53 protein-coding genes and 3 riboswitches (1 of these 56 only partly in view) are annotated in these 56,585 nt (G+C 66.2%); of the genes, 40 read left to right on the top strand and 13 right to left on the bottom strand.

Annotated features, from left to right (window positions below; all coding sequences use genetic code 11):
- From UNPA324_RS18535 to UNPA324_RS18495, 9 genes are all read left to right on the top strand, one after another.
- Positions 1–110, top strand: partial view of an HAD family hydrolase gene (locus UNPA324_RS18535; RefSeq protein ID WP_141935300.1) — the end only. 553 nt of this gene lie to the left of the window's left edge; 110 of the gene's 663 nt are visible here — the last part of the coding sequence; its start codon lies off the left edge, out of view; the stop codon is at positions 108–110.
- 7 nt (positions 111–117) lie between these two features.
- Positions 118–1,068 (top strand): sugar-binding transcriptional regulator, encoded by a 951-nt coding sequence (locus UNPA324_RS18530; protein ID WP_128922631.1) that lies wholly within the window; start codon positions 118–120, stop codon positions 1,066–1,068.
- A gap of 283 nt (positions 1,069–1,351) precedes the next feature.
- Positions 1,352–2,605, top strand: coding sequence for an ABC transporter substrate-binding protein (locus UNPA324_RS18525; protein ID WP_488226032.1), 1,254 nt, complete (start codon positions 1,352–1,354; stop codon positions 2,603–2,605).
- A gap of 152 nt (positions 2,606–2,757) precedes the next feature.
- Positions 2,758–3,630: a carbohydrate ABC transporter permease gene (locus tag UNPA324_RS18520; protein ID WP_128922629.1), complete on the top strand. Its 873-nt coding sequence runs from the start codon at positions 2,758–2,760 to the stop codon at positions 3,628–3,630.
- Between the two features lie 3 nt (positions 3,631–3,633).
- Entirely contained in the window at positions 3,634–4,464 is an 831-nt protein-coding gene (locus tag UNPA324_RS18515) for a carbohydrate ABC transporter permease (protein ID WP_128922628.1), read from the top strand.
- Positions 4,465–4,479: 15 nt separating this feature from the next.
- A complete protein-coding gene (locus UNPA324_RS18510) occupies positions 4,480–5,487 on the top strand; it encodes an ABC transporter ATP-binding protein (RefSeq protein ID WP_128922627.1) in 1,008 nt (335 codons plus the stop codon).
- 42 nt (positions 5,488–5,529) lie between these two features.
- Positions 5,530–6,303, top strand: coding sequence for an SDR family NAD(P)-dependent oxidoreductase (locus UNPA324_RS18505; RefSeq protein WP_141935299.1), 774 nt, complete (start codon positions 5,530–5,532; stop codon positions 6,301–6,303).
- Between the two features lie 40 nt (positions 6,304–6,343).
- Positions 6,344–7,990 carry an FGGY-family carbohydrate kinase gene (locus UNPA324_RS18500; protein WP_128922625.1) on the top strand — a complete coding sequence of 549 codons (1,647 nt, stop codon included), beginning with the start codon at positions 6,344–6,346 and terminating at the stop codon, positions 7,988–7,990.
- Between the two features lie 5 nt (positions 7,991–7,995).
- Positions 7,996–8,931 (top strand): carbohydrate kinase family protein, encoded by a 936-nt coding sequence (locus UNPA324_RS18495; RefSeq protein WP_141935298.1) that lies wholly within the window; start codon positions 7,996–7,998, stop codon positions 8,929–8,931.
- A gap of 6 nt (positions 8,932–8,937) precedes the next feature.
- On the opposite strand, the gene UNPA324_RS18490 is transcribed toward UNPA324_RS18495, so the two are convergent.
- Positions 8,938–9,825, bottom strand: a complete 888-nt coding sequence (locus tag UNPA324_RS18490) for a LysR family transcriptional regulator (RefSeq protein WP_141938917.1) — start codon at positions 9,823–9,825, stop codon at positions 8,938–8,940.
- Positions 9,826–9,949: 124 nt separating this feature from the next.
- On the opposite strand from UNPA324_RS18490, the gene UNPA324_RS18485 reads away from it, so the two are divergent.
- From UNPA324_RS18485 to UNPA324_RS18445, 9 genes are all read left to right on the top strand, one after another.
- Positions 9,950–11,371: an amidase gene (locus tag UNPA324_RS18485; protein ID WP_181769437.1), complete on the top strand. Its 1,422-nt coding sequence runs from the start codon at positions 9,950–9,952 to the stop codon at positions 11,369–11,371.
- 99 nt (positions 11,372–11,470) lie between these two features.
- Positions 11,471–12,421, top strand: coding sequence for an ABC transporter permease (locus UNPA324_RS18480; RefSeq protein WP_128922621.1), 951 nt, complete (start codon positions 11,471–11,473; stop codon positions 12,419–12,421).
- Complete coding sequence (locus tag UNPA324_RS18475) at positions 12,418–13,305, top strand: ABC transporter permease (RefSeq protein WP_141935296.1); 888 nt, start codon at positions 12,418–12,420, stop codon at positions 13,303–13,305. The genes UNPA324_RS18480 and UNPA324_RS18475 overlap by 4 nt, the downstream gene beginning before the upstream one ends.
- Positions 13,306–13,307: 2 nt before the next feature.
- Positions 13,308–14,321, top strand: coding sequence for an ABC transporter ATP-binding protein (locus UNPA324_RS18470; protein ID WP_181769436.1), 1,014 nt, complete (start codon positions 13,308–13,310; stop codon positions 14,319–14,321).
- On the top strand, positions 14,318–15,322 hold the full coding sequence (locus UNPA324_RS18465) for an ABC transporter ATP-binding protein (RefSeq protein ID WP_141935294.1): 1,005 nt from the start codon (positions 14,318–14,320) through the stop codon (positions 15,320–15,322). The genes UNPA324_RS18470 and UNPA324_RS18465 overlap by 4 nt, the downstream gene beginning before the upstream one ends.
- A 56-nt stretch (positions 15,323–15,378) precedes the next feature.
- Entirely contained in the window at positions 15,379–16,872 is a 1,494-nt protein-coding gene (locus UNPA324_RS18460) for an ABC transporter substrate-binding protein (RefSeq protein ID WP_141935293.1), read from the top strand.
- A gap of 420 nt (positions 16,873–17,292) precedes the next feature.
- Positions 17,293–18,498 (top strand): calcium-binding protein, encoded by a 1,206-nt coding sequence (locus UNPA324_RS18455; RefSeq protein WP_141935292.1) that lies wholly within the window; start codon positions 17,293–17,295, stop codon positions 18,496–18,498.
- 126 nt (positions 18,499–18,624) lie between these two features.
- Complete coding sequence (locus tag UNPA324_RS18450; protein ID WP_141935291.1) at positions 18,625–18,843, top strand: hypothetical protein; 219 nt, start codon at positions 18,625–18,627, stop codon at positions 18,841–18,843.
- The gene (locus tag UNPA324_RS18445) at positions 18,840–19,700 is read left to right on the top strand and encodes a L,D-transpeptidase (protein ID WP_128922614.1); all 861 of its coding nucleotides are present in this window, start codon (positions 18,840–18,842) and stop codon (positions 19,698–19,700) included. Before UNPA324_RS18450 ends, UNPA324_RS18445 begins: the two co-directional genes overlap by 4 nt.
- Positions 19,701–19,767: 67 nt before the next feature.
- On the opposite strand, the gene UNPA324_RS18440 is transcribed toward UNPA324_RS18445, so the two are convergent.
- Together UNPA324_RS18440 and UNPA324_RS18435 are read right to left on the bottom strand one after the other, a co-directional pair.
- Complete coding sequence (locus UNPA324_RS18440) at positions 19,768–20,394, bottom strand: alpha/beta hydrolase (RefSeq protein ID WP_141935290.1); 627 nt, start codon at positions 20,392–20,394, stop codon at positions 19,768–19,770.
- Positions 20,391–21,329: a ring-cleaving dioxygenase gene (locus UNPA324_RS18435; protein WP_128922612.1), complete on the bottom strand. Its 939-nt coding sequence runs from the start codon at positions 21,327–21,329 to the stop codon at positions 20,391–20,393. Before UNPA324_RS18435 ends, UNPA324_RS18440 begins: the two co-directional genes overlap by 4 nt.
- 129 nt (positions 21,330–21,458) lie before the next feature.
- Between UNPA324_RS18435 and UNPA324_RS18430 the strand changes: the two genes are divergently transcribed.
- Positions 21,459–22,358 (top strand): LysR family transcriptional regulator, encoded by a 900-nt coding sequence (locus tag UNPA324_RS18430; protein WP_181769435.1) that lies wholly within the window; start codon positions 21,459–21,461, stop codon positions 22,356–22,358.
- A 69-nt stretch (positions 22,359–22,427) separates the two neighbouring features.
- Here UNPA324_RS18430 and UNPA324_RS18425 read toward each other — a convergent pair whose 3' ends face one another.
- The 6 genes from UNPA324_RS18425 to cobU all read right to left on the bottom strand — a co-directional run bounded on the left by UNPA324_RS18425 (position 22,428) and on the right by cobU (position 29,131).
- Positions 22,428–23,309 (bottom strand): alpha/beta fold hydrolase, encoded by an 882-nt coding sequence (locus tag UNPA324_RS18425; RefSeq protein ID WP_141938913.1) that lies wholly within the window; start codon positions 23,307–23,309, stop codon positions 22,428–22,430.
- Positions 23,310–23,363: 54 nt separating this feature from the next.
- Positions 23,364–26,060 carry a hybrid sensor histidine kinase/response regulator gene (locus UNPA324_RS18420; protein ID WP_141935289.1) on the bottom strand — a complete coding sequence of 899 codons (2,697 nt, stop codon included), beginning with the start codon at positions 26,058–26,060 and terminating at the stop codon, positions 23,364–23,366.
- Positions 26,057–27,088, bottom strand: coding sequence for an ABC transporter substrate-binding protein (locus tag UNPA324_RS18415; RefSeq protein WP_141935288.1), 1,032 nt, complete (start codon positions 27,086–27,088; stop codon positions 26,057–26,059). The genes UNPA324_RS18420 and UNPA324_RS18415 overlap by 4 nt, the downstream gene beginning before the upstream one ends.
- 123 nt (positions 27,089–27,211) lie before the next feature.
- A complete protein-coding gene (bluB, locus tag UNPA324_RS18410) occupies positions 27,212–27,844 on the bottom strand; it encodes a 5,6-dimethylbenzimidazole synthase (protein ID WP_128922609.1) in 633 nt (210 codons plus the stop codon).
- Between the two features lie 4 nt (positions 27,845–27,848).
- Entirely contained in the window at positions 27,849–28,631 is a 783-nt protein-coding gene (gene cobS, locus UNPA324_RS18405; RefSeq protein WP_141935287.1) for an adenosylcobinamide-GDP ribazoletransferase, read from the bottom strand.
- The gene (gene cobU, locus UNPA324_RS18400) at positions 28,628–29,131 is read right to left on the bottom strand and encodes a bifunctional adenosylcobinamide kinase/adenosylcobinamide-phosphate guanylyltransferase (RefSeq protein WP_164936647.1); all 504 of its coding nucleotides are present in this window, start codon (positions 29,129–29,131) and stop codon (positions 28,628–28,630) included. The genes cobS and cobU overlap by 4 nt, the downstream gene beginning before the upstream one ends.
- Before the next feature lie 122 nt (positions 29,132–29,253).
- Between cobU and cbiB the strand changes: the two genes are divergently transcribed.
- Positions 29,254–30,195, top strand: a complete 942-nt coding sequence (gene cbiB, locus UNPA324_RS18395; protein ID WP_181769434.1) for an adenosylcobinamide-phosphate synthase CbiB — start codon at positions 29,254–29,256, stop codon at positions 30,193–30,195.
- Positions 30,196–30,206: 11 nt separating this feature from the next.
- Positions 30,207–31,172: a threonine-phosphate decarboxylase CobD gene (gene cobD, locus UNPA324_RS18390; RefSeq protein WP_181769433.1), complete on the top strand. Its 966-nt coding sequence runs from the start codon at positions 30,207–30,209 to the stop codon at positions 31,170–31,172.
- Here cobD and UNPA324_RS18385 read toward each other — a convergent pair.
- Together UNPA324_RS18385 and cobO are read right to left on the bottom strand one after the other, a co-directional pair.
- Positions 31,161–32,609 carry a cobyric acid synthase gene (locus UNPA324_RS18385; protein WP_141935285.1) on the bottom strand — a complete coding sequence of 483 codons (1,449 nt, stop codon included), beginning with the start codon at positions 32,607–32,609 and terminating at the stop codon, positions 31,161–31,163. The genes cobD and UNPA324_RS18385 overlap by 12 nt on opposite strands.
- Before the next feature lie 23 nt (positions 32,610–32,632).
- Positions 32,633–33,268, bottom strand: a complete 636-nt coding sequence (gene cobO / locus UNPA324_RS18380) for a cob(I)yrinic acid a,c-diamide adenosyltransferase (RefSeq protein ID WP_128922604.1) — start codon at positions 33,266–33,268, stop codon at positions 32,633–32,635.
- 40 nt (positions 33,269–33,308) lie between these two features.
- Positions 33,309–33,528, top strand: a riboswitch (cobalamin riboswitch).
- Positions 33,529–33,622: 94 nt separating this feature from the next.
- Between cobO and UNPA324_RS18375 the strand changes: the two genes are divergently transcribed.
- From UNPA324_RS18375 to cobJ, 7 genes are read left to right on the top strand one after another with little or no spacing between them, the layout of a single operon-like run.
- On the top strand, positions 33,623–33,997 hold the full coding sequence (locus tag UNPA324_RS18375) for a DUF1636 family protein (RefSeq protein WP_128922603.1): 375 nt from the start codon (positions 33,623–33,625) through the stop codon (positions 33,995–33,997).
- Positions 33,994–35,028, top strand: coding sequence for a cobalamin biosynthesis protein CobW (gene cobW / locus UNPA324_RS18370; RefSeq protein WP_128922602.1), 1,035 nt, complete (start codon positions 33,994–33,996; stop codon positions 35,026–35,028). The genes UNPA324_RS18375 and cobW overlap by 4 nt, the downstream gene beginning before the upstream one ends.
- A complete protein-coding gene (gene cobN / locus UNPA324_RS18365) occupies positions 35,028–38,276 on the top strand; it encodes a cobaltochelatase subunit CobN (RefSeq protein ID WP_141935284.1) in 3,249 nt (1,082 codons plus the stop codon). The genes cobW and cobN overlap by 1 nt, the downstream gene beginning before the upstream one ends.
- Entirely contained in the window at positions 38,273–39,436 is a 1,164-nt protein-coding gene (gene cobG, locus UNPA324_RS18360) for a precorrin-3B synthase (protein WP_128922600.1), read from the top strand. The genes cobN and cobG overlap by 4 nt, the downstream gene beginning before the upstream one ends.
- The gene (locus UNPA324_RS18355) at positions 39,436–40,065 is read left to right on the top strand and encodes a precorrin-8X methylmutase (RefSeq protein ID WP_141935283.1); all 630 of its coding nucleotides are present in this window, start codon (positions 39,436–39,438) and stop codon (positions 40,063–40,065) included. The genes cobG and UNPA324_RS18355 overlap by 1 nt, the downstream gene beginning before the upstream one ends.
- A 2-nt stretch (positions 40,066–40,067) precedes the next feature.
- Positions 40,068–40,799, top strand: a complete 732-nt coding sequence (locus UNPA324_RS18350; RefSeq protein WP_141935282.1) for a precorrin-2 C(20)-methyltransferase — start codon at positions 40,068–40,070, stop codon at positions 40,797–40,799.
- Entirely contained in the window at positions 40,796–41,530 is a 735-nt protein-coding gene (gene cobJ, locus UNPA324_RS18345) for a precorrin-3B C(17)-methyltransferase (RefSeq protein WP_128922597.1), read from the top strand. The genes UNPA324_RS18350 and cobJ overlap by 4 nt, the downstream gene beginning before the upstream one ends.
- Here cobJ and UNPA324_RS18340 read toward each other — a convergent pair.
- Positions 41,506–42,252 carry a cobalt-precorrin-6A reductase gene (locus tag UNPA324_RS18340; RefSeq protein WP_141935281.1) on the bottom strand — a complete coding sequence of 249 codons (747 nt, stop codon included), beginning with the start codon at positions 42,250–42,252 and terminating at the stop codon, positions 41,506–41,508. The two genes, cobJ and UNPA324_RS18340, sit on opposite strands and share 25 nt — an antisense overlap.
- Between UNPA324_RS18340 and cbiE the strand changes: the two genes are divergently transcribed.
- From cbiE to cobT, 8 genes are all read left to right on the top strand, one after another.
- Positions 42,251–43,432 (top strand): precorrin-6y C5,15-methyltransferase (decarboxylating) subunit CbiE, encoded by a 1,182-nt coding sequence (gene cbiE, locus UNPA324_RS18335; protein WP_141938909.1) that lies wholly within the window; start codon positions 42,251–42,253, stop codon positions 43,430–43,432. The genes UNPA324_RS18340 and cbiE overlap by 2 nt on opposite strands.
- Entirely contained in the window at positions 43,429–43,797 is a 369-nt protein-coding gene (locus UNPA324_RS18330) for a cobalamin biosynthesis protein (protein WP_164936644.1), read from the top strand. The genes cbiE and UNPA324_RS18330 overlap by 4 nt, the downstream gene beginning before the upstream one ends.
- Entirely contained in the window at positions 43,794–44,576 is a 783-nt protein-coding gene (gene cobM / locus UNPA324_RS18325; protein ID WP_128922593.1) for a precorrin-4 C(11)-methyltransferase, read from the top strand. The genes UNPA324_RS18330 and cobM overlap by 4 nt, the downstream gene beginning before the upstream one ends.
- Positions 44,576–45,886, top strand: coding sequence for a cobyrinic acid a,c-diamide synthase CobB (locus UNPA324_RS18320; RefSeq protein WP_141935280.1), 1,311 nt, complete (start codon positions 44,576–44,578; stop codon positions 45,884–45,886). Before cobM ends, UNPA324_RS18320 begins: the two co-directional genes overlap by 1 nt.
- The gene (gene cobA / locus UNPA324_RS18315) at positions 45,883–46,614 is read left to right on the top strand and encodes a uroporphyrinogen-III C-methyltransferase (RefSeq protein WP_128922591.1); all 732 of its coding nucleotides are present in this window, start codon (positions 45,883–45,885) and stop codon (positions 46,612–46,614) included. Before UNPA324_RS18320 ends, cobA begins: the two co-directional genes overlap by 4 nt.
- Before the next feature lie 34 nt (positions 46,615–46,648).
- Positions 46,649–46,867, top strand: a riboswitch (cobalamin riboswitch).
- 37 nt (positions 46,868–46,904) lie between these two features.
- A complete protein-coding gene (locus tag UNPA324_RS18310) occupies positions 46,905–47,582 on the top strand; it encodes an energy-coupling factor ABC transporter permease (protein WP_128922590.1) in 678 nt (225 codons plus the stop codon).
- 42 nt (positions 47,583–47,624) lie between these two features.
- Positions 47,625–48,374, top strand: a complete 750-nt coding sequence (gene cobF, locus UNPA324_RS18305) for a precorrin-6A synthase (deacetylating) (RefSeq protein WP_128922589.1) — start codon at positions 47,625–47,627, stop codon at positions 48,372–48,374.
- A gap of 10 nt (positions 48,375–48,384) precedes the next feature.
- Positions 48,385–49,437 carry a nicotinate-nucleotide--dimethylbenzimidazole phosphoribosyltransferase gene (cobT, locus tag UNPA324_RS18300; protein WP_141935279.1) on the top strand — a complete coding sequence of 351 codons (1,053 nt, stop codon included), beginning with the start codon at positions 48,385–48,387 and terminating at the stop codon, positions 49,435–49,437.
- On the opposite strand, the gene UNPA324_RS18295 is transcribed toward cobT, so the two are convergent.
- Positions 49,430–50,002: a histidine phosphatase family protein gene (locus tag UNPA324_RS18295; RefSeq protein ID WP_128922587.1), complete on the bottom strand. Its 573-nt coding sequence runs from the start codon at positions 50,000–50,002 to the stop codon at positions 49,430–49,432. The two genes, cobT and UNPA324_RS18295, sit on opposite strands and share 8 nt — an antisense overlap.
- Before the next feature lie 74 nt (positions 50,003–50,076).
- Positions 50,077–50,279: riboswitch (cobalamin riboswitch) on the top strand.
- 116 nt (positions 50,280–50,395) lie between these two features.
- Here UNPA324_RS18295 and UNPA324_RS35195 point away from each other — a divergent pair.
- The 4 genes from UNPA324_RS35195 (at position 50,396) to hydA (ending at position 56,470) form a co-directional block, all read left to right on the top strand.
- Positions 50,396–52,750, top strand: a complete 2,355-nt coding sequence (locus UNPA324_RS35195) for a TonB-dependent receptor (RefSeq protein WP_181769432.1) — start codon at positions 50,396–50,398, stop codon at positions 52,748–52,750.
- A gap of 12 nt (positions 52,751–52,762) precedes the next feature.
- Positions 52,763–54,187 (top strand): PepSY domain-containing protein, encoded by a 1,425-nt coding sequence (locus tag UNPA324_RS18280; protein ID WP_141935277.1) that lies wholly within the window; start codon positions 52,763–52,765, stop codon positions 54,185–54,187.
- Positions 54,188–54,308: 121 nt separating this feature from the next.
- Positions 54,309–55,049 carry a maleate cis-trans isomerase family protein gene (locus tag UNPA324_RS18275; RefSeq protein WP_141935276.1) on the top strand — a complete coding sequence of 247 codons (741 nt, stop codon included), beginning with the start codon at positions 54,309–54,311 and terminating at the stop codon, positions 55,047–55,049.
- An 11-nt stretch (positions 55,050–55,060) separates the two neighbouring features.
- Positions 55,061–56,470: a dihydropyrimidinase gene (gene hydA / locus UNPA324_RS18270; RefSeq protein ID WP_181769431.1), complete on the top strand. Its 1,410-nt coding sequence runs from the start codon at positions 55,061–55,063 to the stop codon at positions 56,468–56,470.
- Positions 56,471–56,585 lie beyond the last annotated feature (115 nt).

Below are 56,585 nucleotides of genomic sequence, written 5' to 3'. Positions count from 1 at the left end.
GGGGATTTGTCGGCGGCAGCCATTACCGCGGCCGTGACGGGCAGGCTATATTGTCCGGTGCGGGGGCCGACCGGGTCTTCGCGCGCATGAGCGATTTCTGGGAGGCGTGAGGCCCGCATGGCCGCCGAGAACGACAAGTCGCGACTCGACGATGCCGCGCGCGCCGGCTGGCTTTATTTCATCGCCGGTCACACCCAGGACGAGATCGCGAAGATGCTCCAGGTCTCGCGGGCCTCGGCGCAGCGGCTGGTCTCGCTGTGCCTCGCCGAACGCCTCATCACGTTCCGGCTCGAGCACCCCATCGCCGCTTGCATGGAACTTGCGGCGCGCCTGAAGGAGCGGTTCGACCTTGTCCATTGCGAGGTGGTGCCGGCTGATCCTGCGGCGCCGCAGGCCACTGCGGGCATTGCCGAACGCTGCGCCAATCTGCTCGATGCGACGCTGCGCTCTGAGACGCCCGTGATCGTCGCGCTCGGCACCGGCAGGGCGGTGCGCGCAGCGGTCGAGCGCGTCACGCCGATCGACCGACCCAATCACCAGATCGTCTCACTGGTCGGCAACATCTCCGCCGACGGTTCGGCGAGCTTTTACGATACCGTCGGCCGGCTCGCCGACCGCACCGGGGCGCGGCATTATCCGATGCCGCTGCCGTTCCTGATGTCGTCCGAGGACGAGCGCAACAAGATGGTCCGCATCGAGCCGATCGCCAAGGTGAAGGCGGTGGCGGCCAAGGCGGATTTGCGCCTCGTCGGCATCGGCCAGATGGACCAGAAGGCGCAGGTTCACATCGACGGCTTCGTCACCCGCGACGAATTGTTCGAGATGATGCGGCTCGGCGCCATCGGCGAGATCACCGGCTGGGCTTATGATTCCAAGGGACGTCTGCTCAAGGCCGGCACCAACAAGCGCCTCACCAGCATTCCGCCGGAAGTGCCGGCGAAGACCACGACGATCGGCGCTGCCGTCGGCGCGGCCAAAGTGACGGCGATCGCCGCGGCGCTGAACGGCGGCCTGATCAATGGGCTCATTACTGACGAGACAACCGCGCAGGCGATTCTGGAGCGGTAGGGGGCGTTCGGTGTAGCCGCGTCGGAACTGCGCTCCCTCTCCCGCAAGCGGGAGAGGTGAAGAATCCGCCGCCCTCGTCTCAGTTCAACTCACGCCCTCCCGCACCGCAGCACTCATAAGTTGCGCAAATGCCCGCGCGCCTGCTTGACAACGGTCGCCGCTCCGTTGAACATACGCCCAACGCGTGGGCATATGCTCAAACGCGAATTGAGGGGAGGTCACCGTGAAACATGTCCTGGGCGCCGTCTGCGGCGCGTCTGCACTTTTGCTGGCCGTCCCCGGGATGGCCGAAACGACCCTGACCATCGCCACCGTCAACAATGGCGACATGATCCGCATGCAGGGGCTGACCGCCGAATTCACCAAGAAAAACCCCGACATTGCGGTGAAATGGGTGACGCTGGAGGAGAACGTGCTGCGTCAGCGCGTCACCACCGACATCGCCACCAAGGGCGGGCAGTTCGACGTGCTCACCATCGGTACCTATGAGGTGCCGATCTGGGCCAAGAAGGGCTGGCTGGTGCCGCTTGCCAATCTCGGCGGCGATTACGACGTCGCCGACCTGCTGCCCAAGATCAAGGACGCGGTCTCCGTCGACGGCAAGCTCTACGCCGCGCCGTTCTATGGGGAGAGCTCGATGGTGATGTATCGCACCGATCTGTTCGAGAAGGCCGGCCTGAAGATGCCGGAAAAGCCGACCTGGGATTTCGTCGTCGATGCCGCCAAGAAGCTCACTGACAAGAGCGCCGGCACCTACGGCATTTGCCTGCGCGGCAAGGCCGGCTGGGGCGAGAACATGGCGTTCCTCTCGGCCATGGCCAACTCCTACGGTGCGCGCTGGTTCGATGAAAAGTGGCAGCCGCAGTTCAACACGCCGGAATGGAAGACGACGCTGACGACCTACGTCAACCTGATGAAGGAAGCCGGCCCGCCCGGCGCCAGCTCCAACGGCTTCAACGAGAACCTGGCGCTGTTCAACGCCGGCAAGTGCGCGATGTGGATCGACGCCACGGTGGCGGCATCCTTCGTCACCAACCCGAAGGACTCCAAGGTCGCCGACAAGGTCGGTTTCGCGCTGGCGCCGAACACCGGCCTCGGCAAGAACGCCAACTGGCTGTGGGCGTGGAACCTCGCGATCCCCGCCGGCTCCAAGAAGACGGAAGCCGCCGAGAAGTTCATCGCCTGGGCAACCAGCAAGGACTACACCAAGCTCGTCGCGTCGAAGGAAGGCTGGGCCAACGTGCCGCCGGGCACGCGCACCTCGCTCTACCAGAACCCCGACTATCTGAAGGTCGCCCCGTTCGCGAAGCTGACGTTGGCCTCGATCGACGCAGCCGATCCGAACAAGCCGACGGTGAAGCCGGTGCCTTACGTCGGGGTGCAATACGCCGCGATCCCCGAATTCCAGGGCATCGGCACCCAGGTCGGCCAGCAGTTCTCGGCCGCACTTGCGGGCTCGATGACGGTCGATGCCGCGCTGACCGCGGCGCAATCGGCGACCGAGCGCGAGATGAAGCGCGCCGGCTACATCAAGTGAACCCGAGCTCGACCTCCTGAGCTCAGACTTGCGGCCATCCGCCCGTCCCAGGATGGATGGCCGCCTTCTTCCCGAGGTTTCATTTTGACGCGTTTTCTTCCCGCGAACCGGTCTCCACTTCGCTCGAAAACGCTCTGAAGGAGAAGTCAGGGATGGCAACCCGGCAGACGCAGTTCCTTGCGCGCTCGCTCCTGACGCCTGCGGTCGGGCTGCTCTTCATCTGGATGATCGTTCCGCTCGCGCTGACGATCTACTTCTCGACCCTGCATTACAGTCTGCTCGATCCCGGCTCCGAGTCGTTCGTGGGCCTGGAGAACTTCCGCTACTTCCTCACCGATCCGGCCTTCCTGGCCTCGCTTCAGAACACGCTGGTTTTGGTCGGCTCCGTGCTGGCGCTGACGATCCTGCTCGGCATTCCGCTCGCGCTGTTGATGGACCAACCGGTGATCGGGCGCAATTTCGTGCGGCTGATGGTGATCGCGCCGTTCTTCGTGATGCCGACGGTCAGCGCGCTGGTCTGGAAGAATTTGTTGATGCATCCGGTGTCCGGCCTGTTCGCCTGGCTCGCCTCGCTGTTCGGCCTGACGCCGATCGACTGGTTCAACGACGTGCCGCTCCTTGCCGTGATCCTGATCGTGACGTGGCAATGGCTGCCGTTCGCCACGTTGATCCTGCTCACCGCGCTGCAATCGCTCGACGAGGAGCAGAAGGAGGCCGCCGAGATGGACGGCGCCAGCGCGGTATCGACCTTCATCTACATCACGCTGCCGCATCTGGCGCGCCCCATCACGGTCGTGATCCTGATCGAGACGATCTTCCTGCTGACGGTGTTCGCCGAGATCTTCGTTACCACCGGGGGAGGGCCGGGCCTTCAAACCACCAACATCGCCTTCCTGATCTATTCGCAGGCGCTGATCCAGTTCGACGTCGGCAGCGCCTCGGCGGGCGGCCTCGTCGCGGTGGTGATCGCGAACGTCGTCGCCTTCTTCCTCGTCCGCATCGTCGGCCGCAATCTGGAGGCTTGACCCATGGCACGGATGGCGACGACGCGGCGGGTGGTGGTCTCGACGATCGGAGCGTGGTTCTTCGGCTTCCTGATCTTCTTCCCGATCCTGTGGATGGTGCTGGCGAGCTTCAAGACCGAGCTCGAGGCCTTTGCGGTGCCGCCGTCCTTCCTGTTGTTCCACTGGACCACGGAGAACTATGCGACCGTGCAGGAGCGCAGCGACTATTTTCACCACGCGATGAACTCGATCATCATCGCCGGCGGCTCGACGCTCATCGCTCTCTTGATAGCTATTCCCGCGGCCTGGTCGATGGCGTTCTCGCCGACCAAGCGCACCAAGGACATCCTGCTCTGGATGCTCTCGACCAAGATGATGCCGCCGGTCGGCGTGCTGGTGCCGATCTACCTGATCTACAAATCCTTCGGTCTGCTGGATTCGCGCATCGGCCTCGTCTTCATCCTGTGCCTCGGCAACCTGCCGATCGTCATCTGGATGCTTTTCACCTATTTCAAGGAGATCCCGCGCGACATTCTCGAAGCCGCGCGCATGGACGGCGCCACCATCGGCCGCGAGCTGGTCTACGTGCTGACGCCGATGGCGATCCCGGGGCTGGCGTCCACGCTGCTGCTGAACCTGATCCTCGCCTGGAACGAAGCGTTCTGGACGCTCAATTTGTCGACCTCGAACGCGGCGCCGCTCACCACCTTCATCGCCTCCTATTCCAGCCCGGAAGGGCTGTTCTGGGCAAAGCTGTCGGCGGCCTCGACGCTGGCGATCGCGCCCATTCTCGTCCTCGGTTGGTTCAGCCAGAAGCAGCTCGTGCGCGGGCTCACCTTCGGCGCGGTGAAGTAGAGGGGCTGCCGGATCATGGGTCAGATCACACTTCAAGGCGTGCAGAAATCGTTCGGCCCCGTGCACATCATCAAGGGCGCCGACCTCGACATCGCCGACGGCTCCTTCGTGGTCTTCGTCGGCCCGTCCGGCTGCGGCAAGACCACGCTGCTGCGGCTGATTGCCGGGCTCGAAGACGTCTCTGGCGGCAACATCCTGATCGACGGCAAGAACGTCGTCGACACGCCACCCGCCAAGCGCGGACTGTCGATGGTGTTCCAGTCCTACGCGCTCTATCCGCATATGAGTGTGCGCGGCAATATCGGCTTCGGCTTGAAGATGGCCGGCCTGCCGAAGGACGAGATCAACCGCAAGGTCGAGGCCGCCGCCGCGACGCTGAACCTCACGCCCTATCTCGATCGCAAGCCGCGCGAGCTCTCCGGTGGCCAGCGCCAGCGGGTCGCGATCGGCCGCGCCATCGTGCGCGAGCCCAAGGCGTTCCTGTTCGACGAGCCGCTCTCCAACCTCGATGCCGCGCTGCGCGTGCAGATGCGTATCGAGGTGACGCGGCTCCAGAAGCAGCTCGGTACCACCGCGATCTACGTGACCCACGACCAGGTCGAGGCCATGACCATGGCCGACAAGATCGTCGTGCTCAACGGTGGCAAGATCGAGCAATATGGCTCGCCGCTGGAACTCTACGAGCGGCCGGCAAATCTCTTCGTCGCCGGCTTCATCGGATCGCCCAAGATGAACTTCGTCACCGGCGAGCTGGCCAAACAGCAGGGCGCGGCCACCATCGGCGTGCGACCGGAGCATCTCAAGATCGAGCGCGACGGCGCCGGCGGCTGGCAGGGCACGATCGCGGTCGCCGAGCATCTCGGCAGCGACACTTTCCTTTACGTCGATGCCGGTCAGCTCGGCATGCTGACGGCGCGCTATATCGGGGAATTGAGCCTGCACGCCGGCGACCGCGTCTCGCTGCTGCCGGACCCTGCGCGCATCCATCGCTTCGATGAGGCCGGCAACGCGCTTCGAGGCTGACAAGAAACGGCAAGAAAGCGGCAAGAAACGGAAAGAACCACCATGTACCTGGAAAAATTCAAGCTGAACGGCAAGACCGCGTTCATCACCGGCGGCGGGCAGGGCATCGGCCTTGGCTGCGCGGAAGCGCTGGCTGAAGCCGGCGCCAGGGTCATCATCGGCGACCGCGACAGCAAGGTCGCCGACAGTGCCAAGGCCAGCCTGAAGGCGAAGGGCTTTGACATCGAGACCGCGATCATGGACGTCACCGATACCAAGCGCGTGGCGGAGGTCGCGAACGACCTCGTCGCCCGTCACGGCAAGGTCGACATTCTCGTCAACAATGCCGGCATCGCCCGTAGCGAAACCCCGGCCGAAACCGTCACCGACGAGCACTGGCTCAACGTCATCGACGTCAATCTCAACGGCACCTTCTGGTGCTGCCGCGAATTCGGCAAGCACATGCTGAAGGCGAAAAGTGGCGCCATCGTCAATGTCGGCTCGATGTCCGGCTTCATCGTCAACAAGCCGCAGGAGCAATGCTTCTACAACGCCTCCAAGGCTGCCGTGCATCACCTGACCAAGTCACTGGCCGCCGAATGGGGCGCGCGCGGCATCCGCGTCAATGCGGTGGCGCCGACCTATATCGAGACCCCGCTCAACGCCTTCGTGAAGAGCAACGCCAAGATGTACGACGCCTGGATCGGTGGAACTCCGATGGCGCGGATGGGGCAGGTCGAGGAGATCGCCTCCGTCGTGCTGTTCCTCTCCTCGGAGGCCGCGAGCCTGATGACCGGCAGCATCGTGCTGGTGGATGGCGGCTACACTTGCTGGTAGGTTTACCGTCAAGACTGACGGAAAGCGACCGGGAGCGACAATGCCGCGAGCGTATATCGGCGTCGACGTGGGGACCACGAGCACGCGGGCCGGGGTGTTTGACGAGGCCGGAAACCTGCTTGCGACCGCGCGGCATCCGATCCGGATCTGGCACGAGCCTGGCGACATCGTCGAGCAATCATCGCAGGACATCTGGGAGGCCTGCGTCAGATCGGTGCGGGCGGCGATGGCGGAAGCGGCCATCGCGCCCGACAGCGTCGGCGGCATCGGCTTTGACGCCACCTGTTCGCTGGTCGTCCTGGATCGACAGGGCGAGCCGCTCACCGTCAGCGCGTCCGGCGAGGCGCAACGCAATGTCATCGTCTGGATGGATCATCGTGCCATTGCCGAGGCGCGGCTGATCAACGAGACCGAGGACGCCGTGCTGCGCTATGTCGGCGGCTCGATCTCGCCCGAGATGGAAATGCCGAAGCTGTTATGGCTGAAGCGGCACCTTCGTGGGAGCTTCGACGCCGCTGGCCACTTCTTTGATCTCTCGGATTATCTGACCTGGCGCGCGACCGGCTCGCTGCAGCGCTCGACCTGCACCGTCACCTGCAAATGGAACTATCTCGCCCATGACGGCGGCGGCTGGAGCGCGCAATTCTTCAAGCGCATCGGCCTGTCGGACTTCGTTATCGAGAAATACGCCCGCATCGGCACCGAGATCGTCGCCCCCGGCACGCGACTGGGCACCGGCCTTAGCCGCGCAGCCGCCGCTGAGCTCGGCCTGTCGCCGGGCCTGCCGGTCGGTGCCTCGCTGATCGACGCCCATGCCGGCGGCATCGGGGCGATCGGCGGCCGCGACGGCTCGGGCGGGGCCAGCGACGTCTGCGACCGGCTCGCCTACATCATGGGAACGTCGGCCTGCATCATGGCGACGACGAAGGAGCCGTATTTCGTGCCGGGCGTCTGGGGACCTTATTATTCCGGCATGGTCCCGGACTTCTGGCTCAACGAGGGCGGCCAGTCTGCCGCGGGTGCGGCGATCGACCATCTCCTCAAGTCGCATCCGGGCCACACTGATGCGAGCGCGGCGGCGCGCAGCGAGGGCCTCGACCTCATCGACCTCCTCGAACGCCGCATCATCGCGCGCGCGGGCAGCGCCAGCCGCGCCGCGCTGCTCGCCCGCGATATCCATGTGCTTCCTGAGTTCATCGGCAACCGCTCGCCCTACGCCGATCCTGATACGCGCGCGGTGATCGCGGGCCTCGATCTCGACACCGACATCGCCTCGATGGAGCGGCTGTTCGTCGCCGGCCTGTGCGGGCTCGCCTATGGGCTCGCCGAGGTGATCGAAGCCTTTGCCGCGCACGGCGTGCGCTCCAGCATGATGATCATGGGCGGCGGCGCCAGCCGCAGTGCGCTGGTACGGCAGATCATGGCCGACACGACGGGGCTCACGGTCGCGCTGCCGCAGACGAAGGAGCCGGTGCTGCTCGGTGCCGCGATGTTGGGTGCGGTGGCCGGCGGTGCCTATGCTTCGATCGGCGAGACCATGGCCAAGATGTCGGCGCTGGGAGGGAAGAGCGAGCCGACCGCGCCCGACATGGCGGCGTTTCACACGCGCAAGCGCGAGGTCTACAAGCTTCTGCGCGAGGTCGACCGCGGCAGCCGCGCGGCGATGCGCGACATCGCGAGAGGTTGAAAAACATGCTGATTGCCTGTGGCGATGCGCTGATCGATTTCGTGCCGACGAGAAATGAGGAGGGACGTGAGGCGCTAATGCCGGCGGTGGGCGGCTCCTGCCTCAACGTTGCGATCGGCATGGCGCGCCTGGGCGCGCCGACCGGCTTCGTCGGCGGCATCTCGACCGACCTATTCGGCCGCATGATCGCCGATCACGCGACCGGCTCGAACGTCATGCTCGATCTCGCGACCCGAAGCGATCACCAGACCACGCTCGCTTTCGTGCGTATCGTTGCGGGCGAGTCGCATTACGCCTTCTACGATGCCGAGACCGCGACGCGGAACTGGACCTACCGACGCGGGTCGATCCCGTTCGATACCGTCGAAGCCGTCCATGTCGGCTCGACGACGCTCGTCAACGACCAGGGCGCCCGCGAGACGAAGGCGCTGATCGCGGACGCGCGGGCGTCGTCCACGATCTCCTTCGATCCAAATTGTCGGCCCAATCTGGTCAAGGACAAACCGGCCTATCTCGCGCGCATGGCCGAGTTCGCGGCGAGCGCCGATCTCATCAAGATGTCGGATGTCGACTTCGCCTATCTCTTCGGCGACGAGGCCTACCAGCAACGTGCGAATGTGCTGCTCGGGCAGGGTACCAGCCTCGTCGTGATCACCCGCGGCAACGATGGTGCGATTGCCTGGCATGCGCGGGCGGGGCAGATCGAAGTGCAAGCACCCAAGATCGAGGTTGCCGACACCATCGGCGCCGGCGACAGTTTTCAGGCGGCCCTGCTGGCCGTCTTGCACGAACAGGGGCGGCTTTCGCGCCAGCAGTTGAAGGACATCAGCACCGAGGAGCTCCGCCGCGCGCTGTCCTTTGCCGCCCATTGCGCCGGCCTCACCTGCACCCTCCCGGGCGCCGATCCGCCCTGGAGTCATGAGATCAATTGGAGTTGGTAGCCCGCCTCACATCCGCGCGACGGCCTTCTCGGCGCATTTGAGGAAGGTGCGGATCAGCGGGCTCTGGGAATCCCGTCGCCAGCACACCGCGATGTCGATGGAATCGGCTGCATCGCGCAGCGGCCTGAACACGATGCCACGTGGCGCGCCGAGCTTGGCGCAGGCCGGCACGATCGCAAAACCTTCGCCGGCGAGAACCAGGCTCATCGCCGAATGCACGGTCTCCACCCGGCTCGCAATCGGCATCACGATCTGATGCCGGCGCAGCAGGGCCGAGACCGCGGAGGAGGCGGGATCTTGCTCCGGCGGCGGCAACGCGATCAGCGGGCGGCCCTGCAACCGCGCCATCGGCACGGTGCCGAGCCGCGCGAGCGGCGAGCGGATCGGCATTGCCAGCATGAAGGGCTGGGCACCGATCCGAGCCACCTGGATCTCGGGATGGTTGATGGCCGGCATGCACAGCGCGACCGTGACGCTGCGATCGAGCAGCCGGGCCTCGCGCGTCGATGCGCTGAGCTCGGCGAACTCGAGGTCGACGCCGGGAACCGAGCGCCGTAGCTCGGGGATGAGCCGCGGCAGCATCGCATTCGCCAGCACGAACATGTAGCCGACCGAGAGCCGCCCGCGCTTGCCGGCGGCGACCGCGCGCGCGGCTTCGGCGCCGTCGGCCGCCAGCGCCAGCGCCTCGCTCGCGCGCGTCAGCAGCGCCTGGCCTGCCTCGGTCAGGTCCATGCCACGGGTGCCGCGGCGGAACAGCGGCGCGCCGATTTCGGCCTCGAGCTTGCGGATCTGGACGGACAGCGGAGGCTGCGCCATCCGCAGCCGCTCGGCGGCCTTGCCGAGGCTGCGCGTTTCGGCGACGGCGACGAAATAGCGGAGCCGGCGAAGATCCATTGACATACCGAAAACGTATGGGTTGGCCACCAAAATCGTATTGGACGGCGAGTTAACAAAACTGTCATCCTCGCTGTCAATGTCTTCGGGCCAACGGCGGCCCGCTTCGGAGCGTGATGTGGCGATGAACGGCGATCCCTGTCTCCTGTCCGCAACCGAACTGCGCGGCCTCATTGCCGCAAAGAAGATTTCGCCGGTCGAGATCGTCCGTGCCGTGCTCGCGCGCGCCGAGGCGCTCCAGCCCGAGTTGAACTGTTTCATCACGCTCTGTGGCGACGAGGCGATGGCGCAGGCCCGCGCGGCCGAGCGCAAGGTGATGGCCGGTGAGCCGCTTGGCCTGCTGCACGGCATCCCGGTCACCGTCAAGGACATCGTCAACACCAAAGGCGTCAAGACCACCTTCGGCGCCGTTCCCTACAAGGACAATGTGCCGAGCGAGGATGCCGTGGCGGTGGCGCGGCTGCGCAGCGAAGGTGCGATCCTGATCGGCAAGACCACGACGCCGGAATTCGGCAGCAAGTGCCTGACGGATTCTCCGCTGTTCGGTCGTACCCGCAATGCGTGGGACGGGTGCCGCTCCTCCGGCGGCTCCAGCGGCGGCGCGGCGGTTGCAATTGCCAGCGGCATCGCGCCGCTTGCGATTGCGACAGACGGCGGCGGCTCGACGCGGATTCCCGCCGCCTGCAATGGCGTGGTGGGTTTGAAGCAGAGCAACGGAATCATCCCGCACAGCCAGGCGCTGGACGTCTTCGGCAACCAGACCTACGTCACGCCGACCACCCGCACCGTCGCCGACACCGCGCTGATGATGCAGGCGATGGCAGGGGAGGATGCTTGCGATCCCTGGTCGATCGGCGTGCCCGTGCCGGACTTCATCGGCACCGCCGCCCCGCGTGGCGACCTGCGCGGGCAGAGGATCCTGTACTGCCTGACGCCGCCGGGCCGGCCGGTATCGGTCGAAGTCGCCGCCAATTTCAGGGCGAGCCTCGACCGGCTGGCGGGACTTGGCGCCGAGCTCGAGGAATTCTCGGGCGAGGGTTTCGACATCGAGCCGATCTGGCGCGCCATCAACCACACGGTCTGGCGCACGCGCTTTGCCAAGCTCGCCGCCGAGCACAAGGACGTGCTGAGCGAGGCCTTCCTCAAGCAGCTCGCACTCGCCACCGAGGTCAGCGGCGTTGACTACCAGGAGGCGATGTTCGCGCGCACCGCGCTGTTCCGCCATGTGCAATCGCTGCTGGCGCGCGGGCACCTGCTGGCGATGCCGACCCTCACGCGGACCGCACTGCCGATCGGCCAGGACCTGTTCGGCACCATCGAGATCGATGGCCGGCATTTCGACAGCGTCCGGCCGCACTGGTTCCCCTGGACCATGCCGTTCAACATGACCGGCCATCCCGCTGTCAGCCTGCCCTCCGGCTTCGGCCGTGACGGCTTGCCGATCGGACTGCAGCTTGTCGGCCGCTTCCGCGCTGATGCGGGACTGCTGCGCGTGAGCGCATTGTTCGAGGCGTCCAGCGATCTTCTGTCCCGCTGGCCGGCTTGAGGGGATGGGCTTGGCGCAAAGGGCTTCTCAGCAAAGGGCTTGCCTCCGGCGCCCGGACATGTTGATCGTGCCGCAAGTGAGCTTTGAGCCCGAGCGCGCATGAGCGTATTTGTCCTCCGACGTCTGTTGACCCTGCTGGCGACGCTGGTCGGCGCATCGCTGATCATCTTCCTCGTCCTCGATGCGCTTCCCGGCAATGCCGCGCAGATGCTGATGGGTGCGGATGCCTCGCCGGATGCGGTGCGCGCGCTCACAGTCAAGCTCGGGCTCGACCAGCCGCTGGCGGTTCGCTATCTGCAGTGGATCAAGGGCCTCCTCGTCGGCGATCTCGGTAACTCCTATGTCTACGGCACGCCGGTCGCCAGCCTGATCGCGGAGCGGCTGCTGCTGACCGTTCCACTCGCGATCATGGCCATGGCGATCACAGTGACGCTGGCGCTTTCCGCCGGCATCTACACCGCCGCCAATCACAACAAGCTCGGCGACGTCGGCGTGATGTCGCTGACGCAAATCGGCATCGCGCTGCCGAATTTCTGGTTTGCGATCCTGCTGGTTCTCCTGTTCTCGGTGCGGCTGCAATGGCTCTCGGCGGGCGGCTTTGCCGGCTGGGAGGACGGCATCTGGCTCGGCGTGAAGTCGCTGCTGCTGCCGGCAATTTCGCTCGCGGTCGTGCAGGCCGCGATCCTCGCGCGCGTCACGCGTTCGGCCGTGCTGGAAGTGCTGCGCGAAGATTTCGTCCGCACAGCACGCGCCAAAGGACTCGGCAAGCGCGAGGTGCTGTGGAGCCACGTGCTGCGCAACGCCATGATCCCCGTGATGACGGTGATGGGGCTGCAATTCGCCAATCTGCTGGCCGGCACCATCGTGATCGAGAACGTGTTCTATTTGCCGGGCCTCGGCCGCCTGATCTTCCAGTCGATCGCCAATCGCGACCTGATCGTGGTGCGCAATTGCGTGATGCTGCTCGCGACCATGGTCGTCATCGTCAATTTCGTGGTCGACGTGCTCTACGCCTTCATCGATCCCCGCATCAAGGTCCACGACCTGTGAGCGAGCCCCTGATCATCGATGCGCCGCTCGCACCGCGCCCGCTGCCGGCGCGGACGTTCTGGCGGCGCGCGCTACGCCATCGCAGCTTCGTGCTCGGCGGCGCGCTGAGCCTGCTGGTGCTCCTCTCCGCGCTGCTGTCGCTGGTGTGGACGCCATGGTCGCCCTACGACATCGACATCGCCTCGAAGCTGCGGCCGCCGTCGGCGGCGCATTGGCTCGGCACCGATTCCTTCGGCCGCGACATCGTCTCGCTGCTGCTCGCCGGCGCCCGCTCCACCATCATGGTCGGAATCATCGCCGTCAGCATCGGTCTCACCTTCGGCGTCACGCTCGGCCTGATCGCCTCGGCACGGCGCGGCTGGACCGAGGAGATCATCATGCGCTTCTCCGACTTCACCTTCGCGTTTCCGGCCGTGCTCTCCGCGATCATGCTCGCCGCGGTGGTGGGGCCGGGCATGGTGACCTCGATCGTCGCGATTGGCATCTTCCAGATCCCGACGCTGACCCGGCTGACGCGCGGCTCGGCCAACGCGATCTGGGCGCGCGAATTCGTGCTGGCCGCGCGCGCCGCGGGGAAAGGGAAATTCCGCATCACCATTGAGCACGTGCTGCCGAACATCCTGTCGATTCTGATCGTGCAGGTCACTATCCAGTTTGCGCTCGCCATACTTGCCGAAGCGGCGCTGTCCTATCTCGGCCTCGGCACGCAGCCGCCGCAACCGTCCTGGGGGCGGATGTTGAACGATGCGCAGACGCTGCTGTTCCAATCGCCGATGCTCGCGGTCTATCCGGGCGCGGCGATCGCAATCGCGGTGCTCGGCCTCAATCTGCTCGGCGACGGATTGCGCGACCTGCTCGATCCAAGATTGGCGCGGGAGCGATGACGATGGCTGAGCGCTCCGACATGCCGCTGATCGAGGTTGAGAATCTCGGCGTCCGACTCAACACCAGTCGCGGGCCGGCGCAGGCCGTGCGCGGCGTCAGTTTCTCGCTCAAGCGCGGCGAGACGCTTGGGCTCGTCGGGGAGTCCGGTTGCGGCAAGTCGGTCACCGCGATGTCCCTGATGGGGCTACTACCCGATAGCGCAATGGTCTCCGGCAGCATCAAGCTGGACGGCAACGAGCTCGCAGGATTGCGGGATGCGGATTATTGCCGGCTGCGCGGCAACCGCATCAGCATGATCTTCCAGGAGCCGATGACCGCGCTCAATCCGATGCACACGATCGGGCATCAGGTTGCCGAGCCGCTACGGCGTCACAAGAAGCAATCGGCGGCACAGGCGCGCAAGGAAGCCATCGCCTTGCTCGACCGCGTCGGACTGCCCGATCCGGCGAGGCGGGTCGACGCCTATCCGCACCAGTTCTCCGGCGGCCAGCGCCAGCGCATCACCATCGCGATGGCGCTCGCCTGCGAGCCGGACCTCCTGATCGCGGACGAGCCGACCACCGCGCTCGACGTCACCATCCAGGGCCAGATCCTCGACCTCATTGCCGATCTCGTCGAGGAGCGCGGCATGTCGATGATCCTGATCTCGCACGATCTCGGCGTCATCGCCGAGAATGTGCGGCGCATGATGGTGATGTACGGCGGCGCCGTCGTCGAGAGCGGGCCGACCGAGGAAGTCTTCCGCCGCATGGGCCATCCCTACACGCAGGGCCTGTTCCGCGCCCGGCCGAAGCTTGGCGCGCGCAAGGGGACGCGGCTGAAGACGATATCGGGCACCGTGCCGGAGCTGGCTGATCTGCCTTCGGGCTGCACCTTCTCCGAGCGATGTCCGCTGGTGATCGATGCGTGCCGCGCCGGGGTGCCGCCGATGGTGGAGGTCGGACCTCGCCATGGCGTGCGCTGCATCAGAACCGATGTCTCGATGGCAGAACGCGTCGGAGCGCTGACCGCATGACCGTCGCACCGCTTCTGGACGTGAAGGATCTCGAGCAGCGCTACGCCCTGCCGCGGGAAAGCCTGTTTCGTCCGCCGGGGCAGGTGCGTGCGCTCAATGGCGTGAGCGTGCAGGTTGCCGCGGGCAAGAGCCTCGGCGTCGTCGGCGAATCCGGTTCGGGCAAGTCGACCTTCGCGCGGCTGGTGATGGCGCTGGAGCGGCCGACGTCGGGGCAGGTCGCGCTGCTTGGGCGCGATCTCAACCGCATCCCCGCGGATGAATTGCGCCGCGCCCGGCGCGATTTCCAGATGGTGTTCCAGGATCCCTACGGCTCGCTCGATCCGCGCCAGACCATCGCGCGCATCGTCGCCGAGCCGCTCACCGTGCTGGAGGGGGCCGATCGCACGACGTTCCGCGACCGCGTCGCCGCAGTGCTGCGCCAGGTGGGCTTGCGCGATGCGGACATGGACAAATATCCGCACGAATTCTCCGGCGGCCAGCGCCAGCGCATCGCCATTGCCCGCGCGCTGATCACCCAGCCCAAGCTGATCGTCGCCGACGAGCCGGTCTCCGCGCTCGACGTCTCCGTGCAGGCCCAGGTGCTGAACCTGATGCAGGATCTCCAGGAGCAGTTCGGCCTCAGCTACATCCTGATCAGCCATGACCTCGCAGTCGTCGACTATCTCTGCGACGAGGTCGCGGTGATGTATCTCGGCCGCATCGTCGAGCAGGGCCGCCCCGAAGATCTGTTCGAGCATTGCGCCCATCCCTATACGCGGGCGCTGCTGGAGGCCGTGCCGCGGGCGCGTGCCGGCGGCGGTCGCCGGCGGCGTGGGGGCCAGGCGATCGCCTCGCAATCGGCGGCGGCGGTCGGATGCCCCTATGTCGCGCGCTGTCCGCTCGCCGAGCAGCATTGCCGCGAGGCCCTGCCTGAGTTACGCAAGGTCGGCGAGGGGCACCTTGCCGCCTGCCACAGGGCGGAGGCCGTGATGGCGTTGCCGCAGGCCGCCATGGAAGGTTAGTGTTCGGAGCCGGATTGGCGTAGGCTTAAGAACAGAACAGGGCCGGGGAGTTGCGCATGTTGAGGAAGTTATCGATCGTCGCCTTTGCCGCCGCGCTCGTCGCGGCACCTTTGCCCATGCTGGCGCAGAGCAAGAAGGACAGTGTCGTCATGGCGATGACGCTGGAGCCGCCGGGGCTCGATCCCACCAATGCCGCCGCCGCCGCGATCGCCGAGGTCACGCTCTACAACATCTATGAGACTCTGACCAAGATCAACGAGGACGGCTCGGTCTCGCCGCTGCTGGCGGAGAGCTGGGCCGCTTCGCCTGATCTGAAGACCTATACGTTCAAGCTGCGCAAGGGCGTCAAATTCCACAATGGCGAGCCGTTCGATTCCGCGGCGGTGAAGTTCTCGTTCGAGCGCAACGCGGCGCCGACCAGCACCAACAAGGACAAGAGCCTGTTCCAGGCGTTCGAGAAGGTCGACGCGCCCGACGCCGACACCGTCGCGATCACGGTGAAATATTCCGAGCCGAACCTGCCGTTCCTGCTGGGGCAGGCGAGCGGCTCGATCGTCGAGCCGAAGAGCGCGGCGACCAACGTCACGCAGCCGGTTGGGACTGGACCCTATCAGTTAGGGGCCTGGGCCAAGGGGTCCTCGATCACGCTGACCAAATGGGCCGGCTACCGCAACGCCTCGGCGATCAAGCTCTCGAAGGTCACGATCCGCTTCATCTCCGATCCGGCCGCGCAGGCTGCGGCGCTGCTGTCGGGCGACGTGGATGCATTTCCGCGCATCGCGACTCGCGTCGTTGCTCAGTTCAAGTCCGACCCACGCTTCACGGTGCTGATCGGCGGATCCAGGGCCAAGACCATCGTCGCGATCAATCATCGCAAGAAGCCGCTCGATGATGTCCGCGTCCGCCGTGCCATCCTCGCTGCGATCGACCGCAAGGCATTGATCGACGGCGCGGTCGAAGGGTTCGGCACCCCGATCGGCAGCTTCTACACGCCTGGATCGCTCGGCTATGTCGACACGACCGGCATCAATCCCTACGATCCCGAGAAGGCCAAGAAGCTGCTCACTGAAGCCGGCGTCACCACGCCGATCGAGCTGTCGCTGAAGCTGCCGCCGCCGCCCTATGCGCGGCAGGGCGGCGAGATCGTCGCGGCCCAGCTCGCCAAGGTCGGCATCGTCGCCAAGATCGAGAATGTCGAATGGGCGCAGTGGTTGTCGCAGGTGTTCGCGCCCAATGGCCCGCACAATTTCGACCTCACCATCGTCAGCCACGTCGAGCCGTTCGACCTCGTCAAGGTCACCGAGCCGGACTACTATCTCGGCTACAACAACGAGAAGTTCAACGCGCTCTACAAGGAGATCGTGTCGACGCCGGAGGAAGCCGCTCGCGCCAAGCTTCTCGGTGACGCCCAGCGCATGCTGGCCACCGACGCCGTCTCCGCCTACCTGTTCCAGCCGCAATGGCCCACTGTCATCAACAAGAAGCTGAAGGGCGTCTGGAAGGAAGTCCCGCAGTTCGAGAACGATTTCTCGGCGTGGGCCTGGGAATAGGAACGATCGATCAATTCGAGCGCATCGGTTCAATGTTGGCCTCTCCCTCATCAGGGAGAGGCCAATCGTTTGTCAGGTCCAAAACAAAAACCTGAAAAACAACCCCATGCACAGTAGCCGGGCGTAGTCATTTCAAGGACTTGCGCGTTGCGTCGCTCAATGGTCGAGGCGGTGCGCCGGGGCGTTGATGCGTCGGGCAAAACACCGGCAATCTATCATCATCGCGTCGGTCATCGCCGTGTAAGGGGATCGTAGCGGAGTTCCATACGCACAATCAAACTCTCTCCCGAATTCCTGCAAATCTCTGCCATCGACCAAAGGTAGATTCGCTCCCGGTGAAGCGTGGTCAACAACGCGTCTTGCAAAAAAGCATTCTGCAGGCGTCAGGCCCGCTTCCGACAATGAAATGGGAGTTCCGCCATGCAGCATCTGCCGAACGACACCATCGACGTCCTGCTCGACCAGTTTGGTCAAATCGAAACCATCTACGGCGATCCGAACTTCCCGACCACCGCGGACGCCTGGGGCGGCAACGACACCGTGACGGCAACCATCAGCCAGCCCGAAGCAGAGGTCACGATCTTCGGCGAGGACAATACGACCTTGCACGGCCAGTCCCACGGGGGCAACGACACGCTCACGGTCAACTTCAACTACGGCTGGAATGCGGCCCTCGTGGTCGGCGATGCCCAGGCCATGACCGACGACGCCAGCGGCGGCAACGACACGATCAGCGTCGAGGACGATTCGCTGTACACCAACGCCCATGCTTTCGGCGACGTCGCTGGCGACATGTCGGGCGATTCACACGGCGGCAGCGACGTCATCACCGGCGCGGTGGGCTGGCGGAGCTACGATAATGTGTACGCCGGAGATGCCGGTGGTTCCATGAGCGGCACGGCGCAGGGCGGCAATGACACGCTCGATGTCAGTCTGAATACCATGGAGGGCTTAGCGCAGGCCAGCGGCGACGCCATCGGCTCCATCAGCGGCGATGCACGTGGCGGCAACGACAACATAACCTTCACGTTCGGCACCGATATCGTCTACACTTTCGGAGCTGGGTACGGAGATTCGGCGACCTCACTGACCGACAATGCCCAAGGGGGCGATGACATTCTCACGCTGAAGGCCGATAGCCCCGATACCCTCCAGCTTACGCACCCAACGCTCTACGGCGATGCTCCGACCATGTCCGGCAATGCCCAGGGTGGTAACGACGTTCTCACCGGCGGGACAACCGGTGACTTCCTGTATGGCGACGCGAAGGTCTATGACCCCGCGACGCCGGGCTCGATCGCCGGCGGCAGGGATATCCTCAATGGCGGCGCTGGCGATGACCAGCTCGCGGGCGGGGGGAACAGCGACATCTTCGTCTTCAATACCGGCTCCGGCAACGACCTCATCACCGACTTCGATCAAGGCAACAAGGCGGTCGGCAGCACCGTGACGGAGCACGATCTGATCAACGTGCACGACTACGGGTTTGCGGACTGGGCGGCGCTGTCGAGCCTGATCAGCGACAATGCCGCCGGCGACGCCGTGATCCATCTGTCGGCGAGCGATACCATCACGCTCGACGGCGTCCAGGCGGCGAACCTGCATTCGACCGACTTCCTGATCTGAGCGAGTTGCTTTGGGCGCAACGACCTCGCCCCGCCAGCAGCGGGGCGAGACACCTTCGCCGCTCAGCAGCACGACCAATTCCCCGCTTGGACGTCCGCTTCTGACCGGGGGCCGAAAGAGCTGAACGTGTCCGCCCCGCCGGGCGATTCAGACTCGCTCCGCGATGAGAAGCGCGTCGTCCCGTCGCAGCCGAAATATCAGGCGATATTCATCATTTCTACGCTGCCGAAAAGGAATTCGGCGTTAACCATCGCTAACGGTTTCAATCTGAACGAAATCGCTTCGAAGTTTCTTAAATTTTGCCGGGTTACCTCTTCGGGCATGGTGACCTGGGGTAAGATATGAGTAAGCGGGCCAAACGTAGGAAGGCGGAGACGCTCGCCATGCCGATGGCCGCGAGAGTTGCACTCGGCGCCGTGGCCGTTGCCGCGTTGGGGTACGGGTTGCTGTCTGGCCCGGCGAGCGTGCCACCCGCGCGGAAGCCGTCCGCACCTCAAGCCCAGGCATCGTCAAGTCCGGTTTATGTGGCACCTCCGGTTCATGCATCGGCGCCGCCTCCGGCTCCAGTTCCGGCCCCGGCGCCTCTGGTTGAACCACCGAAAGCCGCTGAGGGCCCCGGCGCTCTTGTCCGACAAGTGGTTGATTATGCCAGCCGCCAGGCGCCGGGCACCGTGATCATCGATACCAAGAACACATTCCTCTATTTCGTCCTGAACGACACGCAGGCGATGCGCTACGGCATCGGTGTCGGCCGCGAAGGTTTCGCATGGTCCGGTGAGCAGACTGTGGCCCGCAAAGCAGAATGGCCGGATTGGCATCCGCCCGCGGAGATGATTGGACGTCAGCCTTATCTGCCGCGGTTCATGGCAGGTGGTCCCGGCAACCCGCTTGGCGCCCGGGCGATGTATCTCGGCGAGACCGAATATCGAATTCACGGTACAAATAACCCCGATACGATCGGGAAGCGGGTTTCGTCTGGCTGTATCCGGCTGACGAATGACGACGTCACGGACCTTTATGAACGGGTGAAAGTCGGAGCGAAGGTGATCGTGCTTCCGGCAAATGCCGCCCGTCGACCATCGCAGGGAGCGCCGTCCGACGCCGCTTTCCGCTTGCCGGACCCGGCATCGTCGCCGAAGCGGCCCTTGGCGGCCAACGCGCAGATGCTGTCATCTGGACCGAAGATTGCCGAGGTCCAGTAGCTTAGTTCTTGGTCCGTAACTGAGGCAAGGCGGCGGCGCATCGTTCGGAAATGATGCGCCGCTCCACTCATGCGGCTTTCGCCTCGACATTGCCGATCCAGTCGCGGGCGAGCGTCACGTCGGCTTGCGACAATTGATGGCCCGCCGGCAGGACCCTGTGGGTCACGCTCGCGCCTGCTTGCGAGAGCAGGGTCGCAAGCCGGGCCGAATTGCCGGCCGGCACGATCGGATCGCCTTGCCCGGACAACAGCAGGACCGGCTTGGTTGCAAGATCGGCCGTTGGCGGATCCGACAGCGGCACCATCGCGCGCAGCAGGATCGCGCCCGCAAGCACCTCCGGCTCCAGCAGCAACAGCGCGGCTGCGATGTTGGCGCCGTTGGAGAAGCCGACCGCGACAGGTGCGGCGATGCCGTAGCGCTGCCGCGCCTCGCTCACGAAGTCGCCGAGCTCATGCGCGCGGCGACGCAGATCGGCTTCGTCGAACACGCCTTCGGCCAGCCGGCGGAAGAAACGCGGCATGCCGTGCTCGAGCACGCGGCCGCGCGGCGAGAGCAGGGCGGAGCCGGGCGAGATCATCTTGCCGAGCCCGAGCAGGTCGTTCTCGTCGCCGCCGGTGCCGTGCAGCAGCAGCAGCGGAGGGGAGCCCGCGCTCGTCGCGGGCTCAAAACGATGGATGAATGAACTCTCGGTCATGACACGCTCTCTTCCAGGTTCGGCAACACGCCCACGATCTGCTCGCGCTGCGCTTCGAGGAATCTCGGCAGCTTCAGCTCGCGACCCAGCGTCGCGACGGGCTCGTCGACGGCAAAGCCGGGAATGTCGGTCGCGATCTCGAACAGCACGCCGCCGGGTTCGCGGAAGTAGATCGAGCGGAAGTAGTTGCGGTCCCTCTGCTCGGTCGGATGCAGGCCGTGATTGCTGATGAGCCTCTCGGCCATCTTGGCCTGCTCGGCGTCATCGGCCGCGCGGAAGGCGATGTGGTGCACCGAGCCGCCGCCCTGATGGCCGCGCAGAAAACCCTTGGCCTCGTAGATGTCGACGACGCTGCCCTCCACATCGCCCGGCGCCTTGAAGCGGATCACGGAGCCTTCGCGCCCCGTCTCCTTGAAACCGAACACGTCGGTGAGGACGGCGGCCGTCTTCGCCGCGCTGTCGAGCAGCAAGGTTACGCCGTGGAAGCCGCGGATCGCATGCTCGGCAGGCACGTCGCCATTGCTCCAGCCGGGCTCGCCCTCGGCGCCGGGGATGCCGACCAGCGCAAGCGCCATGCCGTCAGGATCGGTGAACGGCAGCACGGATTCGCCAAAGCGCTTCTCGAGCGCCTCATAGGCAATGCCCTTCTCGGTGAAGCGCTGGGTCCAATAACTGAGCGAGCGCTGCGGCACGCGGAAGGCGGTCTGATGGGTCTCGCCGACGCCGCGGCGTCCGGGCGACACGCCAGCCCAGGGGAAGAAGGTCAGGATGGTGCCGGGCCGACCGGTCTCGTCGCCATAGTAGAAATGATAGGTGCCGGGATCGTCGAAATTGACCGTCTTCTTGACGAAGCGCAGGCCGAGATCGCGGGTGTAGAAGCCGAAATTGCGGATGGGATCGCCGGCAATCGCGGTGACGTGGTGCAGTCCTGACATTGTCGTCCTCCAAACTTCGGGGAGCGGTCTTGCTCTGGACGGAAATATTGTTCAGCTTTGGATTGGAGACAATCCATGCAAATATGACGGCTATGTCTACGATTTGGAAACAATCGGCGGAAGCGGACCTTGGATAAGCTCGGCAGCCTCCGGGCGTTCGTGAAAGTGGTCGAGAGCGGCAGCTTTGCGGAAGCCGGCCGGCAGCTGCGGCTGTCGCGCTCGGCGATCAGCAAATACATCGCCGACCTCGAGGAGAGCCTTGGCGTGCAGCTTTTGAACCGGACCACGCGGCACGCGAGCCCGACCGAGAATGGCCAGCGTTATTTCGAGCGCGCGGTCGTCATCCTCTCGGAGGTCGAGGCGGCCGATCAGGCGGTGACGCAAGCCCAGTCGGCGCCGCGCGGCCTGCTCCGCGTCAACGCGCCGATGTCGTTCGGCACCCTACGGCTCGGGCCGGTGCTGGCCGATTTCATGACGCGCTATCCGGAGCTCCAGCTCCAGATCGTGCTCAGCGACGATCTGCTCGATCCCGTCCAGGACGGTTTTGACGTGACCTTGCGGATCGCGGAATTGGAATCGTCGAGCCTGATCGCGCGAAAAATCATGCCGGTATCGCGCATCATCTGCGCTTCGTCCGATTATCTCGCGCGTCACGGCACGCCAAAACATCCGCAGGATCTGCGCGAGCATGTGTCGCTGACCTACGGCTTCCTGCTCACCGGCAACCAGTGGAAGCTCACCGGCACCGACGGCGATCACTGGATCCAGCCGGCCTGGTCGCTGTGCGTCAACAATGCCGAGGTGCTGCGCGACGTCGCGATCAAGGGCAGGGGGCTGGCGCTGCTGCCGGAGTTCATCGCGGCTGATGCTTTAAGGAAGCGCGAGCTGCGCGCAGTGCTGCAAGACTATTCTGCGCCGCCGCTCGCGCTTTATGCGGTCTATCCGCCGACGCGGCATTTGTCGGTGAAGGTGCGGCTGTTCATCGATTTTTTGGTGGAGCGGTTTGGGCGGGAGGAGGAGGCAGGCTGACGCGCCACAGGTGTCGCCGGCGCGCCAAGGGAAAAGCCGGGCCGAGACATTTCAGCCCGGCTCGCCGTCCTATTTCTTGTCGTCGAGAAACTGGCGCACCGCCTTGATCGTCGCCGCCGGATCCTCCTCCATCAGCCAGTGCCCGGCACCCGGGATGACGACCTCGGTGACATCAGTCGCGGCATTGCGCATCACGACCGCCTCCGTCGCGCCAAAGGATTTCTCCCCGCCGACGGCGAGCACGGGCATGGTCAGCTTGGTCGCGATCGCCTTCTTGTTGTCCTCGGCGTCGGTGCGGATCGACCTGAACTGGGCGAATGCCGCGTGCATCGCGCCCGGCCGCGCATAGAGCTCTGCATAATGGCGGCGTGTCGCTTCCGTGACCTTTGATGGCGTGCCCGCGAAGTCATTCCAGAAGCGGTCGAGGTAGATGCGCTCGCGGCCCTTGACCAGCCGTTCCATGTCGGGCCCCCCGAGATCAAAATGCCAAAGCTGCGGACTGCGAACGACCTCGTCCCATGGCGGCACCCCGGGCACCGGCGCATCCATGACGACCAGCTTCTCGGTCAGGTCGCGATACCGGGCCGCGTAGGCATAGGCCACCATGGTTCCGATGTCGTGTCCGACGACGGCGGCCTTTTCGATGCCGAGTGACTGCAAAACGGCACGCATGTCGGCCGCCTGAGTCCACTTGTCGTAGCCATTATCGGGCTTGCCTGACAGGCCCATGCCGCGGAGATCGGGCACGACCACGGTGTGATCGCGCGCGAGGTCAGCGCCGAGCTTGACCCACATGTCGCCGGTATCGCCGAAGCCATGGATCAGGATCACGGCCGGACCTTGGCCGCCGACGCGAACATGAATCTGTGTGCCATTGGCCGCGACGGTTCTGGTTCTAAAGCCGGAAGGGAATTGTTCGACCTCGGCGCGCGCGGCAGGAGCGAACAGCATGAGAAGAATGGCGAGGCATTTTGCGCGCACCGGCGTCTCCGATCATCTTGTACTTCAGTCAGCGACCGTACGATGTTCGGCTGGCCGGAGCAATTCGTCCAACGCGCTCATCGAGGCCTTCTGAAGCGTGGCGAGCTCGCGTGCAGCGTCCTGGCGCTCGGGCGGGGACATTGAGCTCGCTGCCAGCTCGACTTCGCGGCAGCGCTCGAACAGCCGGACGAGGCCAAGCGCGCTAGCCGCGCTGCCGAGCTGGTGCGCCGATCGGGCGAGCCGCTTGTGGTCGCCGAGCTCCGCCGCCTTGCCGATGTCCGAGATCAGCCTGTCGCCGGTCTCCTGGAGCAGATGATGGAGCTTTGCGATCTGCGTCGGCCCAAGGAGTTCTTTCTGGTCGTCGAGGAAAGGGCGATCAATCAACGCGCCCGCGGCGAGCTGCGCTGCTGCTGGCTCGACTTCCGGATCGTCCTCGATCGCCTCGCGCAGCGCGTTGATCAGGATCGGCTTGCTGACGATCCTGGCGATGCCTGCGTCCGCGAGCCGCTCGCGCGCGCTGGACGACACGTCGGCCGTCACGGCGATGATGCGCGGCGTGCTTGGCAGGCCGAGCTTGCCGATTCGCGACGCGGCCTCCACACCGTCCATGTCGGGCATGTGCAGATCCATCAGGATGGCGTCGAATGAATGATTGCGGGCGAGCTCGACGGCCGATGCACCGTTCCTGGCGATCGTGGGATGATGGCCGAGCCGGTTCAGGATCGCCTCTCCGACTTCGCAATTGACGGGATCGTCGTCGACCAAGAGCACGCGAAGCGGCCGCGACGGCGGCGGAAGCTTGCCTTGCGCGACGCCGCTCGCGGCCAGGCTCAGCGGCACCTCCAAGACAAACGTGCTGCCCGCGCCCGGCGTGCTCGCAACCGTCAACTCGCCGCGCATCAGCCGCGTGAGGCGCCGCGCGATCGCAAGGCCGAGGCCGGTGCCGCCGAACCGCCGCGCGATGCTGTCGTCCGCCTGCACGAAATCCTCGAAGATCCGCTCGTGCATGTCGGGGGCGATGCCGATGCCGGTGTCGCGAACGGTGATGCGCAGCAGGACATGATCGTCGTGCCGCTCAGCGGCCGCGTTCACGGCGATCCCGCCTGATGGCGTGAACTTGATGGCGTTGCCGATGAGGTTGAGCAGGATGCGATTGAGCCTGACGGGGTCGCCGTGCACCGAGGTATTGACCGTCGCATCGCAGGCGAGGTCGAAAGTCAGCCCCTTGGCGAAGGCCTGCGGACGCATCAGATCGGCGGTTGTCCCGATCAGCTGGTCGAGGCGGAAGTCGCGTGTTTCCAGCGTTTCGGTGCTGGCCTCAAGGCGGGCATATTCCAGGACGGCGTCAACCAGCGCGATCAGCGTTTCGCCCGACGCGGCTGCGGTCGCGAGGTGGCGCCGCTGCGCCTCGCCGAGATTGCCGTCATCGAGCAGCTGCAGCACGCCCATGACTCCGTTCAGCGGGGTGCGCAGCTCGTGGCTGACGACGGCGAGGAAGCGCGATTTGGTCTCGTTGGCCGCCACCGCCGCGCTGCGCGCGCGCTCGGCGGCATCGTGCTCGGCAAGGGCGTGATCGCGCGCCTTCTCCAGCTCGGAGGTGCGCTCGATCACCTTGCGTTCGAGCGTCGCGTAGGAGTCGCGCAGGTGCGCCGCCATCCGGTTGAATTGGTCGCCGAGCGCTTCCAACTCGTCGCCGGTCTTGATCGCGAGCCGCAGGCCGAGATCGCCGCTCCCGATCCGCCGCGCGCCCTGGGTCAGGAGCTGGATCGGCCCCGTCATGCGCCGGCTGAGAAAGAGCGAGACCAGCACCGCACCGACCAAGAGGACGACGAGGAGGAAGGCCGAACGGCCGATCGATGCGTAGATCGGCGCATAGGCTTCGCTGAGCGGCAGCTCGACGAACACCAGCCAGCCGAGCGAGGGGACCGTCGCATAGGTCGACAGCACGCGCTGGCCGGTCAGATCCGCCTTGACCAATCCGCCCGAGGGCGGCCCCACGCCATCGAGCGCGGCGCGCACGTCCGCATGGCCCGAGAGATCGCTGCGCTGCAGTGCCCGCCACAAATCCGGATGCGCGATCAAGACGCCCATGCGATCGACCACGTAGGCCTTGCCGGTGTTGCCGACCCTGATCCCGGTGACGAGGTCCCAGATGAAACGCAGATTGACCTCGGCGACGATCACATTCGGATTGCGGCCGGTGCCGCGCGTGGCGAGCGTCATGAATGGCTCGGTGTCGGCGAAGAAGTAGACCGGCCCGTAATAGGCGCGGCTTTCGTTGGCACCGCGAAAGGCGGGCGAGGCGGACAGGTCGGCCTTGCTGCCGATCTTATCCGCCACACGGCGGGACACGCGCACCTGCTCGAGTCCTTGCGAGTCGAGCTCGGCGATTTCCGCGATGGGCGGCGAAAGACGCAGGAGACGGATGGCGTTCAGGCGCTGGTCTTCGTTGGTCGACAATTCCGGCGGCAGGCGCGACAGCCATCTGATCTGGCTCTCGATCTGGCCGACGAACTGGCCGATCTGGATCGCCGCGGACGCTGCCTGCTCGCGCTGGGTTGCCGCCAGAAGCTGCTTCTGCTCGCGATAGGAGAACCAGACGTCGAAGCCGGTGTTGATGGCGAGCGCGGCAAAGGCGAGGGCGAGGATCGAGTAGAGATATTTGCGGAACAGCCGCCCGGGAGGCGTCCGCAGAGGTCCCTGGTCGACTGTCTCGTTCACTCGCGGATCTCGTCGGCGCGCGCGAGCAGCGTGAACGGGATGGTCAATCCCAGCAAGCGAGCGACCGTACGGTTGATCAGGAGCTCGTATTTCCGCGGCGATTGCACCGGAAGATCACCGGCCTTGGTGCCGCGCAGGATGAGATCGACGTAATCGGCCGAGCGCACCTCCAACGTCGGCCCGTAGCTCATCAACCCGCCGGCATCCATGAAGTAATGGAACGGATAGATCGTGGGCACGCGATACTTGGCCGCCGCAGCGACGACCGTTTGCCGGTTGACGACGAGGAAGCTGTCGACCAGCGCGATCATCGCCGCCTTGGGCGGTTCGGAGAAGCGCCTGACGGCGTCGTCGATGTCCGCCGGCACATGGACGGGGGCGGGGAGGACGGACACTCCGGACTCGGCCGCCTGTTGCTCGATCGAGTCGAGGAAGAAGCGCCCCGCCCGAGGTGTGGTCGCCGGATTGAACAGGACACCGATGCGGGTAAGGTCGGGCACGGCCTCCCGGATCAGTTGCAGCCATTTGCCGCCCATCTCGGCGGTGCTGTTGGTGAAGCCGGTCACGTTGCCGCCGGGATGGGCAAGGCTTTCGACGAAGCCATTGCCGACGGGATCGTTGGCGGTCGCAAAGACGATCGGAATGGTCTTGGTGGCGGCAAGGACCGCTGCGGTTTCGATGGTCGATCCCGTCAGGATCACATCCGGCTTGAGCTCGAGCAGTTCCTGAATGGCCGCCTTCAGCCTGTCCGGTGCGCCGAAGCTTGAACGCAGCTCGAGGCGGAAGTTGACGCCCTCGACCCAGCCGCGCTGCCTCAAGCCGACGACGAGGCCGCCGAGGCGAGAGGTCGCGCTGTCGATCATGCTCCGCCTCGTCAGCTCGTCGTCGAGCGGCAATGCGGTCAACGATGCGACGATCCGCATGCGATCCGACGTTGCGCCGAGCGCGATCCATCCCGCGGCGGTCGCTCCTGCAAGACGAATGAAGTCGCGGCGATCGACCGCGAGAGCGGAAGGCCGTTCGGTCATGGAATGCTTTGCATGATGGCTTGCCCCGGCTCGGATGCTTAGCGCGATCGGCCAGCGTCCACAATTGATCAAAAAATGCACGTGTGAATGTTCATTCGCGGCGTTTGGCAGCCACTCTCCCAGCTAACGCCGCAGCGTGAACTCATCCGCCCGGCGCCGATGCTCCCATTTCGCCTGCTCGAGCTCGGGCCGGTCGCATTCGCCTTCCGGATAGCCGATGCAGAGATAGGCGATGAACTTCCAGGTCTCGGGTACGTCGAGAATGGCGTGCACGCGATCCGGATTGAGGATCGACACCCAGCCGAGACCGATGTCTTCCGCGCGTGCGGCGAGCCACATCGCGGTGATCGCGGCAACCACGGAATATTCCGTGGTCTCCGGCATGGTCGCGCGGCCGAGACCGTGGCCGATGTCGCTGGTCTTGTCGGCGAACACGGCGAGATGGCCGGGCGCCTGTTCGAGGCCCGACAATTTCAGCGTGGCGTAGCGCGCTGCGCGCTCGCCGGAATAGCAGCTCAGCGCATCGGCGTTGCACGCCCTGAAATCGTCGATCACGGCGCGGCGGCGCACGGCATCGTCGACGATGACGAAGCGCCAGGGCTGGCTGAGGCCGACCGAGGGCGAAAGGCAGGCGGTCTCGATCAACCGATCGATGGCCCCCTCCGGTAGCGGATCGCTGCGAAAGCGGCGCACGTCGCGGCGCCACACGAACAGCTCGTGCAATTGCCGGCGGAAGGTGTCGTCGAACTCGACCATCGGCTCAACGTCCGATCTGAAAGGCTGCGGCGACCAGCAGGACCAGAATTTCGCCGATCTGCTCGAACGCGCCGAGGATGTCGCCGGTCTGCCCGCCGATCTGGCGGATCGCAAGCCGTGCCAGCATCAATCCAGCAAACGACAGCAGGATCAGGCCGACCAGCGCCTTGCCCGGCCCCAACGCCAGGGCGAGCGCGAGCGTTCCAACCGCGAATGCGATAGCGACGCTGCGGCCCGGCGGCGATCCGGCGCTCGCCGACAACCCGTCCGGTCGTGCCGGCGGGACCAGTGACATGAAGGCCGGCACGCCTGCACGGGCGGCCGCGTGCGCGGCGCACAGCGCCAGCGTGACGGCGAAGGGACTGGCGATCGTTGCGAGCGCGCTCCAGCGCAGGCCGAACGACAGGATCAGCGCACAGACGCCGTAGGTGCCGATCCGGCTGTCGCGCATGATCTCCAGCTTGCGCTCGCGCGTGCGGCCGCCGCCGAGTCCGTCGGCGGTGTCGGCAAGCCCGTCCTCATGCAATGCGCCGGTGATGAGGGCGGTAGTCCCCAGCGCAAGCAGGGCGGCGAGGTTCGGTGTCAGTCCGCAGCGGATCGCGGCCTTGTAGACGAAGGCGCCGGCGAGGCCGACCAGCAGTCCTGCGACGGGCAGCGCCCAGGTCGCCCGCGCGACGGCGCCGTCAGCCGCCGGCTTCGACGATGCCGCCGGAAGGATCGTCACGAACGACGCCGCCATCCTGAGATCGGCGACGATGTCTTTGAGAAGCTCGGCGCGCGGCATCATTTCAATTTCATCGGAAGGCCGGCGACGACGAACTCGACCTCGTCAGCAACGTCGGCGATCGTTTGATTCATGGTTCCGGCGGCGTCGCGATAGAGGCGCGCCAGCGCATTGTCCGGCACGATGCCGAGGCCGACTTCGTTGGTGACCAGGACGACGGGGCTCTTGAAACGGGGCAGGGCGGCGGCGAGTTCGGTCACCTCGCGTTCCCAATCGCGCGTCGCATGCATCAAATTGGAAAGCCACAGCGTCAGGCAATCCACCAGTCTTGCGCCGCCGCCATCGGTCGCGACCAGCGCCCCCACGAGATCTAGCGGCACCTCGCGCTCGATCCAGTCGGCTCCGCGCCGCGCGCGATGCTTGGCAATGCGTGCCTCCATCTCAGTGTCGAGTGCCTCGGCCGTTGCGACATAGACGGGCTGGCCCGGAAAAGCGCGCGTGCGCATTTCCGCACGCCTGCTCTTGCCCGATCGCGCTCCGCCGGTGATCAAGATGACGGCCATAAAACTCTCCTGGAGGGCCTGACTAACCACCAATCGCGGCCAAAGACAAAGCCGAAATCAGGCGGGGAGGGGCTTGCGCTTGGCCCTCGCTTTGCGCAACAGGGGCGGGACAGGAGGCAGGCTTGGGCTTTGCGGGCGCGATGGTGGTGGCGATGGCGGTGGATGCCCTCTCAGGCTGGCCGTCGTGGCTGTTCGCGCGGATCGGCCATCCCGTGACCTGGCTGGGGCGGCTGATCGGCGCCATCGATCGTAGCTGGAATCGCGCCCCCGATCCGCCGGCGCTCCGCCGCGCGGCTGGCGTCGCCGGAGCACTTTTGGTGGTCGCATTCTCCGTTGTGATTGGCTGGATGATTCAGGCCTTGCTTCCCACGGGTTGGATCCAGATCGTGCTGGTCGGTGCCCTGGCCTGGCCGCTGGTCGCGCTGCGTTCGCTGCATGATCACGTCGCCGCCGTCGCCAAGCCGTTGCAGGCCGGCGACATCGCGGCTTCGCGCGAAGCAGTTTCGCACATCGTCGGTCGCGATCCCGCGGCGCTCGATGAAGCCGGCATCGCGCGCGCGGCAATCGAGAGCCTCGCGGAAAACGCTTCCGACGGCATCGTCGCTCCGGTGTTCTGGGGCGCGCTGTTCGGATTGCCCGGCATTTTGGGGTACAAGGCGATCAACACGCTGGACTCCATGATCGGCCATCGCAGCGAACGGCATGAAGCCTTCGGCTGGGCCGCCGCGCGCGTCGACGATGTCGCCAACTTCGTCCCGGCGCGCCTGACTGGATTCCTGTTCGTGCTGCTGGCGCCGCGACGATCCGGAGCGCTGGCGTGCATGACGCGCGATGCGCGCCGTCATCGCTCGCCCAATGCGGGCTGGCCGGAAGCCGCGATGGCAGGTGGGCTCGGCGTGCGGCTCAGTGGTCCCCGCATCTATCACGGCAGCATCACGAACGAACCCTGGCTCAACGAGGGCGCGCGCGATCCGCTTGCCGCGGATATCGGCGAGGGACTGACGATCTATCGCCGTGCCATGCTGCTGCTTTCCGGCGTGCTTGCGATCCTGGCGTTCGCGTGAAAGAACGGGGCATGCGCGAGCATGGTGGAAATCTCGATCTGGCCGGGCAACGTTTTGGCGGGCGCGCCGAGGACTGGATCGACCTGTCGACCGGGATCAACCGGTTGCCTTATCCCGTGGGGAGTATGAGCGCGCGTGCGTGGAGCGCGCTGCCGTCGCACGCCGAGATCGATACGCTGCATCAGGCCGCGCGGCACGCCTACCGCACCAGCGCGCCGATCGTCGCGCTTGGTGGCGCGCAGGCCGCTATCCAATTGCTGCCGCAACTCGTGCCGCTCGGCAGCGCGCGCATCCTTGCGCCGACCTATAACGAGTATGCGGGTGTGCTGTCGGCCGCGGGCTGGGAGGTGCAGGAGGCTGGCGAGCTCGACGCGCTGGCCGGCGCCGACCTCGCCATCGTCGTCAATCCCAACAACCCCGACGGTCGGAATCATGCGCCAAAGGATTTGCTCGCGCTGCTGCCACGCGTCGGCCGTCTCGTGATCGACGAGAGCTTTGCCGATGCGGTCCCGCAATTGTCGCTTGCGCCTGGAGCGGATCGGCCTGGACTGCTGGTTCTGCGCTCGTTCGGAAAATTTTATGGCCTTGCCGGCGTGCGGCTGGGCTTTGCCCTTGGCAATGCGGCTGATGTGGCCAGGCTCGCGGCGGCTTCGGGTCCATGGCCCGTATCGGGGGCAGCGATCGCGATCGGTTGTCGCGCGTTGCACGACGATGCCTGGGCTGAGGCCACGTCCGCGCGCCTTGCGCGCGACTGCATTCGTCTCGACGAGATGGCGCGCGAGCAGGGATGGCGGCTCGTTGGCGGGACAGCGCTGTTCCGCCTCTACGAGACGCCGGACGCACTCGCTGCGCAGGAGAAGCTGGCACATGGCTATATCTGGTCCCGCGTCTTCGCGCACAATCCGGCGTGGCTGCGGCTCGGGCTTCCGGGCAACGAAGCCGAATGGACGCGCCTTGCCGAGGCGCTAGCGCGCTAGCGAAAGCAGGCCTTCGACGTCGAGATGGCTTTCGATGTGATCTGCGAGGGCGTCGAGCGCGCTTTCGACCCGGGCCATGTAGGGCTCGTCGCCTGCGGGAATGTCGAGCTCGGCGAGGTAGGCCTTGCGGAAATCATCGGAGGCGAAGAGGCCGTGCAAATAGCTGCCCTGCACGTGGCCGTCGCGTGAGATCGCGCCTTCCGGCTCGCCGTTCAGTTTTGCGAAGGGGCGGGCGCGATCCGGTCCATCGGTACGGCCGATGTGGATCTCGTAGGCCTCGATCGGCTGCTCCGTGGCGGCGTGCACGGCCGCGACACGCGTCAGCGTCTTTTGCGGGCTCATCACGGTGTTGACATCCAGCAGCCCGAGACCCGGCGTGTCGCCTGCGGGACCCTCGATGCCGTCGGGGTCGGCGACGCTGCGCCCGAGCATCTGATAGCCGCCGCAGAGGCCAAGGACATGGCCGCCCCTACGGTGATGTGCAAGCAGGTCGATGTCCCAGCCCTGCGCGCGCAGGAAGGCGAGGTCGCCGCGGGTGGATTTTGAGCCCGGGATGATGACAAGACACACGTCGCCCGGGATCGCTTCGCCAGGGCGCACCATCACGAGATCCACGCCCGCCTCGAGCTTGAGCGGATCGAGGTCATCAAAATTGGCGATCCGCGACAGCGCAAGGCAGGCGATCTTGCACTGGCCGGGCTTGCGCGCGTCGCGGAGGCCCAGAGCATCCTCGGCCGGCAGCTCGCCGGCGCGCGCGAACCAGGGCAGCACGCCGAAGCCGCGCCACGACGTTTTCTGTTCGATCAGCCTGTAGCCGTCGTCGAACAGGGTGGGATCGCCGCGGAACTTGTTGATGACGAAGCCCTGGATCATCGCGGCATCGTCGGGGTCGATCACCGTCTTGATGCCGACGAGCTGCGCGATGACGCCGCCGCGGTCGATGTCGCCGACCAGCACGACGGGCACTTCGGCCTTGCGGGCAAAACCCATATTGGCGATGTCGGCCTTGCGCAAATTCACCTCTGCGGGGCTGCCCGCGCCCTCGACCAGCACGAGATCGGCGCGCGCTTTCAGCCGCTCGAAACTCTCCAGCACCGCACCCATCAGCGATGGCTTCATCGTCGCATAGTCGCGCGCGCGTGCGGTCGCGATGCGTTTCCCATGCACGACCACCTGCGCGCCGACATCGGTCTCGGGCTTGAGCAGCACCGGGTTCATGTCGGTGTGCGGCTCGACGCCGGCGGCCAGCGCCTGCAGCGCCTGCGCGCGGCCGATCTCGCCGCCGTCGACGGTGACCGCCGCGTTGTTCGACATGTTCTGCGGCTTGAATGGCAGCACACGCAGGCCCCGCCGCGTGAAGGCGCGCGCAAGGCCGGCGACGATCAGCGACTTGCCCACGTCCGAGCCGGCCCCCTGGATCATCAACGCGCGTGCCATGGTTTTTTCAGAACTTGGTGTGGTCAGAACTCGACGCCGGCCTGCGCTTTGATGCCGGAGCGGAAGGGGTGCTTGACCAGCGTCATCTCGGTGACGAGATCGGCGATCTCGATCAGCTCGTCCTTGGCGTTGCGGCCGGTGAGCACGACATGCGTCATCTCGGGCTTTTGCGTCGTCAGGAACTCGACCACCTCGGCGATGTCGAGATAGTCGTAGCGCAGCGCGATGTTGATCTCGTCCAGCACGACCATGCGCAAATTGGGATCGAGGATGAGCTCCTTGGCCTTCTCCCAGCCGGCGCGCGCGGCGGCGATGTCGCGGGCGCGGTCCTGCGTCTCCCAGGTGAAGCCTTCGCCCATCGCATGGAACTGGCAGAGCTCGCCGAAATGGCCGGTGAGCAGGCGCCGCTCGCCGGTATCCCAGGCGCCCTTGATGAACTGCACGACCGCGCAGGGGAAGCCGTGGGCGACGCAGCGGACGATCATGCCGAAAGCGGAGGAGGACTTGCCCTTGCCGGCGCCGGTGTGGACGATGATGAGGCCCTTTTCGCCGCTCTTGGTCGCCATGATCTTGTCGCGGGCGGCCTTCTTCTTCGCCATTTTCTGGGCATGCCGGGCGTCGGTTTCCTCGGCAGTTTGGGTATCCGGTTCAGGCGTCATCGGTCCCGGTCCTTCGGCTTGACAAGAGGCGGCCACCGGCAAATGGTGGCCCGGCGTTGGTTCCTGTCCTATGACAGGCGAAGAGGGAATGCGATAGGGTCCGAATCGGCAAGATTTGGGTCCAAACTGCAGCCGCCCCCGCGACCGTAACCGGAGAGATGCCCGAAGCCACTGATTCCCTTAGGAATCGGGAAGGCGGGGATCGAAGGGCAAAGCCCTGCTCCGCAAGCCGGGAGACCTGCCAGCGCGGACGAGTTTTGAACCGGCGGACGGGGTGTTCCGCGACGGGGAAACGGGCCTTCTGAAGAACGGTCCGTGTGCCTCATCGCCTCCCGCGTTTATCAGGAAGAGGCGATGACCGTCACACTTCATGTCTGCATCACCTGCCGTGCCGGCCAGACGCTTGGCGAGGGCGAGACGACGCCCGGCAAGCGCCTGCATGGCGCGATCCTCGAGACCGGCGTGCCCGAGGGCGTCAGAGTGGTTCCCGTCGAATGCCTGTCGGCCTGCAGCCAGGGCTGCTCGGTCGCGCTCAGCGCGCCCGGCCGCTGGTCGTACGTCTATGGCCGCCTGTCGGATGCCAATGCGCAGGACGTGGTCGCCGGCGCCGCTGCCTATGCGGCTGCGCCCGATGGAATCGTGCCCTGGCGCAGCCGTCCCGAGATCTTCCGCAAGCAATCGCTTGCGCGCATTCCCCCTGTTGCCGTCGTGCCGGAGGCCGCCGAATGAATTCGCTCGCAAAAGTCCCGGTCACGGTGGTCACCGGTTTCCTCGGTTCCGGCAAGACAACGCTGATCCAGCATCTTCTCGCAAACCCTGACGGCAGGAAGCTCGCCGTGCTCGTCAACGAGTTCGGCAGCGAGGGCGTCGACGGCGAGATCCTGAAGTCCTGCGCCGACGCGAACTGTCCTGAAGAGAACATCGTCGAGCTCGCCAATGGCTGCATCTGCTGCACCGTCGCCGACGATTTCATTCCGACCATGGAGCGATTGCTGGCGCGCCCGGTGCGGCCCGATCATATCCTGATCGAGACCTCGGGCCTGGCGCTGCCGAAGCCGCTGCTCAAGGCGTTCGACTGGCCCGAGATCCGCTCGCGCATCACGGTCGATGGCGTGATCGCGCTCGCCGACGCCGAGGCCGTCGCGGCCGGCCGCTTCGCGCCCGATCCCGACGCCGTCGAAGCGCAGCGCGCGGCGGACGAAAATCTCGATCACGAGACGCCGCTGTCGGAAGTGTTCGAGGACCAGATCGCCTGCGCCGACATCGTGCTGCTGACCAAGGCCGATCTCGCCGGCGCGGCGGGACTTGAAGCTGCGAAGGCTGTGATCACCGCCGAGATGCCGCGCCGAGTGCCGATGCTGCCCGTCACTGACGGCGCGATCGATGCGCGCGTCATTCTCGGCCTCGGCGCTGCCGCCGAGAACGATCTTGCCGCGCGCCCCTCGCATCACGACGGCGAGGAAGAGCACGAGCACGATGATTTCGCCTCCGTCGTGATCGACCTTCCTGAGGTCGTCGACATCGATGCGCTGGTCGGCTCGGTGCAGAAGCTCGCGCGCGAGCAGAACGTGCTGCGCGCCAAGGGCTACATCGCGGTGGCGGGCAAGCCGATGCGCCTGCTGCTGCAAGCGGTCGGCGAGCGCGTGCGCCACCAATTCGACAAACCCTGGGGGGCAGGTCTCAGGCAGTCAAAGCTCGTCGTGATCGGCGAGCATGGCGATATCGACGAGGCCGCGATCAGGTTGGGACTAGGCATCTGATGCATGTCGTCTTCCGCGAGAGCCGCGGTCTGGAGGAGACCGCGACGCCAAGGGACATCGGCCAGGACCCGGCCGATCTCGTGGTGCTCTCGTATTCGGATTCCGACCTTGCAGCGTTTGCGGCCGGCTGGCGCCGCGGCCGCAGCAACTTGCCGTCGCTGCGGCTCGCCAATCTCGCGGAGCTGCGTCATCCGCTGTCGGTCGACACCTATATCGAGCGCACGTTGTCGCAGGCGCGCGGCATTCTGGTGCGGCTGATCGGCGGCGAGTCCTATTGGCCGTACGGGCTGGCTGCCCTTCAACAACTCGCCAAGGATCGTGGCATCGTGCTCGCCGTGCTGCCGGCCGACGGCCGCGATGACACGCGGCTCGATGCCTATTCGACCTTGCCGGTCTCGACGCTGCGCCGGCTCAAGGTGCTCTGCGACACCGGCGGTCCGGTCGCCGCGCAAGCGGCGATCGCGCAACTCGCGCTGGCGTCGGGCCTCTATGCAGGGCCTGTCATCGGTGAGATGACCGTGCCCGAGATGGGCTTCTACGATCCCTTGCGCGGCGTCATTGCTGCGCCAGTGGGTGGCGAGGGGAAGCCGCGTGCCCTGGTGACGTTCTATCGCTCCTATCTCACCGCTGCCGACACCGGCCCGGTCGATGCCCTCATCGCGGCGCTGCGCGACAAGGGCTTTGACGCCTACGGCGTGTTCGTCACCTCGCTGAAGGCTTCGGGTGTTGCGGATTGGCTGCGCGTGCATCTTGCGCAAAATCCTCCGGCCGCGATCGTCAATGCGACGGCGTTCTCGGCCGTAGGCGACGACGGCACGACGCCGTTCGATGCCGCATCCTGTCCGGTATTCCAGGTCGCGCTGTCCACGGCACGGCGCGAGGACTGGGCTGCCTCGCTGCGCGGCCTATCGCCCGGCGATCTCGCGATGCATGTGGTGCTGCCCGAGGTCGATGGACGGCTGTTCGCAGGCGTCGTGAGTTTCAAAACAGCGGCCGAGCGCGATCCCGATCTGCAATTCTCACATCTGGCGCACAGGCCCGACGAGGAGCGGGTGAAGGCCGTTGCCGCGCGCGTTGCGACCTGGCGGCGGCTCGCGGAGAGGCCAACCGCCCAGAAGCATCTGGCGATCGTGCTCTCGAACTATCCGGGACGCCCGCACCAGATCGCGCACGCAGTCGGGCTCGATGCGCTGGCTTCGGTCGAAGCATTGCGGTCCGATCTCGCCGCGGTCGGCTTCGATGTCGCGCCGGTTCGAGCACTCGGTGAGACTCTGCTGAAGCAGAAGCTCAGCTGGAACGTCGCCGATTATCGCGCCGCGCTCTCGCGCCTTCCGCAATCCCTGCAGGATGATCTCGCGCAGGCCTGGGGCGCGCCGGAGAACGATCCGAGCTGCCGTGGCGGCGCGTTTCAATTCGCGGCCATCGCGTGCGGTCAGTCGGTCATCGCGGTTCAGCCGGAGCGTGGCGATGTCGCCACGCGCGATACCGACTATCACGATCTCGCCCGCACGCCGCGCCATGCCTATGTCGCGTTTTACCTGTGGCTCCGCGTGCGTGGGATCGATGCCGTCGTGCACATGGGCGCGCATGGTACGCTGGAATGGTTGCCCGGAAAGTCCGTGGCGCTGTCATCCGCGTGCTGGCCGGAAGCGCTGATCGGCGATTTGCCCGTCATCTATCCCTTTATCGTCAACGATCCCGGCGAAGCCGCGCAGGCCAAGCGTCGCTTAGGTGCCGTCACCATCGGTCATCTGCCGCCGCCGCTGGAGACATCCACGGTGCCAGAGGGGTTGCGGCGGCTCGAACGGTTGCTCGACGAATATTCGACCGCCGATGGTCTGGATCCCGCGCGCCGGCAACGATTGATCGCGGCGATCCGCGACGAGGCGCGTGCGGCGGGTCTCGAAGACGATCTCGGCCTCGATGCCTCGGCCGCGCCGGCCGAAGCGATCCCGCGCATCGACCGCTTCGTCTGCGATCTCAAGGAAAGCCAGTTCGGCGACGGTCTGCACGTGTTCGGCCGCGGCGCCTGCGGCGAAGCAGAACGCGATGCGCTGCTCGCTGCGCTTGCCGGCCAGCGCGTCGCGCCCGGACCATCGGGCTCGCCCTATCGCGGCCGCGCGGACGTGCTGCCGACCGGGCGCAATCTCTTTGCCGTCGACCCGCGCGCGGTGCCGACGCCATCGGCGCATGCGCAAGGCATCAAGCTCGCCGAAGAGCTGCTGCGCCGTCACCTGCAGGATCATGGCGACTGGCCGAAAGGGCTCGTGGTCGATCTCTGGGGCTCGGCGACGATGCGCACCGCGGGCGAGGAATTTGCCATGGCTCTGCATCTGGCCGGCCTTGCGCCACGCTGGGATCACGCCTCCGGCCGCGTCACCGGCTACGACATTATCGCGCCGGCCGAACTTGGCCGCCCGCGCATCGACGTCACGCTGCGCGTCTCGGGCCTGTTCCGCGATGTCTTCTCGGGCCTTGCGCAATTGTTCGAGGCTGCGTCCGAGGCGCTTGCGGGGCGCGAGGACGAGGGCGAGGACAATCCGTATCGCCACCGCACCTCCCGCGTGTTCGCGCCGCGGCCAGGGCAATATGGTGTCAGCCTCGCGGCGATCCCGGATGCTTTCACGCCGGAAACGCGAGAGGCGGCCGGCGAAGCCTGGCTGTCGGCATCGTCCTGGGCGTTCGCGGCCGACGGCGAGATGCAGCACGACCGAGCCGGCATTGAACAGCGCCTCGCTGCGGCCGACGCCTTCGTCCACGTCCAGGATTTGCCGGAAACCGACCTGTTGCTCGCCGCCGATTATGCTGCGCACGAAGCCGGTGTTGCGGCTGCCGCAGGGCATCTCGGCGCGGCGGGACCATCGCTCTATCACCTCGATACGACGTGCCCCGAGCAGCCGCATGCACGTACGCTGACCGAAGAAATTTCCCGCGTCGTCCGTGCGCGCGCCGCCAATCCGGCCTGGATCGCCGGCATGATGCGTCATGGTTTCCGCGGGGCCGCCGAGATCACCGCGACGCTGGAGCACATGGCCGCTTTCGCCCATCTTGCCGGCGCCGTGCCGCCGCATCTGTTCGATCTCTACTATGATGCGACGCTCGGCAATGACGGCGTCCGCGCCTTCATGGCGCGCGAGAATCCGGCGGCGTTCGCCGCGATGGAAGCCTGCTTTGCGCGCCTGCATGATGCAGCGCTCTGGCAAACGCGCCGCAACTCGATCGCAGCGGCGCTGAGGGAGGCCTCATGAGTGCGGTCGCGGTCAAGGGCTGGTGTCCCGGCGCGCTGCGCCCGATGCTGTCGGGCGACGGACTGGTGGTGCGCGTGCGCCCGTTCGGAGGGCGCCTTGACGCATCGCAAATCGCCGGGCTTGCCGAACTCGCCGGGCGGCACGGCAATGGTCTGATCGATGTGACGAGCCGCGCCAATCTCCAGATCCGAGGCGTCAGCGAGCAAAGCCATCGGCCGCTGCTCGACGGCCTTGCGCAACTGAGGCTGCTCGATCCCGACGCCGAGATCGAAGCCCGTCGCAATATTCTGGTGATGCCATTCTGGAGCGGCAGCGACCAGACGCAGTCGCTCGCCGCCGAGCTGGAGGAGGCACTCGCCGAGAGCGCGCTCGCGCTTCCGACCAAGTTCGGCTTTGCTATCGATGACGGAAGGTCGCGGGTGCTCGCCGGCGATTCCGCCGACATCCGCATTGAGCGCGATCGCTCGGGCCGTCTCCTGGTGCGGGCCGATGGTGCGAGGCTCGGCCGTTCCGTCGCGCGTGGCGAGGCCGTGAGCACAGCCCTGGCGCTGGCAAGCTGGTTCCTGGTCTCCGGCGGCGCGAGGGGCGGGCGAGGGCGCATGGCAGCACATATCGCCGCCGGCGCGACGTTGCCTGCATCGCTGCGCGGCGAGACCGAGCCTGCACCCGTGATGGCCGCCTCGCGACCCGGGTCCTATCCGCAAGGCGCCATGGTCGGCGTCGCGTTCGGGCAGTTGCTGCACACGACGCTGCATCAATTCGCGAGCTGCGGGCATGCGCTGCGCATGACGCCCTGGCGGATGGTGCTGAGCGAGGGCAAGCGGGAGATGCCGAGCGGGGCGGGTCTCATCACCGAGCCGTTTGATCCCGCGCTGCGGGTCATCGCCTGCAGCGGCGCGCCGCGCTGCCGCGAAGCTCAGGCCGATACGCGCGCGCTGGCCGCGGCGCTCGCGCCGCGTATCGCCGCCGATGCGCGGCTCCACGTCTCCGGCTGCGGCAAAGGCTGTGCCCATTCCGGCACGGCCGCAGTCACGCTGGTGGCGACGCGCGCCGGCTTCGATCTCGTCCGCGACGGCTCGACGCGCGATGAGCCGGTCCTGCGCGGCCTCAACGGCGCCGACATCGTCAGTGATCCCTCCATCCTCGTCGGAGGGAATTGATGCCGCACGTTTACGAGACCGATGGCGCCACGATCTACTGCCAGTCCTTTGCCACCATCCGAGCCGAGGCCGATCTTGCGCGCTTCACGGCGGACGAGGAGCAGGTCGTGGTGCGGATGATCCATGCCGCCGGCATGATCGGCCTGGAGGCGCATATCCGCTTCACGCCCGGCATGGCGGCTGCCGCGCGCGCCGCGCTGCAAAGAGGCGCGCCGATCCTGTGTGATGCGCGCATGGTCTCGGAGGGAATTACGCGCGCAAGGCTGCCCGCGGCCAACGCTGTCATCTGCACGCTCGGCGACGAGACCGTGCCAGCGCTCGCGCAATCGATGCGCAACACCCGCTCGGCCGCGGCGCTCGAGCTGTGGCGGCCGTATCTTGAGGGCGCAATCGTTGCGATCGGCAATGCGCCGACCGCGCTGTTTCATCTGCTCAACATGCTGGAGGACCAAAACTGTCCGCGGCCGGCGGCGATCATCGGCTGCCCAGTCGGCTTTGTCGGCGCGGCCGAGTCCAAGGCGGCGCTGATGGCCGATCCGCCGGCGCCGGCGCTGACGGTCGACGGCCGCCTCGGCGGCTCCGCAATCACGGTCGCGGCCGTGAATGCGTTGGCGAGCCGGAGCGAATAGCGATGGGACGCATCATCTGCTGTGGTCTCGGCCCCGGTGATCCCGATCTGATGAGCGTGCGCGCCGATCGCACCGTCCGCGCCGCGCAGCACGTCGCTTTTTTCCGCAAGAAGGGCAGGCCGGGCCAGGCGCGGCGCATCGTCGAATGCATGTTGGCAGCCGACGTCACCGAATACCCGATGGAGTATCCGGTCACGACAGAGATCGCATTCGACAGTCCCGAATACGTGCAGTTGCTCGCCGGCTTCTACGACGAATGGGCGGAGCGCCTGGCGCGGCTTTCGCGCGCGGTCGATGTCGTCGTGCTCTGCGAGGGCGATCCCTACTTCTACGGCTCCTTCATGCATCTGCATACGCGCCTGCAAGGCCGCGTCGAGATCGAGGTGATCGCCGGCATTCCCGGCATGGTCGGCTGCTGGAACGGCGTCGGCCAGCCGATCGCGCTCGGCGATGACGTGACGACGGTGCTGATGGGGACACTTCCGGAAGGCGAGCTCGAGCGGCGCATGCGCGATTCCGATGCGCTCGTCGTCATGAAGACCGGCCGCAATCTCGCAAAAGTGCGCCGGGCACTCGCGTCCGCTGGCCGGCTCGACGATGCCTGGCTGGTCGAGCGTGGCACTATGCCGGGCGAGCGTGTCGCGCGGCTCGCGGAGATCGATGCCGCCGACTGTCCTTACTTTGCGATCGTGCTGGTTCACGGCAAGGGCCGGCATCTGGATGCCGCCGAATGACGGGCTCCTTGACCATCGCGGGCCTCGGGCCGGGTAGCGATGCGCTGGTGACGCCGGAGGTCTCAGCTGCGCTCGCCTCAGCAACCGACATTCTGGGCTATGCGCCCTATGTCGCGCGGGTGCCGGCGCGGCCGGGCCTTATTCTGCATCCTTCCGATAATCGCGAGGAGCTGCAGCGCGCAAGCGAAGCGCTGCGGCTCGCGTCCGAGGGTAGGCAGGTCGTCGTCGTGTCCTCCGGCGATCCCGGCGTCTTCGCGATGGCCTCCGCCGTGTTCGAGGCGCTCGAACAGGCGCCGCAATATCAGGCGCTGGCAATCCGCGTGCTGCCCGGCATCACCGCGATGCTGGCCGCCGCCGCCCGCGCCGGCGCGCCGCTGGGCCATGATTTCTGCGCGATCAATCTCTCCGACAATCTCAAGCCCTGGACATTGATCGAGAAGCGCCTGCGCCTCGCCGCGGAAGCCGACTTTGCGATCGCGATGTATAATCCGCGCTCGGCGAGCCGGCCGGAGGGCTTTGGCCGCGCGCTTTCAGTGTTGAAGGAGGCCGGTTGTGGCGAGCGCCTCGTGATCTTCGCGCGCGCCATCAGCGCGCCTGATGAGAAGATCCAGACGGTGACGCTGAACGAGGCGGCGCCCGAGATGGCCGACATGCGCACGCTGGTGATCGTCGGCAATTCGCAGACGCGCCGCGTCGGCCGCTGGGTCTATGCGCCGAGGCAGGCGCGATGACCGAGCCACTCCATCACGTCAGCGACGCTGTCGACCCGCCAGCGCTCGGGCAGCTCCGGTCGCGAGATCATAATGACGGGAAGGCCGAGCATGCGGGCCGCGTCGATCTTGGCACGCGCGCCATCGCCGCCGGAATTGCGAGCGACGATCGTGGCGATGCCGCGCCTGCGCAGCATTTGCAGCTCTCCGTCGAGCGTGAAGGGGCCGCGCGACACGATCACGTCGGCGGCGAAGGGCAGCGGCGCTTCGGGCGGATCGACGAAGCGCAGGGTGTAGGTGTGCTGCGGCTTCGTCGCAAATGGCGCGGTATGCTGGCGACCGATGGCGAGGAACACGTTTGCGGGCAGCTCGGGCAACACTGTGACCGCGGCGCCGACATCTGCGACCTCGATCCAGTTGTCGCCAGGCGTCTTGATCCACGGTGTGCGTTCCAGCGCAATCAGCGGCGTTCCGGTGTCCGCGCACGCTTCGACCGCATGGCGGCTCATCTCGGCTGCGAAGGGATGCGTCGCGTCGATCACATGCGTGATGCCTTCGCCGCGGATGTAGTCGGCAAGGCCGCTCACGCCGCCGAAGCCACCGATGCGGGTCGGCAGCGGCTGATCCGCCGGTGCGCGGGTGCGGCCGCCATAGGAATAGACGGCGTCAAGACCGGTGCGCGCGATCGCCGCGGCGAGCAGGCTCGCATCGGCCGTTCCGCCCAGAATGAGGGCGCGTGTCATGGTTGATCCCTGGCTGACCATCGTCGGTATCGGCGAAGATGGCCTTGCCGGGCTGTCCGAGGCAAGCCGAAAGGCGCTCAGGGAGGCTGAAACCGTGTTCGGCGGCGAGCGGCATCTTGCGCTTTCCGGCGTGGGCAGTCGCGGCCGTCCGTGGCCGGTGCCGTTCGACGCCGCTGTCGTTCTGAGCTGTCGCGACCGGCCAACGGTGGTGCTCGCCTCCGGTGATCCGTTCTGGTACGGCGCGGGGGCCGTTCTCGCCGAGAAGCTCGGTAGCGACGAGTGGATGGCGCACCCGGCACCATCGACATTCTCGCTCGCTGCCGCGCGGCTGGGCTGGCGGCTGGAGTCCGTGACATGCATCGGCCTTCATGCCGCACCGTTCGAGCGCCTGATACCGCATCTGGTGCGAGATGCGCGCATCATCTGCCTGATGCGTGACGCAACGGCGGTCGGCAATCTCGCGAAGTGGTTGACGAAACGCGGGTGGGGCGCCTCATTGTTGTGGACGCTCGAAGCGCTTGGCGGGCCACAGGAATACATTGACCAGCATCGCGCCGACCTCTTTTCCGAGGAGATCGCTGGAGATCTGGTCGCGGTGGCGGTGTGGGCGAGGGGGACGCAGGGCATTCCGCGCAGCTCGGGCCTGCCAGACGATTTGTTCGTCCACGACGGCCAGATCACCAAGCGCCCGGTGCGCGCGCTCGCGCTCTCGGCGCTGGCGCCGCGTCCCGGCGAACGGCTGTGGGACATCGGTGCCGGCTCGGGTTCGATCTCGGTCGAGTGGGCGCTGTGCGGCGGGACGGCGACTGCCATCGAGGCACGCGAGGATCGCGTCGCGAACATCAGCAAGAATGCAGCCGCGTTCGGACTGGCGCATCGGATCATTGTCGTCACGGGAAGGGCACCGGAAGCTATTGCCGGGGCAGAAGCGCCGGATGCCGTCTTTATCGGCGGGGGCCTCGATAGCGCAATGTTCGATGCCATCTGGTCGCGGCTTTCGCCGGGCGCACGGCTGGTTGCGCATTCCGTTACGCTGGAAACGGAAGCACTGCTGGGCGGGCTGCATCAGCGCCACGGTGGCGAGCTGATGCGGGTCGAGATTGCGCAAGCCGCGCCGCTCGGCCGCTATCGCTCCTGGGAGGCGGCACGCCCGGTGGTGCAGTGGAGTACGGTCCGATGAAGGTCGCCGGGCTCGGATTCAGAAAGGATGTCACGCTGGCTTCGCTGCGCGAGGCGCTGTCGGCGGCCGGCGGTTCCGAGGGCCTCGCAGCGGTTGCGACCGTGGCCGACAAAGCCGATGCGGAGGCGCTGAAGCAACTCGCGCGTGAATGCGGCGTGCCGATCAGGGGTATCCCCGCCGATATGCTGGCCGGCATCGATACGCCGACGCAGTCGAAATTCGTCATGGAGAAGTTTGGAGCAGGATCTGTTGCCGAAGCCGCGGCGCTCGCCGCGGCTGGCCCTCGGGCTCGGCTCATTGCGACGCGCGTGGTTTCGCAGGACCACACGGCGACCGCCGCCATTGCGGAAGGAGACGGCGCATGACGGTGCATTTCATCGGCGCAGGGCCGGGCGCGCCTGACTTGTTGACCTTGCGCGGCCGCGACTTGATCGCGGCCTGTCCGGTCTGTCTCTATGCGGGCTCACTGGTGCCCGAAGGTGTCTTGTCGCATTGCCCGCCGGGCGCGCGCATCGTCAACACCGCGCCTCTGTCGCTCGATGAGATCATCGCGGAGATCGCCGCTGCGCATGCAGAGGGCAAGGACATCGCGCGGCTGCATTCCGGCGATCTCTCGATCTGGTCGGCGATGGGCGAGCAGCTCCGCCGCCTGCGCGCGCTCGCCATTCCGTTCACTGTGACACCTGGCGTGCCCTCTTTCTCGGCTGCCGCGGCAGCGCTGGAGGCTGAGCTGACGCTGCCCGGTCTTGCCCAGACGGTGGTGCTGACGCGCACGCCGGGTCGTGCTAGCGCGATGCCTGAAGGTGAGAAGCTCGCCGCATTCGCAGCCACTGGTGCCGTGCTTGCGATCCACCTCTCGATTCATCTGCTCGACAAGGTCGTCGCCGAGCTCACGCCGCATTATGGCGAAAATTGTCCGGTCGCGGTCGTCTGGCGTGCGAGCTGGCCGGACCAGCGCATTGTGCGCGCGACGCTGGCAACGCTCGATGCCGCAGTCGGAACGGAGATGGAGCGCACCGCGCTGATCCTGGTCGGCAGAACGCTTGGCGCCGCGGATTTCGACGAGAGCCGGCTCTACGCCGCCGACTACGATCGTCGCTATCGGCCCGTCGGTGCCGAGCCGCGCTTTCCGGAGGCGTCGTGATGCCGGCGGGCCTCATCATCTCGGCACCAGCCTCCGGCGTCGGCAAGACCACGCTGACGCTGGCGCTCGCGCGGGCCTGGCGCCATCGCGGCTTGAATGTGCAGTGCTTCAAGAGCGGTCCCGATTACATCGATCCGGCCTTTCATGCCGCCGCGACTGGACGCGCTTCGGTCAATCTCGATAGCTGGGCGATGGATCGGGGGACAATCGCGCATCTGGTCAGCCGCGGCGCGGATGCCGATATTGTGCTCGCCGAGGGCTCGATGGGCCTGTTCGACGGCGTCGCCGCGCATGGCGTCTGCGGCACCGGTGCCACCGCCGACATCGCCGAGATGCTGGGCTGGCCGGTGCTGCTGGTGATCGACCCGTCTGGCCAGGCGCAGACCGCAGCCGCAATCGCCGCAGGCCTTCGCGATTATCGCGCAGGTGTGCGGCTTGCGGGCGTCGTGCTCAACCGCGTTGCCAGCCCACGCCATGAAGATTTGGTGCGGCGTGCACTCAGCGATGTCGGCATCGCCGTGTTCGGCGCGCTGCCGCGTCATGCCGAGATCAGTCTGCCGAAGCGGCATCTCGGCCTGGTGCAGGCCGAAGAGCAGGCCGAGATCGGCAAGCTGATCGACGAGGCCGCGCGCTTCGTCGCCGAGCATGTCGATCTCGACGCGGTGCTGCGCTCCGCAGCCAGCTGTTCGCCGCGAGCCGCGGCGAGCGGCGTCAATGTAGTGCCGCCCGGCCAGCGCGTTGCGCTGGCGCGCGATGCCGCGTTCTCCTTCGTCTATCCGCATATGCTGGAGGCCTGGCGCGCGGCGGGCGCAGAAATCTTGCCGTTCTCGCCGCTGGCCGATGAAGCGCCTGACGCGAGTGCCGACGTGTGCTGGCTGCCCGGCGGTTATCCCGAGCTTCATGCCGGCAGGATCGCGTCCAATGCCCGTTTTCGCAGCGGGCTGCGCGCTTTCGCCGAAACGCGGCCGGTGCATGGCGAATGCGGGGGCTATATGGTGTTGGGAGCCGCTTTGACCGACGCGGACGGGATGCGCCACGAGATGACAGGCCTGCTTGGCCTCGAGACGAGCTTTGCCAAACGCCGCATGCATCTGGGCTATCGCCTCGCGGCGCTCGCCGCGCCGATGCCGGGATATCGCGCCGGGGCGCGTCTGCGCGGCCATGAGTTTCACTATTCGACCATTCTTGGCCAGCCTGATCCGCAGCTGGCGGTCGTGCACGATGCGACGGGCGCGGCCATTGCCGAGACCGGCTCGCGGCGGGGCCACGTCAGCGGCACTTTCTTTCATCTGATCGCGGAGGACCGGTGAGCGGATTCGTCTCCTTCATCTCCGCCGGACCCGGCGATCCCGAGTTGCTCACGCTCAAGGGCGCCGCGCGGCTGCGCGAGGCCGACGTCGTGCTCTATGATGATCTCGCCTCGGGCGCGATCCTCGATCTCGCCCGGCCCGGCGCCAATCTCGTCGCGGTCGGGAAACGGGCAGGGCGGCCCTCGACCAAGCAGCATCACGTCAACCGGCTCCTGGTCGATTATGCCGCAACAGGGGCGCGCGTGGTGCGGCTCAAGTCAGGCGATGCCGGCATTTTCGGCCGGCTCGAGGAGGAGATCGAGACGCTGCGCGAGGCCGGCATCGGCTATGAGATCGTTCCCGGCGTCACCTCGGCTTGCGCCGCAGCGGCCCAGGCCGGCATTCCCCTGACCCGGCGCCACACCTCGCGCCGGGTGCAGTTCGTCACCGGGGCCGACGTCACCGGCGAGCTGCCGCCGAATCTGAACTGGGCGGCGCTGGCCGATCCTGAGGCGACGACCGTGGTCTATATGGGCCGGCGCACCTTCCCGGCGCTTGTCGCAAAATTGATCGCACACGGTCTCGCCGCGGATACTCCGGCGCTGTTGGCCGAGTCCCTCGGTCGCCCCGACGAGCGGCTGGTCCGCACCACCATTGCCGAGCTTGCCGAGCAGCTTGCCCGCGGCGGCGCCGCTTCAACCGCCGCCGTGATCCTGTTCGGCGCGCTGGCGGGGGATTATCCCTCGTGACCGCTTCGCCCCTTGACGCCGGCTCGGCGAAAGGGGCACACAGGAGAGGCATGGTGCTCGACGCGGCGCAAAGCGCCGGAGCATAATCGGGAATGGGGGTGGGCGGACCAAGTTGCGGCGCCCAAAACCCCAGCCGCCCCCGCGACTGTAAGCGGTGAGGGGCTCCGATCAGCCACTGGGCCGCAAGGCCCGGGAAGGCCGGAGAACCCAGTGAACCGCGAGCCAGGAGACCGGCCCTGCACGTTTTGAGGCCAAGGCCGTCGGGTGTGACGGCAGGAAGGATCTAAGCCATGCATATCGAACCCGGAATCGTGACGGGCGCCAAGCTCGTGTTGAGTTACGCAACCGGCGTCGCCGCGGGCGGCGTTGCCTTGAAGCTCGCCGCCGAGACCGTGCGCGAGCAGGGCATCGGCTCGTTCGCGGCGCGGACGCTCGCCACCACCGCCCTTGTTTTCACCTTCTTCGAGATTCTGCCGCACTTCCCGGTCGGGGTGTCCGAGGTGCACTTCATCCTCGGCTCGACGCTGTTCCTGCTGTTCGGCGCTGCGCCTGCCGCCTTCGGCCTGGCGTTCGGCCTGCTGCTTCAGGGCGTGTTCTTCGAGCCGGCCGACCTGCCGCAATACGGCATGAACGTCACGACGCTGCTGGTGCCGCTGTTCGCGATCCAGGCAATCGCCACACGGATCATCTCGCGCAACACCGCTTATGTCGACCTCAGGTATCGGCAGGCGCTGGCGCTGTCGACGACCTATCAGGCCGGCGTGATCGCCTGGGTAGCGTTCTGGGCGCTCTATGGCTCCGGTTTTGCGATGAGCAACCTCGCCAGCATCGCGACGTTTGCGGCCTCTTACGCGCTGGTCATCGTGATCGAGCCGCTCGCCGATCTCGCCGTGCTGGCGCTTGCGAAGTCGCTGCGCGGCGTCACCGCGCCCGGCCTCGTCACCCCGCGCCTGCACAACGCGGCCTAGAGAGACAAGGGGCGGCCGTCATGGCCGCCCCCAGCGCCCGCGATGCTCACGCTTTCCCTGATCGGCATCGGTTGCGGCGATCCTGGCCAGCTCACACGCGCCGCCGTTGAAGCCATCAATGCCGCCGATCTCATCCTGATCCCGCGCAAGGGAACGGCGAAGTCCGATCTCGCCGATCTCAGGCGGACGATCTGCGCGGATGTTGTCGGTAGCGGCAAGACCGTTATCGCCGAGTTCGATCTTCCCGTGCGCGACGCAGGTGAAGCGGATTACCGCAAGGGCGTGGACGACTGGCACGATGCGGTTGCCGCGACCTGGTCGCAGGCGATCGCAAATCATTTCGGCGGCGAGGGCAAGGTCGCGCTGCTGATCTGGGGCGATCCTTCGCTGTATGATTCCTCGCTGCGCATTGCGCGGCGGCTCGACCCCTTACCCAAAATCGAAGTCGTGCCCGGCATCACGTCGATCCAGGCGCTGTGCGCGGCACATGCACTGCCGCTCAACGATATCGGCGAGCCGTTCTTGGTCACGACGGGGCGGCGCTTACGCGAAGGCGGCTGGCCGCAGGGTGTCGACACCGTGGTGGTGATGCTCGACGGCGGCACGGCGTTTCAATCCTTGGATCCACTCGGGATTCACATCTATTGGGGCGCCTATCTCGGCATGCCCGATCAGATCATCATGTCCGGCGTGCTGGCTGAAGTCGGTCCGCGCATCGTCGCGCAGCGCCAGGAGGCGCGCGAGCGGCATGGCTGGATCATGGACAGCTATATTCTCAAGCGCAGGCGTTAAGCGAGGCAGCATGCTCCCCGAATGGATCACCCAGAACTGCCCCGAGATCTCCGCAGTCCATCGCGAAGCGGCGATCGCGCGTCAGGCGCAGTTGACAAAACCGACCGGCGCGCTTGGCCGGCTTGAGCAGCTCGCAATCGAGCTCGCAGGTCTGCAGGCGACCGAGCAGCCACGCGCCGCGCGTGTACCCATTGTCGTCTTCGCCGGTGATCACGGCATCGTCGCGCAGGGCGTGTCGGCCTATCCGCAAGCCGTGACCATCGCGATGATGGCGAACTTTGCCTCCGGCGGTGCTGCGATTTCGGTGCTGGCGCGCGAGCTTGGCTCGCGCCTGGAGGTGGTTGACGCCGGCACGCTGGCGCAGGAGCAGATGACGGGCATCGTCACCGACAAGCCGCGCCATGGCACGCGCGATTTCAGCGTGGAGGCCGCGCTCCTGCTTACGGAGCTGGCGTTTGCCTTCGAGGCCGGCCAGCGCGCGGTGGTGCGCGCGGAAGCCAATCAGCCCGACCTGCTGATCTTCGGCGAAATGGGGATCGGCAACACCACGACATCGGCGGCGATTGCGGCGAGCCTGCTTGGCATCAGCGCCGAGGAGATCGCGGGCAGCGGCACCGGCGTCGATGCGGCCGGCCGGGCGCACAAGGCGCGCGTGATCGACGCCGCGATTGCACGGCACGGCGTTGCAGGCTCTTCGCCAGAGAAGATCCTGTGTGCCGTCGGTGGGCTCGAAATCGCGGCGATCTCAGGCGCGATCATCGCTGCCGCGCAGCGCCGCATTCCCGTGCTGATCGATGGCTTCATCGTGTCGGTCGCAGCGCTCGCAGCAGCGCGGCTGAACCCGTCGTGCCAGCCCTTCCTGCTGCCGTCGCATCAATCGGCCGAGCAGGGGCATCGCCTGGTGCTGCGCGCGCTGAACGTGCAGCCGTTGATCAGCCTCGATCTCAGGCTCGGTGAGGGATCGGGCGCCGCCATCGCGTTGCCGTTGGTTCGGTCAGCCTGTGCACTTCACAACGGCATGGCGACCTTTGCAGAGGCCAATGTGCCCGATCGGCCTAGCTGATCCGCTGATTGACCGAGACGACACGCCAGCCGGCTGCGAGGCGATCGATCCGGGTCAGCGACAGCGGATCGACGACGAAGCGCAAGGCCGCTTGTGGCGTGAGATCCAGCGCGATGCAGAGCGCGGCCCGGATGGTGCCGGAATGCACGACGAGCGTGGCTGGTCCGGCTCCGATCCGCGCCAGACCCAGCCGCACGCGTGCGACCTGATCCGCAAAGCTTTCGCCGCCCGGCGGCCGTCCGCCGGCCGGATCGTTCCAGAACTGCGCGTAAGTCTCGTCGCCGGCGGCAGCGAGCTCATCGTGCCGACGGCCGGTCCAATCGCCGAAGTCCTGCTCGCGGAATTCACTGACCAGCTCCGGTTCGAGCCCCAGCGCGCGCGCGGTCTCGACCGTGCGCCGCGATGGGCTGGCATAGCTGGCGGCATCTTGCGAGAGGCGCTGCCGCAGCGCCTCCAATTGCGCGCGAGCGCCGAGATCAGCCGGCGCGTCGGCGGCGTGGATGGTGCCGGTGACGCCCGCAACCGGCGCGTGCCGTATCAACCAGAGGAAGGTCTCGCCTTCCATGCTCATCACTCCAAGGAAGTTGGTCGCGGTGGCAACAACGCCGCAACTGGCACATTGACTCTGTCTTGATGGTAATCCTAGATGCTCGCGACGGTTTCCCCGAGAGGGGATGAAAAGGGAATGCGGTGCGGGGACGTTGTCCCCAATGCCGTGGCTGCCCCCGCAACTGTGAGCGGATAATCCTTCGTCAGAAGCCACTGGGGTGCTCGGTCCCGGGAAGGCGACGAAGCGGTGATGACCCGCGAGCCAGGAGACCTGCCGTCAGCCGTGGTCACACGCGAAGATGTCGGTCGGGGAGTACAGACATTCGGCTTCATCGGACGGCTGCAAGCCGAAAGGTGAGACCTCGTTCGCTGTGACGTGCCACTGACGTCATACCGAGGTCCAAGAACCGTGTTTTCCATCCGTATCGTACGACCGTGCAGCGTCCTGCTTGCCTCCGCCGCGCTCACATCCTTCGCCGCTTCCGATATCCCTGCTGCGCTGGCGCAGCAGGCCCGCGAACCGTTACCACCCGTCGAGGTGACGCCGGCCCAGTCCCGCAAGCAGGCCAAGCCAGCCGGCCGCGGGGCGCAAAGCCCGCGCCGCGCGGCAGCGCACAGGCCTGCTGCTGCATCCGCGCCCAAGCCCATCGGGCCGGCTGCGGCGGCGCAGACGCCGCTCAACTCCAATGCCGTGGCGGAAAGCGCCTCGCGGCTCGGCCTGACGGTGCGGGAGACGCCCGCGACCGTGGAGGTGATCTCGGCCGAGACCATGCGCGAGCAGGGCTATCGCACCGTGTCTGACGTGGCCCAGGGCGCGGTCGGCGTCACCTCCGGTGACAATCCGGCGGAGCCTTCCGCGTTCTCCATGCGCGGTTTCACCAACAGCCAGATCAACACGCTCTACAACGGCATCAAGATCGGTCCGCAGAACATGACCTCGCGGATCATGGACACCGCCAATCTGGACGCCGTGGAATTCTTGAAGGGACCGGCGTCCTTGATCTCGGGCGAGGGTGCCGCCGGCGGCGCGATCAACTTCGTCACCAGACAGCCGCACTCTGGACCTAGCCGGAACGAGGCGGACTTCTCCTGGGATTCGCTGAACTCGTTGCGCGCGCATTACGGCTCGGGCGGTAGCACCAACGTGCAAGGCCTCGACTACCGCTTCGACGTCAGCCGCTCCGCGCTCAACGGCTTTGCCGACGACACCAACACCAAGACGCTGGACGTCTCGGGCCAGCTCAACTACCGCATCTCCGACAGCCTCAAGGTCTCGGGCGCGATCGAGTATCGCGAAGATCGCTCCAAGGCCTATTGGGGCGTGCCGCTGGTGCCGATCGCCTTCAGCGGCTCGCATGCGACGAGCGGGATCGTCTCCGGCAATTACGTCTCGAACTACAGCAAAACCAACCTCGGCGCGGTTACCATCGACGATCGCACCTTCAACACCAATTACAACGTTCTCGACAACCGGAATGTCGCGCAGGAGGTCTGGCTGCGTGGTGGCTTCGAGCTGAAGCTGGCGCCCGACCTGACGCTGAAGAGCCAAGCCTATGGTTATGGCGCTGAGCGCACTTGGTTCAATAACGAGGTCGAAGCATTCAATTCCACGACGAACCTTGTCGATCGCGAGCGCTTCTATGTCGCACATAGCCAGCGTCTCGTCGGCAACATCACCGACCTGATCTGGGACACCAACATCGCAGGGTTCGACAATCGACTCGTCACGACGCTGTCGTCGAGCTATCTGGATTTTGTCCGGCCGGGCGCGGCCAACTTTCCAGGGGATTCCGTTGATCTGGTCGATCCCAACCGTGGCTTCTACGGCCTGCTCACGACCAAGCAGCAGACCGCACGCATCGACAACGAGGCGCTGTCGGTCGAGGACCGGCTGAAGCTGACGCGGACGTTCGCGCTGATCGGCGGCCTGCGCGTCGAGCACATCGGGCTCGACCGCAACTCGACCGACAAGAATGGTCTGGAGAACGTGGGCTTCCCGTATACGAAGGACTGGGCACCCGTAACGGGCCGTATTGGTTACACCTGGGAGGCCGTGCCCGGCCTGACTTTTTTCAGCCAGTACGCGACCGGCGCCGACGTTTCCGCCAACAACATCTTTTTGCTCACGCCAACCCAGCCGCTGGATCTCACCACCGCGCGCACCTACGAGACCGGCGTCAAGCACCTGTTCTGGGACAACCGCGCGGAGTGGTCGTTCTCGGCCTACGACATCCTGCGCAAGAACGTCTATGCCGCGGGCGGCGGGCAGGCGCTCAATATCGCCGGGCGGCAGGAGTCCAGGGGCGTCGAGCTTGCCGCCTCGTTCCGTCCGATCGAGCCGCTGCGGCTGTGGGGCAACATCGCCTATGTCGATGCGCGCTATGCCGATTACAACTTCGTCGGCGGCTCTTTCTCCGGCAACACGCCGCCGAACGTGCCCCGCATCGTCGCCAATGCCGGCGCGTCGTACCGGTTATTCACGCCCTGGCCGGTGGAGCTCGGCATTACCGGCCGTCATGTCGGCGACCGCTACAATACCGATGCCAACACGGTGACGATGAAGGCCTACACCGTCGCCGATGTCTACGCCTTCGTCGATATTCCCAGGTCCGTATTCAACGCGGTCGACCAGGCCCGCCTGACCTTCCGCGTCCGCAACATTACCGATAAGCGCTATGCGATCTGGGGCGATCCGTTCTATCCCGATCAGGTCCTGCTCGGCGCGCCGCGCACCTACGAGCTCTCGGCGGCGTTCAAATGGTAGGACGCTGACCGCATGATGGGCGCGATCGTCCTGTTGCACCGCTGGCTCGGGATCGCGTTCTGCCTGCTGTTCGCGATGTGGTTCGGAACCGGAATCGTGATGCACTTCGTCCCGTTTCCGTCGCTGACGGAGGCGGAGCGCTTTGCCGCGCTCGCGCCGGTGGCGCGTACGGAGATGAGGATCTCGATCGCCGAGGCGGTCGCTGCGAGCGGGGTCACTGACGCCACGCGCGTGCGTTTGGTCCAGCTGAGCGGCGGATCGGTCTATATTGTGTCGGGGCCATCGCGCGTCCGTGCGGTCAGTGCCTCCGACGGGCAGGACGCAGCTTTGATGTCCGCCGATCTTGCGCTCGCCATCGCGCGGGATCACGCCCGCCGCCGCGGGCTCGACGCCGCGCGGGCCGGGATCGTCGCTCTGGAGGACTACGATCAATGGAGCGTGCCGAACGGCTTTGACCGCCATCGGCCCTTGTTTCGCATCGCCCTCGGCGATGCCGCGGGAACGGAGCTCTATGTCTCGTCGCGCACCGGCGAGGTCGTCCTCGATACGGCGCGCGGCGAGCGCGGCTGGAATTGGGCCGGCAGTGTGCTGCACTGGATCTATCCGACGGTCCTGCGGAGCAACTGGTCTCTGTGGGATCGCGTCGTCTGGACGCTGTCGCTGCTGGCCTTGCTTGCAGCCTCGCTGGGTGCGGTGCTCGGGACCGTACGGCTCAGGATGCGAGATCGCCGGATCTCGACACCCTACCGCGGCTGGCATGCGCTGCATCACCTTGTTGGCCTTGCTGCAACGGCGTTCGTGCTGACGTGGATTTTCAGCGGCTGGCTTTCGATGGATCACGGCCGGTTGTTCTCGCGCGGCGAACTGAGCCGCGCCGAAGCGGACGTGATGAACGTCGCACCGGACTGGACGGCGGCTCCGTCATTCGATCGACAGCCGATGGCGCCGTCAGTCCGCGAGATTGAATGGTTCGCGTTCGGCGGCCAACTCTATCGCCGCGATCGCTCCGTTCTCGGCGTCCAGACCTTGGCCATGGCAGGGAATGCCTCCCACGAGGAATTTCTGAGCGCGGGCGAGGTCGAAGGGCTCGCGGCGCGCCTCGCCAACGGATGCGTTCCGCCGTCCGTTCTGGCCCGGAATGACGGCTATCCCGCACAATCGGTCGTCCCCGGAGCCCCGGTCTATCGCGTCCGCTGCGGCGATCTCTGGTTCGACATCGACGGTGCCGACGGGCACGTGCTGCAACGGCTGGACGCCTCGCGGCGCGCCTACCGCTGGTTCTACAGCGCGCTGCACACACTCGACTTCCCTGTCCTCATGGCGCATCCGCTTCTGCGCGATGTCCTGATCGTCGGGCTTTGCGCGCCTGGGCTTGTGTTCTCGCTCACTGGCATCGTCATCGGCTGGCGGCGCTTGCGGTCGACCTTCGCGGCTTGAGCCGCGTCTCGGGCAAATCATATGGACCATGCAAATTGCGGGTTGCGCGGGCGACGACGGGCGAGGATGATCGACTGAGGGAGCGCAGCCGTGCGCTCTCCCGATGGGGCGATCGTGATCGATGTCTATCTTGCGCAAGCGTCTAGGCATGATCACGCCGTCCTCCAATTCGGTGCTGGAGCCCGTCACCGCCGCCATGCTGCAAGGCGTTGACGGCGTCACCGCGCACTTCTCGCGGTTCCGTGTCACGGAGATCGCGCTGGACGCCGCTGCGCTGAGCCAGTTCGATGTCTCGGCGATGCTGCCGGCGGCGGACCTGCTGGCCGATGCCAAGGTCGATGCCATCGCCTGGAACGGCACGTCGGCAAGCTGGCTCGGCGTCGGTCGCGACAGGAGCCTTTGCGAAGCCATCACCGCGCGCACCGGCGTGCCCGCGACGACGTCGACGCTTGCCTGCATCGATGCTGCCCGCGCGCTCGGCGCCAAACGTGTCGGCCTCGTCTCGCCCTATACGGACGACGTGCAGCAGCGCATCGGCAATGTCTGGACCGAGGAAGGCATTGCTCCGCATGCCGAGCGGCATCTCGGCCTGCGTGACAATTTTTCCTTTGGCGAGGTCGGCGCTGGCGCCATCGCGGACATGATCCGCGCCGTGGCGACGGAGGGCGCCGACGCGGTCGTCATTCTCTGCACCAATCTCGATGGTGCGGCGCTCGCCGCCTCGCTCGAGCCGGAATTGAGCGTCGCGGTCCTTGATTCGGTCGCGGTCACGCTGTGGCGGATGCTGGAGCTCGCCGGCGGCGACATCGCGCCCCTTGCGCGGTGGGGCCGGATCTTCGAGACATCGGCAGCCATCAAGTGACGGAGACTCCTGTGACCCAGCTCGATCTCGCCATTCGCGGCGGCACCATCGTGACGGCCAGCGACGAGTTTTCCGCCGATATCGGCATTCAGGGCGGACGCATCGTCAGCATTGCGGGCCGCATCGAAGGCGCGGCGCGCGAGATCGACGCGTCCGGGCTGCTGGTGCTGCCGGGCGGTATCGACAGCCACGTTCACATCTCGCAGCCCTCGGGCCCCGACGTGGTCATGGCCGACGATTTCGCGTCGGCGACGCGTGCCGCCGCTGCCGGCGGCAACACCATGGTGCTGCCCTTCGCGCTGCAGGAGAAGGGCACCTCGCTGCGCGCCTGTGTCGAGAATTACCGCAAGCTCGCCGAGGGCGAGTGCTACATCGACACCGCCTTCCATCTCATCATCTCTGATCCGACCGCGATCGTGCTCGGGCAGGAACTGCCGGCCCTGGTCAAGGATGGCTACACCTCGTTCAAGGTGTTCATGACCTATGACGACCTCGTGCTCAGCGACAAGCAGCTGCTCGAGGTGTTCGACGTGGCGCGCCGCGAGGAGGCGCTGGTCATGGTCCATTGCGAGGGCTATGACGCGATCCGCTTCCTCACCACCAAACTCGAGCGTGAAGGCCACATCGCGCCCTATTATCACGGCACCTCGCGGCCACAGGCCGTCGAGCGCGAGGCAACGCACCGCGCCATCAGCCATGCCGAGATCGTTGGCGTGCCCATCATGATCGTCCACGTCTCCGGCCGTGAAGCGATGGAGCAGGTGCGCTGGGCCCAGCAGCGCGGCCTCCCGGTGCATGCGGAGACCTGCCCGCAATACATCACGCTGACGGCCGACGACATGAAGGGCCTGAACATGGACATGTCAGGCGCGAAGTACGTTTGCTCGCCGCCGCCGCGCGATGTCGAAAGCCAGCAGGCGATCTGGGAGGGCATCACATCAGGCGTATTCCAGACCTTCTCCTCCGATCACTGTCCGTTCCGCTACGACGATCCCAAGGGCAAGCTGACGCCGAATTCCCGCACCTCGTTCCGCTGGGTGCCGAACGGCATTCCGGGTGTCGAGACACGGTTGCCGATCCTGTTCTCGGAGGGCGTCTCGAAGGGACGGATCACGTTGCAAAAATTCGTCGAGCTGACCGCGACCAATCACGCGCGCATCTACGGCCTCTATCCTCGCAAAGGCTCGATCGGCATCGGCTTCGACGCCGACATCGTGCTGTGGGATCCGAAGCTGACAAAGCCGATCCGGCAGGCCGATCTGCACCACGGATCCGACTATACGCCCTGGGAAGGCTTTGACGTCACCGGCTGGCCCGTGACCACCATTGCCCGCGGCCGGGTCGTGTTCGAGCGGGGCCATATCGTCGGAGACAGAGGTGCGGGCGAGGTGCTGAGCCGTGGCAAGTCGAGCCTGATCTGATCGAGGTATCGATCGGCATCCCCGCGACCGGAAAATGTCCTCTCTTACTGTTCGTACAATAAAGAGAGGCTGAGCCGACCGCTGTGCATAGCTCGCGGATGCCTCCGCTATCCCG

This window comes from Bradyrhizobium sp. UNPA324, assembly GCF_006658635.1.
Taxonomy (GTDB): domain Bacteria; phylum Pseudomonadota; class Alphaproteobacteria; order Rhizobiales; family Xanthobacteraceae; genus Bradyrhizobium; species Bradyrhizobium nanningense.
This window is presented reverse-complemented; position numbering and strand designations above follow the sequence as displayed.

Bases quoted from the DNA above. Each gene is read 5' to 3' on its own strand.
- UNPA324_RS18310 (WP_128922590.1), top strand. From the start codon at position 46,905: ATGCATATCGAACCCGGAATCGTGACGGGCGCCAAGCTCGTGTTGAGT.
- UNPA324_RS18490 (WP_141938917.1), bottom strand. From the start codon at position 9,825: ATGGATCTTCGCCGGCTCCGCTATTTCGTCGCCGTCGCCGAAACGCGC.
- UNPA324_RS18525 (WP_488226032.1), top strand. From the start codon at position 1,352: ATGGCCGAAACGACCCTGACCATCGCCACCGTCAACAATGGCGACATG.
- UNPA324_RS18460 (WP_141935293.1), top strand. From the start codon at position 15,379: ATGTTGAGGAAGTTATCGATCGTCGCCTTTGCCGCCGCGCTCGTCGCG.
- cbiE (WP_141938909.1), top strand. From the start codon at position 42,251: ATGGTTGATCCCTGGCTGACCATCGTCGGTATCGGCGAAGATGGCCTT.
- UNPA324_RS18470 (WP_181769436.1), top strand. From the start codon at position 13,308: ATGGCTGAGCGCTCCGACATGCCGCTGATCGAGGTTGAGAATCTCGGC.
- cobG (WP_128922600.1), top strand. From the start codon at position 38,273: ATGAGTGCGGTCGCGGTCAAGGGCTGGTGTCCCGGCGCGCTGCGCCCG.
- UNPA324_RS18515 (WP_128922628.1), top strand. From the start codon at position 3,634: ATGGCACGGATGGCGACGACGCGGCGGGTGGTGGTCTCGACGATCGGA.
- UNPA324_RS18350 (WP_141935282.1), top strand. From the start codon at position 40,068: ATGGGACGCATCATCTGCTGTGGTCTCGGCCCCGGTGATCCCGATCTG.
- cobN (WP_141935284.1), top strand. From the start codon at position 35,028: ATGCATGTCGTCTTCCGCGAGAGCCGCGGTCTGGAGGAGACCGCGACG.
- UNPA324_RS18530 (WP_128922631.1), top strand. From the start codon at position 118: ATGGCCGCCGAGAACGACAAGTCGCGACTCGACGATGCCGCGCGCGCC.
- UNPA324_RS18320 (WP_141935280.1), top strand. From the start codon at position 44,576: ATGCCGGCGGGCCTCATCATCTCGGCACCAGCCTCCGGCGTCGGCAAG.
- cobF (WP_128922589.1), top strand. From the start codon at position 47,625: ATGCTCACGCTTTCCCTGATCGGCATCGGTTGCGGCGATCCTGGCCAG.
- cobW (WP_128922602.1), top strand. From the start codon at position 33,994: ATGAATTCGCTCGCAAAAGTCCCGGTCACGGTGGTCACCGGTTTCCTC.
- cobM (WP_128922593.1), top strand. From the start codon at position 43,794: ATGACGGTGCATTTCATCGGCGCAGGGCCGGGCGCGCCTGACTTGTTG.
- UNPA324_RS18355 (WP_141935283.1), top strand. From the start codon at position 39,436: ATGCCGCACGTTTACGAGACCGATGGCGCCACGATCTACTGCCAGTCC.
- UNPA324_RS18275 (WP_141935276.1), top strand. From the start codon at position 54,309: ATGTCTATCTTGCGCAAGCGTCTAGGCATGATCACGCCGTCCTCCAAT.
- UNPA324_RS18510 (WP_128922627.1), top strand. From the start codon at position 4,480: ATGGGTCAGATCACACTTCAAGGCGTGCAGAAATCGTTCGGCCCCGTG.
- cobO (WP_128922604.1), bottom strand. From the start codon at position 33,268: ATGACGCCTGAACCGGATACCCAAACTGCCGAGGAAACCGACGCCCGG.
- UNPA324_RS18505 (WP_141935299.1), top strand. From the start codon at position 5,530: ATGTACCTGGAAAAATTCAAGCTGAACGGCAAGACCGCGTTCATCACC.
- UNPA324_RS18440 (WP_141935290.1), bottom strand. From the start codon at position 20,394: ATGACCGAGAGTTCATTCATCCATCGTTTTGAGCCCGCGACGAGCGCG.
- UNPA324_RS18280 (WP_141935277.1), top strand. From the start codon at position 52,763: ATGATGGGCGCGATCGTCCTGTTGCACCGCTGGCTCGGGATCGCGTTC.
- bluB (WP_128922609.1), bottom strand. From the start codon at position 27,844: ATGGTCGAGTTCGACGACACCTTCCGCCGGCAATTGCACGAGCTGTTC.
- UNPA324_RS18455 (WP_141935292.1), top strand. From the start codon at position 17,293: ATGCAGCATCTGCCGAACGACACCATCGACGTCCTGCTCGACCAGTTT.
- UNPA324_RS18500 (WP_128922625.1), top strand. From the start codon at position 6,344: ATGCCGCGAGCGTATATCGGCGTCGACGTGGGGACCACGAGCACGCGG.
- UNPA324_RS18295 (WP_128922587.1), bottom strand. From the start codon at position 50,002: ATGGAAGGCGAGACCTTCCTCTGGTTGATACGGCACGCGCCGGTTGCG.
- UNPA324_RS18415 (WP_141935288.1), bottom strand. From the start codon at position 27,088: ATGACCGAACGGCCTTCCGCTCTCGCGGTCGATCGCCGCGACTTCATT.
- UNPA324_RS18465 (WP_141935294.1), top strand. From the start codon at position 14,318: ATGACCGTCGCACCGCTTCTGGACGTGAAGGATCTCGAGCAGCGCTAC.
- cobD (WP_181769433.1), top strand. From the start codon at position 30,207: ATGCGCGAGCATGGTGGAAATCTCGATCTGGCCGGGCAACGTTTTGGC.
- cobT (WP_141935279.1), top strand. From the start codon at position 48,385: ATGCTCCCCGAATGGATCACCCAGAACTGCCCCGAGATCTCCGCAGTC.
- UNPA324_RS18385 (WP_141935285.1), bottom strand. From the start codon at position 32,609: ATGGCACGCGCGTTGATGATCCAGGGGGCCGGCTCGGACGTGGGCAAG.
- UNPA324_RS18495 (WP_141935298.1), top strand. From the start codon at position 7,996: ATGCTGATTGCCTGTGGCGATGCGCTGATCGATTTCGTGCCGACGAGA.
- UNPA324_RS18485 (WP_181769437.1), top strand. From the start codon at position 9,950: ATGAACGGCGATCCCTGTCTCCTGTCCGCAACCGAACTGCGCGGCCTC.
- UNPA324_RS18425 (WP_141938913.1), bottom strand. From the start codon at position 23,309: ATGCTGTTCGCTCCTGCCGCGCGCGCCGAGGTCGAACAATTCCCTTCC.
- cobS (WP_141935287.1), bottom strand. From the start codon at position 28,631: ATGATGCCGCGCGCCGAGCTTCTCAAAGACATCGTCGCCGATCTCAGG.
- UNPA324_RS18480 (WP_128922621.1), top strand. From the start codon at position 11,471: ATGAGCGTATTTGTCCTCCGACGTCTGTTGACCCTGCTGGCGACGCTG.
- cobU (WP_164936647.1), bottom strand. From the start codon at position 29,131: ATGGCCGTCATCTTGATCACCGGCGGAGCGCGATCGGGCAAGAGCAGG.
- UNPA324_RS18340 (WP_141935281.1), bottom strand. From the start codon at position 42,252: ATGACACGCGCCCTCATTCTGGGCGGAACGGCCGATGCGAGCCTGCTC.
- UNPA324_RS18520 (WP_128922629.1), top strand. From the start codon at position 2,758: ATGGCAACCCGGCAGACGCAGTTCCTTGCGCGCTCGCTCCTGACGCCT.
- UNPA324_RS18435 (WP_128922612.1), bottom strand. From the start codon at position 21,329: ATGTCAGGACTGCACCACGTCACCGCGATTGCCGGCGATCCCATCCGC.
- UNPA324_RS18330 (WP_164936644.1), top strand. From the start codon at position 43,429: ATGAAGGTCGCCGGGCTCGGATTCAGAAAGGATGTCACGCTGGCTTCG.
- UNPA324_RS18375 (WP_128922603.1), top strand. From the start codon at position 33,623: ATGACCGTCACACTTCATGTCTGCATCACCTGCCGTGCCGGCCAGACG.
- UNPA324_RS18445 (WP_128922614.1), top strand. From the start codon at position 18,840: ATGAGTAAGCGGGCCAAACGTAGGAAGGCGGAGACGCTCGCCATGCCG.
- cobJ (WP_128922597.1), top strand. From the start codon at position 40,796: ATGACGGGCTCCTTGACCATCGCGGGCCTCGGGCCGGGTAGCGATGCG.